We start from the raw sequence: 56862 nt of genomic DNA, 5'->3' as shown, positions 1-56862 counted from the left end.
GTGCACACCGCCTTGGCCCTGTTCTGCGCTGCCCCTTGTACGAACAGTTCATCCGGATCGGTAGTGCGGCAGGCTGCCTGCGCACTCCAGTCGGTTACCCAGCCCATCCCGGCGCCGTCCTCTCCCGAATCGAGGCTCCCCCACGGCGGCAGAGGCATATTCACCGCTGCCAGTTGAGGACGTTACGGAAGGTGGCGACAGCACAACACCCCCTTCGGGCCCAATCTTGAATGGCCCGAACGGACTATGCGTGCGCAGGAGATCACCCAGAGGAGTGACGTAAGGACATGCGCGACTATCCCGAGAGAATCGGGACAGGATACCCAAGTCGTAACGGACATTCAGCGACACGTCAGGCGAATTCGGGAGCGCCTTGATGTCTGGCTGGATTCCGTTCGGACCGCGCAGGGGGCTTGCTACAAAATCGGACTGCTGTGACAGTTGAGAGCAGCTTAGGCCAAGGCCTGTACGCGTGTCCGGCGAATGAGAACGTAGGCTGCCCCCATGCCAAAGAAGCGCTCAGGCGGGGGTCTGACGACGACCCAGCAGGCCGCCAAGTTCCTCGGTGTCGCCGCACTCTCCGGAGCTGTACTGGCAGGCATCGCGCTGCCGGCCGCCGGCGCACTGGGGCTCGCGGCCAAGGGGACGGTCGAGGGATTCGACGAGATCCCTTCCAACCTGAAGACCCCGCCGCTGAGCCAGCGGACCACGATCCTGGACAGCGAGGGCGGCGCGATCGCCACCGTGTACTCGCGTGACCGCACCGTCGTCCCGCTCAAGGACATCTCCCCGTACATGCAGGACGCGATCATCGCGATCGAGGACTCGCGCTTCTACGAGCACGGCGCAGTGGACCTCAAGGGCATCCTGCGCGCGATGAACCGCAACGTGCAGGAGGGCGGCGCCGCTCAGGGTGCCTCCACTCTCACCCAGCAGTACGTGAAGAACGTCTTCGTCGAGGAGGCGGGCGACGACCCCGACAAGGTTGCCGAGGCCACGCAGCAGACCCTGGGCCGCAAGGTCCGGGAGCTGAAGTACGCGATCCAGGTCGAGGAAGAGCTCGGCAAGAAGAAGATCCTGGAGAACTACCTCAACATCACGTTCTTCGGGCAGCAGGCGTACGGCGTCGAAGCCGCGTCGCAGCGCTACTTCTCCAAGCACGCCAAGGACCTGAAGCTGGAGGAGGCGGCCATGCTGGCCGGCCTCGTCCAGTCACCGACCCGCTACGACCCGGTCAACGACGCGGAAGAGGCGACCAAGCGCCGCAACACCGTGCTCCAGCGGATGGCGGCCGTCGGCAGCATCTCGCAGGACGAGGCCGACAAGGCCATCGCCTCCCCCATCGCGCTGAAGGTCCGCAAGCCCAGGAACGGCTGCATCACCGCCGTCAGCGGCGCCGGCTTCTTCTGCGACTACGTCCGCAAGACCATCCTCACGGACCCGGCCTTCGGGAAGACCGAGGAGGAGCGCTCCAAGCTCTGGAACCTCGGCGGTCTCACGATCAGGACCACGCTGTCGCCGCGCGCGCAGCAGGCGGCCGACGAGGCCGCGACGTCGAGGGTCTACAAGGACGACAAGGTCGCCGCCTCGGTCGTCCAGGTCGAGCCCGGCACAGGCAAGATCCTCTCGATGGGACAGTCCCGGCCCTACGGACTGGACCAGAAGAAGCACGAGACGATGATCAACCTCGCCGTCAGCAACAAGATGGGCGGCAGCACCTACGGCTTCCAGGTCGGCTCCACCTTCAAGCCCATCACCGCCGCCGCGGCCCTGGAGAAGGGCATCAGCCCCGCCCAGAGCTACGCCACGGACTGGAAGATCTCGCTTCCGCTGAACTCCTTCCGCACCTGCGCGGGAGCTCCGACCGGCAGCTCCAACTGGGACCTGCAGAACGAGATGGAGTCCGAGAAGGGCAGCTGGGACATGACCAGCGCCCTCGGCAAGTCCATCAACACCTACTTCGCCAAGCTGGAGCAGAAGACGGGTCTCTGCGAGACGGTCGAGATGGCGAAGAAGGTCGGCTACGAGCGGGGCGACGGCAAGGAGATCGAGGAGAACGCCTCGATCACCCTCGGCGGTGAGGTCAGCACCCCGCTCTCGATGGCCTCGGTGTACGCCGCGTTCGCCAACCGGGGGACTTACTGCTCGCCCATCGCCATCGAGTCGATCACCGACGCCGACGACAAGAAGATCGGCGTGCCGAAGACCAAGTGCTCCCGCGCGATGAGCGAGACCACGGCCGACACGCTCAGCCAGATGCTCAAGGGCGTGGTCGAGGACGGTACCGGCACGCTGGCCGGCCTCACCGACCGGGACAACGCGGGCAAGACCGGTACGACGAACGACCGTCTCGACGCCTGGTTCGTCGGCTACACCCCGAACCTCTCCACCGCGGTCTGGGTCGGTGACGACGTCGGCGAGAAGACCACCAAGATGTACGACATCACCATCGGTGGCCAGTACTACGACAAGGTCTGCGGTGGCTGTCTGCCCGGCCCCATCTGGAAGACCGCGATGACCGGGGCGCTGAACGCCTCGGAGACCCCCTCCTTCAACCCGATCGCGGTGCCCCGCGCCAAGGAGAAGGAGAAGGACCCGGGGCGCGGCGAGGGCCGCGGCGGGGACACCGGTGACGACGACGGCGGCAAGCCCGGCGCCGACCCCATCGGCGGCATCACCCTGCCGCCGGGCATCATCGGCGGGAACGACGGCGGCGGGCGCGGTGGCAACGGCCCCTGAGCCCTCGCTCCGCCCGGCGAGGTCATGAAACAGAGCGAGGAGGGGCACCCCCGGGCCGGGGGTGCCCCTCCTCGTCCGTACGCCCGGCCTCTCAGCCCGCGAGCAGCTTCTTCACCGTGGCGGCCACCCGGCCGCCCTCGGCGAGGCCCGCCACCTTCGGGCTGACGATCTTCATGACGGCGCCCATCGCCCGCGGGCCCTCCGCGCCGGAGGCCTTCGCCTCCTCGACGGCCTGAGCCACGATCGCGTTCAGCTCGTCGTCGGTGAGCTGCTTGGGCAGGTAGGCGTCGAGCAGCTCACCCTCCGCCTTCTCCCGCTCGGCCTGCTCGGTCCGGCCGCCCTGCGCGAAGGCCTCGGCCGCCTCGCGGCGCTTCTTCGCCTCCTTGGCGATCACCTTCTGCACCTCGTCGTCGGAGAGCTCGCGCGACGTCTTGCCGCTGACCTCTTCCTTGGTGATCGCGGTGAGGGTGAGCCGGAGGGTGGACGAGGTGAGCTCGTCACGCGCCTTCATGGCCGTGGTGAGGTCTTCCTTGAGCTTGGACTTGAGCGTGGTCATGCGGCGATTGTGTCAGGTACCGGGCACTCGCCGCCCGCCTGTTTTCGTCCCGCGGGACTGTGTCTGCGACGATGGGCGCATGCGCGCACGCTACGGAGTACCCCTGAAAGTCACGGCAGTCGGCGCAGCGGTCGGTGCCGCCGGTCTCGTGTACGCGGCCGGATTCGAGGCACGCTCGTTCCGCCTCCGCCGGATCGCCGTCCCTGTACTCCCGCACGGGGCACGCCCGTTGCGCGTACTCCAGGTCTCCGACATCCACATGGTGAGCGGCCAGCGCAAGAAGCGGGCCTGGCTCCAGTCCCTGGCGGGCCTGCGTCCCGACTTCGTGGTGAACACGGGGGACAACCTCTCCGACCCGGAGGCCGTCCCGGAGCTGCTCGACGCACTCGGCCCGCTGATGGAGTTCCCCGGGGTCTACGTCTTCGGCTCCAACGACTACTACGGTCCGAAGCTCCGCAACCCCGCGCGCTACCTCATGGAGAAGATGCAGGGCAAGCACGGCCTCAACGGGAACGCCCCGGCGGTCGGTGTCGTCCACAACCCGTGGGAGCCGATGCGCGACGCCTTCGACGAGGCGGGCTGGCTGAACCTCAGCAACACCCGGGGCCGCATCAAGGCCGACGGGCTCGAGATCGCCTTCACGGGCCTGGACGACCCGCACATCAAGCGCGACCGTTACGCCGAGGTCGCCGGCGGCCCCGAGACGGGCGCGGACCTCTCGATCGGTGTGGTCCACGCCCCGTACCTGCGCTCCCTGGACGCCTTCACGGCGGACGGCTACCCCCTGATCCTGGCGGGCCACACCCACGGCGGCCAGCTCTGCATCCCCTTCTACGGCGCCCTCGTCACCAACTGCGACCTGGACACGGACCGGGTGAAGGGTCTCTCCGGCCACACGGTCGGCGACCGCCGGTCCTACCTCCACGTCTCCGCGGGCTGCGGCACGAACCGCTACACCCCGGTCCGCTTCGCCTGCCCGCCCGAGGCGACGCTGCTGACGCTGACGCCCCGCGACTGAGGTCCCCGGCGGCGCCCGGAAACCGGATTTCGCCTCCGGGCGCAGGTGGGCTAAAGTAATCGATGTCGCCGGGACAATCGGTGGACATCGGGGTGTAGCGCAGCTTGGCAGCGCGCTTCGTTCGGGACGAAGAGGTCGTGGGTTCAAATCCCGCCACCCCGACAGCTGAAACACAAGGTCAAGGGCCTGATCCGCGAAAGTGGATCAGGCCCTTCCTGTATGTCGAGGGCCGTCCGGAAGCGGTCCGCAGAGGTGTCGTGATCGACTTCCTGCCGGCTCTCCGGCCGCACGGCCAGAGGTCCGGCCTCGATCCTGGCGCGCCGCGCGACGAGGGGGACGGCCGCGCCGCGCAAGGCGGACCGGCACGACATCGGCGGGCGTCGTGCGTTCGCCGGCCCCGGGCGGCCTCGGCCCGCGGCGGAGACCCGGGGCCCGCGTCGTGCCGGTGGAGCGCGACGAGCACGGAACGGCGCGCGGGCCCGGCCCGCCCTCTCCTGGGAGAGAAGCGAACCGGGCCCACACGTACAGGAGGGCGGGACGGCGGGCGCGGCGTCTTCCGCGCGCCGCCCTCCCGGACGCGTCAGGCCGCCGCGGCGCCGACGCCCTCGGTGACCTGGCGCAGGACCTCGGTCAGGGAGGTGACGACCTCGGCGTCGTCGGCCGGGTGGATCTCCGCGAAGCGGGTCACGGAGCCGGGGATCGAGAGCTTGGCGTCCGCCAGGACCGCACCGCCCGCGATACCGGCAGCCTTGCGGGCCTCGTCCTGCGCCCACACGCCACCGAACTGACCGAAGGCGGTGCCGACCACGGCGACCGGCTTGCCGGTCAGGGCGCCGGCGCCGTACGGCCGCGACAGCCAGTCGATGGCGTTCTTCAGGACGGCCGGCATGGTGCCGTTGTACTCCGGCGAGAACAGCAGGAAGGCGTCGGCACGGCCGGCCGCCTCACGCAGCTGGGCGGCGGCGGCCGGAACGCTGCCCTCGGCGTCGACGTCCTCGTTGTAGAAGGGGACCTCGGCCAGGCCTTCGTACAGCTCGACCTCGGTACCCTCCGGCGCGTGCTTGACGGCCGCCTCGGCGAGCTGACGGTTGTGCGAGCCGGCGCGGAGGCTGCCGACGAGGGCGAGGATACGTACAGACATGGAGAAGCTCCCGGGAGACGGAGACAGCGAGAATCAAGCGGACCAGGGTCCGTTTAATGTTGTACCACCTAAACGGACCCTGGTCCACTTCTGCTGTTCCGGGGCTACCCTGAGGCCATGACCGCTTCCCTTCCCCCGCTCCCCGGGCCGCCCGACGTCGGTAAGGTGCGGGCGGACCTCACGCTCGCCCCCGTCGGCGAACCCGAGCAGCTGCGGGCGGACGCGGCACGCAACCGTGCACTGCTGCTGGACGCGGCCTCCCGCCTCCTGGCCCACTGCGGAGCGGCGAACCTCACCATGGAATCGGTGGCCGCCGCCGCCGGGGTGGGCAAGGGCACCGTCTTCAGGCGCTTCAAGGACCGCACAGGCCTGCTCATCGCGCTCCTGGACCACCGGGAGACACTGCTGCAGGCCGCCTTCCTCTCCGGACCGCCGCCCATGGGCCCCGGCGCCGCCGCCGCGGAGCGGCTGCACGCCTTCGGTCCGGCGGTGATGCGCCACGAACTCGATCACCACGAGCTGATCCTGGCCTCCCGCACCGACCCGCTCCGGGGCTACACCGTGCCCGCGTACCGGCTGCGGCTCAGCCATGTCGGCATGCTGCTGCGCGAAGCCCGCGTGGAGGGCGAGCGGGAGCTGATCGCGCACACCCTGCTCGGTTCCATCGACGCCACCCTCGTGCACCATTTGGCCTGCCAACGCGGCGTACCCGTCGAACGGCTGGAGCAGGGCTGGCACGATCTCCTCACCCGGCACGGGGCGGCCCGCTGAGCCCTTGCCCCGCGGGCCGGGCGCAGACCTGGATCAGGGCGTGCGTTCCGCTGGTGCGCCATGCGCGGCCGGACCGCTCCAGGCGCTCCAGGGTCGTTTGTGCCAGTCCGGCGACGACGTCGGACTTCAGCGTGCGCAGGGCGGCGACGGGCCCCGGGAAGTACGCGGTGAGCTCGGCGAACGGTGTCGTCGCGGGCCACAGCCGGTCCCCCACCAGCCGACGGTAGTTGAGGTCGCCCTTCAGGATCGTCAGCGTCGCGGCGGACAGCTCGGCGCGCAGGTCGGCGGGCATGCGCTCGTACGGGAACGGCGCGCAGAAGAACGCGTGGGTGCGCACCGCGAAGCTCCCCGCCCCCATGGCCCCCCAGATCCGCGCACCGATCCTGCCGGCCTCCCCCGGTGCGTCGCGCAGCCGGCGCAGACAGTCGATGACGTCGGCCGTCATCGCGTCGGAGACGTAGTACGGGCCGGGCTTGACGTGGAGCACGACCTGCCGCGCGTGACCGTGCTCCAGCAGATGGTCGGCGAGGACCAGGTCGGGGATCAGCTCGCGTCCCGTGTTGTCGGCGATGAGCGCGACCGTCGCCGGCGCCCCCGGCGGGAGCAGCGACCAGAGCACCGCGCTGTCGTCGGCGACCAGCCGGGGATCGGCCTCGCCGGGAGCGGCTTCCCCCGCCGTGCCTCGGAATCCCAGATCGGCGCGGTTCCCCCAGAGCGAGGCGAGGAGGAGGGCCGTCGCGCGCTCGTGCGCGGGAGCCCCGGCGAGGTCGTCCAGCGAGCGGAGCTCCTCGTCCACCGTGGCGCCCACGAGTTCGGCCCGCTTGAAGGGGCCGAAGGGGTCGACGCCCTGCCAGGCCCCCTCCTCGAAGTACCCGACCGCGCCCAGGAGTCTGCGGTAGAAGTAGCTCTCGGACCAGAGGAACGGCGCATCGAACCACGGACGTCCGAAGTACTCCGGCCCGCGCGCCGACCAGAGCCCGGCGTCCGGGCTCGCGGGGTCGAGCGGCTCCACGACCCCGTGGACGATCTCGTGCAGCAGCGCGTCCAGAGCCCGCTGCTGACGGGGACCGTACGGGAAGGCCTCGCGTACCTGCTCGATCAGTGCGGGGTGGCGCTCGGCCAGCACCCCCCGGGCGAAACTGCCGGGCTCCCGGCCCGTGATCACCGGTGGCCCGGCGTCGCTCGCGGTGTCCGTGGCCCCTCGTGTTTCGCCCATGGGCCCAGTCTGCCCGGCCGCACGACCGCCGCTCTCCACAGGGCACGCGGACGGTGTCCGGCCGGAGACCGGGCGGACGGCCAACGGGCCCGGGCGGAAGGGCACATGGGCGGCGCGGCGCCTGGTTACGATATGTACCGGCTCAGACGACTCAACCCAGGAAAGGGAATCCGCACCTATGCCGGCCGAGACATTCGAGTTCCAGGTAGAAGCGCGTCAGCTCCTGCAGATGATGATCCATTCGATCTACTCGAACAAGGATGTGTTCCTGCGCGAGCTCATTTCCAATTCTTCGGACGCACTGGACAAACTGCGGCTGGAAACGCTCCGTGACGACCAGCTCGACGTGGACGCGTCGGACCTGCACATCGCGATCGACGCAGACCGGGAGACGCGCACCCTGACCGTGCGCGACAACGGCATCGGAATGACGCACGACGAGGTCGTCGAGCTGATCGGCACGATCGCGAATTCCGGTACCGCGAAGTTTGTCCAGGAATTGCGGGAGGCCAAGGACTCGTCCGCGTCGGAAGAGCTCATCGGCCAGTTCGGTGTCGGGTTCTATTCGAGCTTCATGGTCGCCGACGAGGTCACCCTGCTGACGCGGCGCGCGGGCGAGGAGACGGGGACGCGCTGGCAGTCGGACGGCGAGGGGACGTACACCGTCGAGACCGTCGACGACGCCCCGCAGGGCACCTCGGTCACCCTCCGCCTCAAGCCGGAGGACACCGAGGACAAGCTCTTCGACTACACCTCGCCCTGGAAGATCAGGGAGATCGTCAAGCGCTACTCGGACTTCATCACCTGGCCCATCCGGATGGCCGCCGCGACGGGCGAGGAGGGCGCCGAGGACCCCGGGACCGAGACGGTCAACTCGATGAAGGCGCTGTGGGCCCGGTCGAAGGACTCCGTCACCGCCGAGGAGTACAGCGAGCTCTACAAGCACATCAGCCATGACTGGACCGAGCCTCTCGAAACCATCCGCATGCAGGCGGAAGGCACCTTCGAATACCAGGCCCTGCTCTTCCTGCCCTCGCACGCGCCGCAGGACCTGTTCATGCAGGACCACAAGCGCGGCGTCCAGCTCTATGTGAAGCGCGTCTTCATCATGGACGACTGCGAAGCGCTCATGCCGACGTATCTGCGCTTCGTGAAGGGTGTCGTCGACGCCCAGGACCTTTCGCTGAACGTCTCGCGCGAGATTCTCCAGCAGGACCGCCAGATCGAGATGATGAGGCGTCGTTTGGTCAAGAAGGTCCTTTCCACGGTGAAGGACATGAGGTCCTCCGACCCGGAGAAGTACGGGACCTTCTGGAAGGAATTCGGGCGGGTCCTCAAGGAAGGGCTGCTCCAGGACTTCGAGAACCGGGACGCGATCCTGGAGATCTGCTCGTTCGCCTCGACGCAGGACGAGGAGGGGCTGACCACCCTGCGCTCGTACGTGGAGCGGATGAAGGAGGGCCAGGAGCAGATCTTCTACATGACGGGCGAATCGCGTGCCGCCATGGAGAGCTCGCCCCACATGGAGGCCTTCCGGGCCAAGGGCTTCGAGGTCCTGCTGCTGACCGACCCCGTCGACGAGGTCTGGGTCCAGTCCGTGCCGGAGTTCGACGGCAAGCAGCTGCAGTCCATCGCCAAGGGCGAGGTGGACCTGGACACCGACGAGGAGAAGAAGGAGGTCGAGGCCGAGCGTGAGAAGCAGCAGCAGGAGTACGCCGGCCTGCTGACCTGGATGACGGAGCAGCTCGGCGAGCACGTGAAGGAGGTGCGGCTCTCCTCGCGGCTGACCGTCTCCCCCGCCTGCATCGTCTCCGACACGCACGACGTCACGCCCGCCCTGGAGAACATGTACCGCGCGATGGGCCAGGAGGTGCCGCACGTCAAGCGCATCCTCGAGCTCAACCCCTCGCACGCCCTGATCAGCGGCCTGAAGAAGGCACACGCGGCCGGGGCCGGCGAGCAGGGGGCCACCGCCGAGCTGGCCGAGACGGCCGAACTCGTCCACGGTCTGGCCCTCCTCTCCGACGGCGGCGAGCTGAGCGACCCCTCCCGCTTCAGCAGGCTGATGGCCGACCGGCTGGAGCGCACGCTCTGATCTGACCTGACCGACACGCACGCGAACGAGGCCGCCGGGAGATCCCGGCGGCCTCGTTCGCGTGCGGGGGTCACCGGCGGCCCGCGGGCTCGCCGTTCGGGACCGGCGGTCTCGTTCGCGTGGCGGCCGGTAACGGCGGTCTTGTTCGCGTGGCGCTCGGTAACGGGGGCGAGGTCGGGGCCGCGGGCTGCCGTCCGGACGGAGACGTCCGTCCGGACGTGGCTCGCAGACGTCACGCAGGGTGCCGACCGGAGCCGTAACTTCACCATTTCGAGGACCCGTTGCAGGTTTATCTACGCGCGGAGCATGGACTACCGAACGATCCTTCGGGCATATCAGACGACTTTCTCCGGGCCCATTACCGCCGAGTACCTGAAGCTGCTACAAACGTGCTCGCCCCACGAACTCCCCACTCGTCCCCCACATTTCGAAGGGCTGGCAGCCGTGTCAGTACGCACGTTCCGGGCATCCATCTGCACCCTGGCGATCGCCGCCGTGGCCGCACTCGGCCTCGCGCAGCCTGCTTCCGCCGCGGGCGCCAACTACGTCGCTCTCGGTGACTCCTACTCCTCCGGAGTCGGTGCCGGCAGCTACACCTCCGAGAGTGGTGACTGCATGCGCAGCACCAACGCCTACCCCTACCTCTGGCGCAACGCGAACGCCCCCGCCTCGTTCAAGTTCGTCGCCTGCTCCGGGGCCACGACGAGTTCGGTGGCCAGCGGCCAGCTGAGCGCGCTCAGTTCGTCGACCACCCTCGTCAGCGTGACGGCGGGCGGCAACGACGTCGGCTTCGCGGACGTCATGCAGACGTGCGTCCTGCAGAGCGAGGCCACCTGCGTGAGCCGGGTGAACACGGCGGTCTCCCAGATGCAGAGCACGCTGCCGGGCCGGCTCGACTCCCTCTACTCGGGGATCCGTTCGCGCGCCTCGCAGGCCCACGTGGTCGTGCTGGGCTACCCGAAGTTCTACAAGCTGGCGGGCACGTGCATCGCCGGGCTCTCCGAGACCGAGCGCGGCGCGATCAACAACGCCTCGGACGTGCTGAACGGGGTGCTCGCCAAGCGGGCGGCCAATGCGGGGTTCACCTTCTCCAGCGTGGTGGACGAGTTCACGGGGCACGAACTCTGCTCGGGTGACGCGTGGATCCACAGCGTGTCCATCCCGATCACCAACTCCTACCACCCGAAGGCGATCGGACAGTCGAACGGCTATCTGCCCGCCTTCCGCTCTGCGGTGTAACGCGCGTAGAGAAAGCCTCGGCGCATGCGGCGGTACCACCGGGTTCGTCCGGAGGTACCGCCGTCGTCCGTGCCAGGCCGCCCGTGGTCCATGCCGGGGCCGCCCGTCGTCCGTGCCGGGGCCGCCCGGCCGGTGGCCGGCTCACGGCTCACGGCTCACGGCTCACGGCTCACGGCTCAGTACCGCTCGGTCAGATGCGCCCGGTCAGCAGGGGGGTCGTAGGGCTCCGGCCAGAAGTCCGTCACCCCGTCGATCCGCCCGCGCGCGTCGAACGTGAAGAAATGCACCGCGGACAGCTCTCGCGGGCCGACCGTGACCGAGGTCCGCGCGGCGGCTCCCGCGCCCTCGCCGTCCGCCACGATCCGCTCGACCCGGATGTGCCGGTCCCCCGGATACTCGCGGGCGAAGCGGACGTACCTCTCCTTGCCGCGGACACGCTCACGGCTCTGCGGCAGGTCGTAGACCACGTCGTCGGCGAGCGTGGCGCCGAAGGCCTCCCAGTCGTGGGCGGCCGCCGCCGCCCAGTACGCCTCCACCGTCGCCCGTACCGCCCCGGACCCCCACGTCGTACCGCCCTCGCCGCCCGTCTCCGTCATGACCCGAGTGTGAACGGCACCACTGACAATCGTGCGGCGGGCGGCTCCGGTCAGCCGCTGACCGGCCGCGATGCCTTGATCGAGTACATCATCGGGATACGCGGGCGGTCCGCGGGGAAGCGGTAGTAGCCGTCCGGGTGCCGCTCCAGCACCGGGTACCGCGGGAAGAGCGACGCGTCGTGCTCGTGCAGGAACTCGATCCGCAGACCCGCCGCCGCCAGGGCGGAGACCACCTCGCCCACCGGGTGCTGCCATTCCACACTGCCGTTGTGGACGGTGACCGCGTCGAGGTCGGCGTAGGTACCCGGCGACTCGTCCACCCAGGCGTCCCGGCTGAAGTAGTCGTACGTGACCGTCGAGCCGTTCGTGTCGTCCATGCAGTCGGTCAGCGGGTGGAACTCCGCGAGGTAGAGGAACCCTCCGGGTGTGACGAGCGAGGCCGCGATTTCCGCCCAACGGCACACGTCCGGAAGCCAGTTCAGCGCCCCGAGCCCGGTGTAGACGATGTCGTACGAGGAGTCCGGGACGGCCTGGGCGGCGTCGTGGACGTCGGCCGTGACGAAGGCCGCCCGTTCCTGCGGCAGCCCCAGCGACCGGGCCAGGCCCCGCGCGGTCTCGACGGCCGGCTCGGAGAAGTCGAGGCCGACCACCTGCGCCGCACCGTGACGGGCCCACGAGAGGGTGTCGACGCCGATGTGGCACTGCAGATGCAGCAGCGACCGGCCCGTCACGTCACCGACCTCCACGAGCTCGAAGTCGCGCAGGGCGTCCTGGCCCGCCAGGAAGGCGTCCAGGTCGTAGAAGTCCCCGGCCGCGTGGATGGGCACACGCTCGTCCCAGCGTGCGCGGTTGATCTCGTGCCAGTCGTCGGGCGTCGCTGCGTACATGCCGGAAAAGTTACCCACAGGCCGGGGTGGCGTGCGAACAGTTATCCACAGGCCGCCCGGCAGTGTGGTCAATCGGGTTGGATGGGGTCATGAGCGACACACAGAACGACGCGTCCGGGTCCGAGCGGGAGCAGGAGCCTCCGCGGTGGGAGCAGCGCTTCCGCGCCCCGCGGGTGTCCCTGCCCGACTGGGCGGAGGACGCTCCCGATCGCGCGCTCTTCGTCTCCAACGCCACCGGGACGTACGAGTTGTACGCATGGGACCGCGAGACCGGTGAGCAGCGCCAGGTGACGGACCGGCCGAACGGGACGACCGACGGGGTGCTGACGCCGGACGGCAAGGCTGTCTGGTGGTTCTCCGACACCGACGGCGACGAGTTCGGCGTATGGATGCGGCAGCCGTTCGAGGGCGGGGCGGACGAGCAGGCCGCGCCCGGTCTCCAGGCCTCCTACCCGGCGGGGCTCGCCATCGGCCGGGACGGCACGGCGGTGATCGGCCGGTCGACGGACGAGGAGGGCACGACCGTGCATCTGGTCCGGGAGGGTGCGGAGCCCGTCGAGATATACCGGCACAGGGAATCCGCCGGGGTCGGCGACCTCTCGCACGACGGGACCCTGATCGCGCTGGAGCACACCGAGCACGGCGACGCCATGCACTCCGCGCTGCGGGTGGTGCGTCCCGACGGTTCCACGGTGGCGGAGCTGGACGACACGGAGGGCGGGACGAAGGAGCTGGGCCTCTCGGTGCTGGGTTTCGCCCCGGTGGCCGGCGACACCCGGCTGCTCGTCGGGCACCAGCGGCGCGGGCGGTGGGAGCCGATGATCTGGGACCCGGTGGCCGGCACGCAGACGGACCTGCCGATCGACCTGCCGGGTGACACCGGCGCCGAGTGGTATCCGGACGGCTCGGCCCTGCTGATCGAGCACAGCTTCGAGGCCCGCAGCGAGCTGTGGCGGTACGAGCCGGGAGCGGCGGAGCCGGTCCGCGTCGAGACGCCCGCCGGGACGGTTTCGGGCGCCACGGCACGTCCCGACGGCACGGTGGAGTATCTGTGGTCCTCCGCCGCTCAGCCGCCCGTCGTGCGCTCCACGTCCGGCGCGGTCGTCCTCGATCCGCCGGGTGCGAAGGCGCCGGCTTCGGTGCCGGTGCGGGACGCGTGGGTGGAAGGTCCCGGTGGACGGATCCACGCCCTGGTCCAGACGCCGGCCACGGGTGACGGGCCGTTCCCCACGATCTTCGAAATACACGGTGGGCCGACCTGGCACGACAGCGACGCGTTCGCTTCCGGGCCGGCCGCCTGGGTGGATCACGGTTTCGCCGTCGTGCGGGTCAACTACCGCGGCTCCACGGGGTACGGACGCGCCTGGACGGACGCGCTCAAGCACCGGGTCGGCCTGATCGAGCTGGAGGACATCGCGGCCGTCCGGGACTGGGCGGTGAAGTCCGGGCTCGCCGATCCTGAGCGGCTGGTGCTGGCCGGCGGTTCGTGGGGCGGCTATCTGACCCTGCTCGGACTCGGTACGCAGCCGGACGCCTGGGCCCTGGGGCTGGCGGCGGTCCCCGTCGCCGACTACGTCACCGCCTACCACGACGAGATGGAGGCCCTGAAGGCGATGGACCGCACGTTGCTGGGCGGGACACCGGAGGAGGTGCCCGAGCGCTTCGAGGCTTCCTCGCCCCTGACGTACGTGGACGCCGTGCGCGCCCCTGTCTACATCTCGGCCGGCGTCAACGACCCGCGCTGCCCCATCCGTCAGGTGGAGAACTACGTGGACCGCCTCGCGGCCCGTGGCGCCGTCCACGAGGTGTATCGCTACGACGCGGGGCACGGCTCCCTCGTCGTGGAGGAGCGCATCAAACAGGTGCGGCTGGAGCTGGACTTCGCTCTGCGGCACCTGGGGGCCGCGGCGGGCGGAGAGGGTGCGGAGGAAGGGGCGCCGAGGGCATAAGGACCGGATAAATGGTGCACCCCGCTCCACCGGCCCGGAGCGGGGAACCGTACCGTGGAGGGGTGTACCGGTTCCTGCTGACCCCGCGGTGGTGGGGGATCAACCTCTTCGTCGTGCTGGCCATCCCGTTCTGCGTGTTCATGGGCACCTGGCAGCTCGGCCGTTTCGAGGACCGCGTGGAGACGCACGAGCAGGCCGAGAGCCGGCCCGACCCGGGCACGCGCCCCGCGAAGCCGCTCGACGAGCTGCTGCCGGTGAGCACGGAGACCTCAGGCCGCCCCGCGGTGGCGACGGGGACGTACGCCGACCAGTTCCTGGTTCCCGGGCGCACGCTGGACGACCGCACCGGCTTCTACGTGCTGGATCTGCTGCGGACCGACAGCGGCAAGGCACTGCCCGTCGTACGCGGCTGGCTGGCCGGCTCCCCTGACGAGGCCGAGGTTCCCCCGGCGCCGACCGGGAAGGTCACCGTGACGGGCGATCTGCAGGCGTCCGAGAACACCGGCACCAGCGGCGTCGATCTCAGCGGCGGGCTGCCCGAGGGCCAGCTCGGCATGATCAGCGCGGCGTCCCTGGTCAACCTCGTCCCGTACGACGTGTACGACGCCTGGGTGACCCTGCCCGGGACCGGGGCCGCGGACGAGGACGGGATGCTGCCCGTCCCCGCTGCGGCGGCGCAGGGCAGCGGGCTCGACCTGAAGGCGTTCCAGAACCTCGGCTACACCGGCGAGTGGTTCGTCTTCGGTGGCTTCGTGCTCTTCATGTGGTTCCGGCTGATGCGCCGCGAGGCGGAAGCCGCGCGCGACATACAGCTGGGGCTGGCGGCCGACGCCGACTGACGAGCGGCTGGATCGCGGGCCCGCGCACCGGGCCCGGCGCCCGGCCGGACCGTGCAGACCTGACCGCGAAGGCGTGAGCCTCGGGCCGGCCCGAGGTGCGTCCTCGGTGGGTCCGGGGCGCGTCCCCGGTGGGTCCGGGGCGCGTCCCCGGGGCGCGGCTGTTCGTGCCTCGCATCAGCTCCGCAGCGCCCGGAGGGCCTGGTCGCCGGGCTGGGTCCCCGGGTGCGCCCCCGACGCCGCTGGGCGCGGCTGTTCGTAACTCGCATCAGGTTCGCGGCGGCCCAGGACCCTGGTCGCCGGGTTGGGTCCAGGATGCGGCGCGAGCGCCGCTGGGGCACGGCTGTTCGTGCCTCGCATCAGGTCGGCAGCGGCCTCGCAGCGCCCAGGAGCCGGGCGGATCCGCAGCCCTGACGTACCTGGCCTTCGCCCGGCAGGCGGTGCGCGCCCCGTCACCGGCAACTGTCCCCGGTCCCCGGGTCCCCGGTCTCCGGTTTCGGTCTCCGGCCGAACCGCCGCGCCGCCCGTCCCTCGCCGCCCGTCCCTCGCCGTCCGTCCCCGCAGAGGACCCCGTACCCGACGACCGTCCCCGTCCCAGGCCCGACCGTCCCCGTCCCGGGTCGCGGACCGTCCCCGGCCCGGATCCCGGGCCCCGGGATCCGGCTACGTGGCGTTCAGTACGCCGGTGCGGTAGATGGTTCCGGCGCAGGCGTTGGAGATCGTGGCCTCCGCGGTCGGTGCTCCCGACTCCGGGGTGTGCGTCACCGCGACACTGCCGTCCGCCGGTCCCTCGTCCGCGCTGCCGAACTGCGGGGCCGCGTCCGTCGTTCCCGTGCCGGTACCCGTACCGTCACCGCCGCCCCCGACTCCGTCCGTGGGCGTCGGGCTGGGCGAACCGCCGCTGGTGGGGCAGGTGTCCGAGGGGACCCAGGCGAAGCGCACCTCGTAGGCCATCGCCGGCTTCAGCAGAACCGTTCCCGGCTCCAGCGAGGGGTCAGGCAGGGCGCTCGCGGGGTCACCCGCGATGTGCTGCACCACCGTGATCTTGGCAGGATCGGCCGCGCCCGCGGCGCGGAAGCCGACCGAGCCGTTACTCGTGACGGAGCAGTCGTCGCCCGACACGTTGGCGATCCTGAAGGTCCCGTACACCGTGCCGTCCGCGCCCGCAGCACCGGTCTCGGCGGAGGCGACCCCGAGCTGGCCGGGACCGCAGGTCGCGGTGGCCGCAGCGTGGGCGTCCGGGGAGTCGCCGTCGCCGTCGCCCGCGCCCCCCTCGGCGTCCGGGTCGACACCCTGCGACGGAGCGACGGAGTCTCCCGCCGCGCCTTCACCGCCGCCGTTCCGGCTGTCCGCCGGTCCCGCCGTCCTGCCGCCGTCGGACGCGGTGCCCGCGTCCTCGCCGCTGCCCCCATGGGCCTGTTCGCCGTGTCCGGCGATCGCGGGGCTGGCGCTGGTCGAGCCGTCCGAGTTCGCCACGTGGACGAAGGCGGGAACCGCCGTACCGATCAGGAGCGCCGCGGCAGCCGCCCCCACGACGCCCTGACGCCTCCTGGCGCGTCGGGCGGGTACCGCGCGGTGCAGATGGTCCAGGGTGCCGTCCGAGGGCTCCAGCCCCTCGACCGCGCCCTGGAGCATGCGGCGCAGCGCCGCCTCGTCCAGGTCCTCGCCGCCACCGCCGCCGGAGCGACCGCCGGTGCCGCCGCCCCCGAAGCGGCCACCGCCCGCGCCGCCTCCGAAGAGCTCGGTCAGCGTGCCACCGCCTCCGGCGCCGCGCCCCGCGGTGCCGGTCCCTGAGGCCGCTTCCGCACCGTCGGGCGCTTCCTCACCCTGCTTCCGTTCACCGTCCTGCTCGGGATCGGTGTTCGGCATGTCCTCCGGCCCGTGGTTCACAATTCCGTTTCCAGTCCGGTCATCGTCGTGCCTGTGCTCGGGCCTGCTCATGCCTGCGCCTCCATCACGACGCGCAGTGCCGCAATGCCCCGGGAGCCATACGCCTTCACCGAGCCGAGCGATATGCCGAGCGTCTCGGCGACCTGCGCCTCCGTCATGTCCGAGAAGTAACGCAGGACCAGCACCTCGCGCTGTCGGCGCTGCAGCCCTTTCATCGCCTTGATCAGCGCGTCCCGCTCCAGCTGGTCGTACGCCCCCTCCTCCGCGCTCGCCATGTCGGGCATCGGCTTGGAGAGCAGCTTCAGGCCGAGGATGCGCCGACGCAGCGCGGAGCGGGAGAGGTTGACGACGGTCTGGCGGAGATACGCGAGGGTCTTCTCCGGGTCACGCACCCGGTTGCGCGCCGAGTGCACCCGGATGAACGCCTCCTGCACGACGTCCTCGCAGGAGGCCGTGTCGTCCAGCAGGAGGGCCGCCAGGCCCAACAGCGAACGGTAGTGCGCCCGATAGGTCTCGGTGAGATGGTCGACCGTGGTTCCTGCCGCCACGGTCTCTTCAGCGCCCTCGCGCTGCGAAGGCAGCCGCGTGGGACGCGCAGCGGGCATGGGCGCGATCACCGGCATGCCGCCGGGTGCGCGGGGCCTCCGGAGCGGGCGCACGGAAGCGCCTCGCAACGGGCCCACCACTGTGATGTCGAGAACCTCTGCCACGCCAGTTGGACACGCTGCCCCCCGTCAGGGTTGTACGCGTACGGCACCTCGTTCGATGCTGTGCGACACGCCCTCATTCGTACCTGCTCTTCCCCAAATGCCCCGAAAACGTGGCCGGCCACGCAAGAAGTGACGACATAGACGCGCCGCAATCGGCCAGCGGTTGCAGAGGGCCAGGAGATCATCGTCGGATAAGACGACGCCCCAGCTCAAGAGGTTCAGATCATCGAGTTACCCACAGGGCGCACACAGATCCTACAAAAGACTTTCGATCAGATCCGAGTGAATTCCCCGGCTACCGACTCGGCGATCTGGGCCACGTTGAGGGCTGCGCCTTTTCGGAGATTATCTCCGCAGATGAACATCTCGACGGCACGCGGATCGTCCATCGACTGTCTCACCCGCCCCACCCAGGTCGGGTCGGTGCCGACCACGTCGGACGGTGTCGGGAAGTCCCCGGCCGCCGGATTGTCGAAGAGCACCACACCCGGCGCGGTGGCAAGGATCTCGTGCGCGCGCTCCACCGCCACCTCGTTCTCGAAGCGGGCGTGCACGGACATGGAGTGGGTCGCCACGACGGGCACGTACACGCAGGTCGCCGCCACCTTGAGGTCCGGCAGCCCCAGGACCTTGCGGCACTCCGCGCGGATGGCCAGTTCCTCCGACGACCAGCCGTCGCCGGCGTCGGTCCCGGCCCAGGGCACCACGTTCAGCGCCACCGGGGCGGCGAAGGGGCTCCCGTCCCCCTCGCCCAGCGCCCTGCGCACGTCGCCGGGACGAGTGCCCAGCTCGGTGCCCGCGACGAGGGCGAGCTGTTCGCGGAGCACGGCGACGCCGTCCCGGCCCGCGCTGCTCACGGCCTGGTAGGAGGAGACGATCAGTTCCCGCAGGCCGAATTCGGCGTGCAGGGCGCCGACGGCGACGATCAGCGAGAGCGTCGTGCAGTTCGGGGACGCGACGATGCCGCGGGGCCTCAGCCGCGCGGCATGGGAGTTGATCTCGGGGACGACGAGGGGAACGTCGTCGTCCAGTCGGAAAGCCGCGGAGTCGTCCACGACCACGGCTCCACGGGCCACGGCGATCGGCGCCCACCGGGCGGACACCTCGTCCGGCACCAGGAACAGGGCGACGTCCACCCCGTCGAACACGTCCTCGGTGAGAGGGAGGACCTCGGTCTCCTCGCCGCGTACGACCAGCTTGGTGCCGGCCGCACGCGGGGAGGCGATCAGCTTGACCTCGCCCCAGACGTCCTCGTGCTGCGAGAGGATCTGGAGCATGACGCCGCCGATCACCCCGGTCGCGCCGACGACCGCGAGCGAAGGGCGGCGCCCGGTCATCGGCCGGTGCCCCCGTAGACGACGGCCTCGTCGGAGTCGCTGTCGAGGCCGAAGGCGGTGTGCACGGCGCGCACGGCCTCGTTGACGTCGTCGACGCGGGTGACGACGGAGATGCGGATCTCCGAGGTCGAGATGAGCTCGATGTTCACGCCGACGTCGGACAGCGCCTCGAAGAAGCCCGCGGTGACGCCGGGGTTGGTCTTCATGCCCGCGCCGACGAGCGAGATCTTCGCGATCTGGTCGTCGTAGCGCAGCGACTCGAAGCCGATGCCGGCCCGGTTGCGCTCCAGGGCGTCGATGGCCTTGCGGCCCTCCGCCTTGGGCAGGGTGAACGTGATGTCCGTCAGGCCCGTCGAGGCGGCGGAGACGTTCTGGACCACCATGTCCATGTTGATCTCGGCGTCCGCGATGGCGCGGAAGATCGCCGCGGCCTCGCCCGGCTTGTCGGGCACGCCGACGACCGTGACCTTGGCTTCGGAGACGTCATGGGCGACTCCGGAGATGATGGCGTGCTCCACCTGCTGGTCCCCTTGCGGCTCGTTGCTGACCCAGGTGCCGCGCAGTCCGGAGAAGGACGAGCGGACGTGGATCGGGATGTTGTAACGACGTGCGTACTCGACGCAGCGGTGCAGCAGCACCTTGGAGCCGGACGCCGCCAGCTCCAGCATGTCCTCGAAGGAGATCCAGTCGATCTTCCGGGCCTTCGACACGACCCGGGGGTCGGCGGTGAAGACGCCGTCCACATCGGTGTAGATCTCACAGACCTCGGCGTCCAGCGCCGCGGCCAGCGCGACGGCGGTCGTGTCCGACCCGCCGCGGCCGAGGGTCGTGATGTTCTTGCCCTCCTGGCTCACGCCCTGGAACCCGGCGACGATGGCGATGTTGCCCTCGTCGATCGACGTCCGGATGCGCCCCGGCGTGACATCGATGATGCGCGCTTTGTTGTGGACCGAGTCGGTGATGACACCGGCCTGGCTGCCCGTGAACGACTGGGCCTCGTGCCCCAGGTTTTTGATCGCCATCGCCAGCAGGGCCATGGAGATCCGCTCTCCGGCGGTCAGCAGCATGTCGAACTCACGCCCGGCAGGCATCGGGGATACCTGCTCGGCGAGATCGATCAACTCGTCCGTCGTGTCGCCCATCGCGGACACCACGACAACCACCTGGTTGCCGTTCTTCTTGGCGTCGACGACTCGCTTGGCAACACGCTTGATGCCTTCGGCATCGGCTACGGAGGAGCCTCCGTACTTCTGCACGACAAGGCCCACGTGCGCTCCTCGCTCAATAATGGTGCGGTCGGCTCAGTTTAACGAGCAGCCCGGAATCGACCCGTCGATACCATATGGTGAGATGTCCCGCCCACCACCCGGTACGGCGTGTCGCTCCGAACCGCTCGTACGGGGCTGCTGCCCCACTCACTCGCCCCGCACGCCTCTTTGTGTCCCAGGACACAGGGGCCCACAGGGGCCACGGCAGCCACAGCAGGCGTCTCCGGACATGCGGGCGCAGCGGCCACGGCAGCCCCCGCGAGCAGCGCGGGCGCGACAGACACGCGCCTCCGGGCGGCTACAGGACCGGCCGCAGTCCCAGCGGTCCCGCGATCTCCTCCGCCATCACACGGCCTGCCTCCTCGGCCAGGTCCCCGTCTCCCGGGTCCTGGTCCGTGTCCAGGCCGTCGAGCTCCTGGAGCGGCTGGTTGAGCCGGATGTGGGCGATCAGGGACTGGAGGGCGCGGAGCGCCGCCGACGCCGTGGAGCCCCAGTTGGAGAAGTACGAGAACTGCCACCACCACATGGCCTCCGCCGTGCGGTCCGCCTCGTAGTGCGCGAGGCCGTGCCCCAGGTCCGTGACCAGGTCGGCCAGGTCGTCCGAGATGCGGTGCGGCACAGGAGGCTTGCGGGGCTCGTACGGGTCGAAGACCTCGGAGTAGACGTCGATGGGCTCCAGGAGCTCCGCGAAGCGCTCACGCAGCCCGTCGGCGTCCGGCTCGGGGCCCAGGTCCGGCTCGTAGCGCTCGTCCGGGAGGATGTCCTCGTACGCGCCGAGCCTGCCGCCGGCGAGCAGCAGCTGGGAGACCTGGAGGAGCAGGACCGGGACCGCCTCCTCGGGCTCCTCGGCCTTGGACACCTCGGTGACCGCGACGATGAACGTCTTGATCTGGTCCGCGATCTGGACGGCGAAGTCGTCCGGGTCCTGCGTGACGGAGTTCAGCGTGGCGTCAGACATCGAGGAGACCTCCCGTGGGCACGGTCGCGAACGGTGGGTAGAACATAGCGCCGTCGCACATAAAGTCGCAGTCAGACGCCGGGTCACACATCGAGCAGCCGCCTCCCCTCGAAGGCGCGGCCGAGCGTGACCTCGTCCGCGTACTCGAGGTCGCCGCCCACCGGGAGCCCGCTGGCCAGCCGCGTGACCCGCAGGCCCATCGGCTTGACCATCCGGGCGAGATACGTCGCGGTGGCCTCGCCCTCCAGGTTGGGGTCCGTCGCCAGGATCAGCTCCGTGATGGAACCGTCCGCGAGCCGGGCCAGCAGCTCCCTGATGCGCAGGTCGTCGGGGCCGACGCCCTCGATGGGGCTGATCGCTCCGCCGAGCACGTGGTACCGGCCGCGGAACTCACGGGTCCGCTCGATCGCGACGACGTCCTTCGGCTCCTCGACCACGCAGATGACCGTCCGGTCGCGGCGCGCGTCGCGGCAGATGCCGCACTGCTCCTGCTGGGCGACGTTCCCGCAGACCTCGCAGAAGCGGACCTTGTCCTTCACCTCGAGGAGGGCGTGGGCCAGACGGCGTACGTCGGTGGGCTCGGCCTGCAGGACGTGGAAGGCGATCCGCTGCGCGCTCTTGGGACCGACGCCGGGCAGCCTGCCCAGCTCGTCGATGAGCTCCTGAACCACGCCTTCGTACAACGGAACGCCTTTCCTATTTCCTGCTCGTACCGTAGCCGGTACGCCCGGGTAGCCACAGAGGTCAGAACGGGAGGCCCGGCATCCCGCCGCCCAGACCCTGGGCCAGCGGGCCCAGCTTCTGCTGCTGGAGCTGCTGCGCGTTCTCGTTGGCCGCCTGGACGGCGGCGACGACGAGGTCGGCCAGCGTCTCGGTGTCCTCGGGGTCCACGGCCCCCGGGTCGATGACCAGGGCGCGAAGCTCTCCGGACCCGGTCACGGTGGCCTTCACCAGACCACCGCCCGCCTGTCCGTCGACCTCGGTCCTGGCCAGCTCCTCCTGGGCCGCGGCAAGGTCCTGCTGCATCTTCTGGGCCTGCTGGAGCAGCTGCTGCATGTTGGGCTGACCACCACCGGGAATCACGGTCACTCCTGGCATTTCGACAACGGATTGTTTCGGTAAGCCGAGCCTACGTGTTCCCCGGACGCCGTGCCCCACCCGCCGGAGACCAACTCTTTCGGGTGAGATCTGGAAAGCGCCTGGTGTGCTCCTATACCTGACCAGAGGCCGTGCACACCCGGGAATCCAGCGATTTCGACCCCATGGCCCACCATTCGGCGGTAGGAAGAGCATGCGTAGCCGTACCCGTACGCACATCCAAGGTAACGCAGAGTTACACGGGTGGGCCCCGGTCATATGCCGGGGATCCGACCCTCCCGTGACCGAGAACCGTGCCGATCCCGCGTCGATACGCGCCGATACGCGCCGGACCCAGAGTGCAGAGGAGTGCCCCGGTGAGTCAGCCGGAGATGCAGCCCGAAGGGCCGCCCCGCAAGGAGTCCGGCGCGGGATCCGGTACAGGTACCGGAACCGGGCAGTCCGTTTCACGCTACGGTTCGAGCCCCCGGGACCTGACCGGACGCGCCTTCCCCCTCGGCGACTGGGGCGAGCCCGCGGAGCGGCTCGACGAGCTCTACCGCTGGGTCGAGGCGGGCGCCCTGGAGACCGCCGACTGGTATCTGCGGGACCGTATCCGCAAGCGGCGCACGGCCCGGCTGCTCCGCTTCGGCACCGCGGCCGGGGTGGTCGCGGGCGCCGCCCTGCCGCTGCTCGACCTGACCGGAGAACTGCACGGGTCGGCCGGCTGGGGCTACCTGTCGCTGTTGCTGGGCGCCGCGTGCATGGCGTGCGACCGCTACTTCGGCCTGACCTCCGGCTGGATAAGGAATCTCGCGACGGCGCAGGCCGTGCAGCGGCGCCTCCAGGTGCTGCAGTTCGACTGGTCGTCGGAGTGCGTGCGGGAGATGCTCGGGCCGACCGAGGGCACCGCCAGCGAGGCGGCGGAGCGGTGCCTGGGGGTCCTGCGCCGGTTCTCGGAGGACGTCACCGAGCTCGTCCGCATGGAGACGGCGGACTGGATGGTGGAGTTCCGTGCCGGACCCGCGCCCATGGGCATGCAGTCGCTGGTGTCGGGCGGACCGGGCGGTCGCCCGGAGCCGGGCACCGCTCCCGGACGGCTCACCATGCCCTCGGTGACCCGGCCGAACATGCCGCGCCAGCGACCGCCGGAGCCGCCCCGGTGACCGTTCGGCCCGCCGCCCCGGTGATCCCCGGCCCGCCGTCCCGGTGATCGTTCGGCCCGCCGCCCCGGCGATCTCCGCGGGCGGCACCCCGGCGATCGCCGGAGCCGGCACCGGCGAGCGGGCCGCGCTCCACCGGCGCCGGCCTCGTCGGCGGCGGCTCCGTCGGCGGCGGCTCCGTCGCTGTCACGGCCCGCGCAGGCGGTGCCGCGTTCGCCCGGCGGCCGTCAGCTGAAGATGATCATCGAGCCCTGCGCGAGGCTGCGGGTCGCCGCCGCGTGCAGGCCGAGCCAGACGTGACGCTCCCTGGCGAACGGATGGTCGTCGTACGGAGCCGGGGCGGCCGGCTCCTCCAGCGAGGTGGGACCGGCGGGCGGGAGCGGCGCGGCCGGCGGGTTGGCCGGGTCGATCCCGATGGACGGCGCGACGAACTCCAGCTCCCGCAGCAGACCGTGCGCCGAGCCCAGGGGCCCGCCGCCCTCCAGGAGCTGGTCGCCGGAGAGCGGGTGCGGGAAGTCCACCGGGACGTACGCCCCGGCGTGGTCGTAGTGCCAGACCAGGTGCGACTCCTGCGCGCTCTGCTCGAACATCTCCAGCAACTGCTCGTAGTCCCCGCCCAGTTCGCCCACGGGTGTGACGGCGAGTCCGCTCAGGGTGAGCAGGTAGGCGCGGCGCAGGAAGTGCAGCGCGTCGTAGTCGAAGCCCGCGACCGGGGCGACGTCCCCGGTGAGGCCGGGCATGTAGGCATAGACGGGCACGGGCGGGAGCCCGGCCTCGGTCAACGCCTTGTCGTAGACGGCGATCTCTTCGGCGAACGGATTGTCGGGGCTGTGGCACAGCACATCGACGAGGGGGACCAGCCACAGGTCACAGGCCACGAAGTCTCGCTCTCCAACGGGTTCGTGAGGTGGTCGGGACAGCGTAATGCGACCCGGACCCCGCGCACAGGCCGCGGGCAGGACGTACGGTCAGCCGCCGTGGCCCGGGTGCGGGGGATCACCGGCGGCCAGCCGGTCCGCCCAGTTCAGCCCGTGCGTGTAGTAGGCGTCCAGCACGGCGCGCACGGCGGGGCCGTCGGCGGCCTCGATCGCCTCCACGAGCTCCTGGTGGCCGTTCCACAGCCAGTCGCGCACGTCGGCGTCCCCGCGCAGGTAGGGCACGGCGAAGGCCCACGCCTGCATCCGCAGGCGTTGCAGGAAATCGGTGATGTAGACGTTGCCGACGACCGCCCCGAGCTCCCGCCAGAACCGCAGGTCGTACCCGATGAGGATGTCGAGATCGCCGCCGCGCGCCGCGCGCGCCGCCTCCTCCGCCCTGCGCCGTACCGAGACGAGGGCCGTCCGGTGGGCGTCGATCACGGCGGCCGGCGAACCGGTGCCGTCGAAGATCCCCCGGAACACCCCGTCTATGACCAGCGCACGCGCCTCCACCATCGACCGGTAGTCGGCGACGGAGAACGCGCGGACGCGGAAGCCGCGGTGCTGGTCGGATTCGAGCAGACCCTGCGCCGAGAGGTCGAACAGCGCTTCCCGCACGGGCGTCGCGGAGACCCCGTACTGCTCGGCGATCTGCTTGACGGTGAACTCCACGCGTGGCTGCAGTCGGCCTGCCAGCACCTCGTCACGCAGTGCGTCGGCGATCTGCTGCCGCAGCGTGCTGCGGGTCACACCTCCGCTCGCACCCATGACGCCCTCCCCTTCTCGGCTCCGGGTCACCCTAAGCCAGAGCCGTGCCCGCTTCCGGGCACGGGGGAGGGCGTCATGCCCGGTGCCCTCTACACGGTGTGCTCGTCGGCGACGGACAGGGCCGCGTCCAGGGCGGCCAGACCCTCCTTCGCCTCGGCCTCGGTGATGTTGCAGGCGGGGACGACATGGGTCCGGTTCATGTTGATGAAGGGCCAGAGGCCGTTCCGCTTGCAGGCCGCGCCGAACGCCGCCATCGGCGCGTTGGCCTCGCCGGTGGCGTTGTACGGGACCAGCGGCTCGCGGGTCTCCCGGTCACGGACCAGCTCCAGCGCCCAGAAGGCGCCGAGCCCGCGGACCTCGCCGACCGACGGGTGGCGCTCCGCCAGTTCCCTGAGGCCGGGGCCGAGCACGTGCTCACCGAGACGCGCCGCGGCCTCGACGGTCTTCTCCTCCTCCATCACGCCGATCGTCGCGACGGCGGCGGCACAGGCCAGCGGGTGGCCGGAGTAGGTGAGGCCGCCGGGGTAGGGGCGGGTCTCGAAGGTGGCGGCGATCTCGGCGCTGATGGCGACCCCGCCGAGCGGCACGTAGCCGGAGTTGACGCCCTTGGCGAACGTCATCAGGTCCGGTACGACGTCGTAGTGGCCGGCGGCGAACCACGACCCGGTGCGGCCGAACCCGGCCATGACCTCGTCCAGCACGAGGACGATGCCGTACCGGTCGCAGAGCTCGCGGACGCCCGCGAGGTAGCCGGGCGGCGGAGTCATGATGCCCGCCGTGCCGGGGATGGTCTCCAGGACGACGGCGGCGACGGTCGACGGGCCCTCGAAGACGAGCGTGTCCTCCAGGTGCTGGAGTGCGCGGGCGCACTCCTCCGCCTCGGTCTGCGCATGGAACGGGGAGCGGTAGAGGAACGGCGCCCAGAAGCGCACGACCCCGGCCGACCCGCTGTCGGACGCCCAACGGCGCGGGTCGCCCGTGAGGTTGATCGCGGTGGCCGTGGCCCCGTGGTACGAGCGGTAGGCGGACAGCACCTTCGGCCGGGCGGTGTGCAGCCTGGCCATGCGGACGGCGTTCTCAACGGCCTCGGCACCGCCGTTGGTGAAGAAGATCTTGTCCAGGTCACCCGGGGTGCGTTCGGCGATGAGGCGCGCGGCCTCGGACCGGGCCTCGACGGCGAAGGCGGGGGCGAACGTGGCCAGCTTGCCCGCCTGTTCCTGGATCGCCGCGACGACGGTGGGGTGCTGGTAGCCGATGTTGGTGAAGACGAGCCCGCTGGTGAAGTCGAGGTAGCGGTTGCCCTCGTAGTCCCAGAAGTAGGCCCCCTCGGCGCCGGCGACGGCGAGCGGGTCGATGAGTCCCTGGGCGGACCAGGAGTGGAACACGTGAGCGCGGTCGGCGGCTTTCACGGCCGCACCCGCCGCGGGATCGGCGTACGGGGCGCGAGAGGCATCGGGGGTCATGCGGTGAGCGTAGGCGGCGGCGCGGCCCGGCCTCCATGGCCACTGTGTATGGCCTTCGCCGCTCGGCTCGGCAGGGTGTCGGGTCCCGGCCGGCCCTTTTCCCCCGGTTGACAGCATGCTGCCATCATGACAGCCTTCTGTCATAAGGCTCGTTCGGCATCGGGAGGCCCTCATGACCGGCACGACTGTTCACCTGGCCGTCTACGACACCTTCGCCGACTGGGAGCCGGGCTTCGCCACCGCCCATCTCACCCAGCACGGCCACAGCGTGCGCACCGTCGGCCCCACCACCGCGCCCGTCACCTCCATGGGCGGGATGCGCGTCCAGCCCGGCCTGGCGCTCGACTCGCTCGATCCCACGGACAGCGGACTGCTGATCCTCCCCGGCGCCGCCCTCTGGGACACCGGCGACACGCTCGCCCCCTTCGCCCGCGCGGCGCGCTCCTTCCTGGAGGCGGGGGTGCCCGTGGCGGCCATCTGCGGGGCGACCGCGGGGCTGGCCCGCGAAGGTCTGCTCGACGACCGCCCCCACACCAGCGCGGTGTCCTTCTACCTGGCGGCGACCGGTTACGCGGGCGGTGCGCACTACGTGGAGGCCGACGCCGTGACGGACGCCGGCGGGCCCGCACGCGGCGCACTCGTCACGGCGGGGCCCACCGAGCCGGTCGCCTTCGCCCGCGAGATCCTGGGCCTCCTCGGGGTGTACGAGCCGAAGAAGCTGGACGCCTGGTACCGCCTCTTCCACGACTCCGACGCGAGCGCCTACGAGGAACTCCAGGCGTGAGCACCCCCGACCAGGACCGCTTCAGCCGGACGGCCCTCGGGGTCTTCCGGCTCAACGGTCAGTTCCTGTCCCTCGCGGAGGAACTGGCCAAGCCCGCCGGGCTCACGGCGGCGTGGTGGCAGGTGCTCGGTGCCGTCCTCGCCGAGCCGCTCCCGGTGTCGGGGATCGCCCGGGCGATGGGGATCACCCGGCAGAGCGTGCAGCGGATCGCGGACCTGCTGGTGGACAGGGGTCTCGCGGAGTACGTGCCGAACCCGGCGCACCGGCGGGCCAAGCTGCTCCGCCCCACCGAGGTGGGGCGGTCCGCAGTGGCCCGGATCGGCCCGGGCCACGCGGCGTTCGCGGCGCGGCTGGCCGAGGAGCTGGGCGAGGAGGGGTTCACGCAGACCGTGCGGGTGCTGGAGCGGCTGTCCGTGGCGATGGAATCGCTGACGGCGGAGGGCCGGTGAGAGCACCGCGGCCGGCCGGCGGGCAGCCGCGGACGGCGGGCCCGCCGCGTCCGCCGGGCAGCTGACGTCCTGTCCGGCGGTGAACGGGGGACGGTCAGATCAGGCCGACCTGCATGGCACGGGCCCCGGCCTGGAATCGGCTGCGCGCGTCAAGCGCCTCCATGGCGGAGGCCACGTCGTTGCGCACGGTCCGGACGCTGCAGCCCAGCCGGCGGGCGATCGCGTCGTCCGTGAGGCCCTCCGACAGGAGCCGCAGGACGACCTCCGAGCGGGGACGGCGGGTCGGGGCGACGGGCTGGCGCCCCGTCTGGCGGACGGTCGCCCCACGCTCCCAGAACCGCTCGGCGAGGGCGCTCAGGCGTTCCAGCTCCGCGGCGGACCGTACGACCCGGATCCCCTCGGTCTCGTCGACGACGACGGCGACCGCTCCGTCCATGATCATCGCGCGGGGCGGCAGGGTGCTCACCGAGCGCAGCGCGACGCCCTCCTGCGACAGCCACTGGGCGTGGGCCATGGCGCCCGGCGCCTTGATCACCGAAGAGGCCCACACGGCGCGTACCTTCGCGCCGCGCCGCAGGACCATGTCCACGACGGGACGGGAGAACTCGAAGGCGCCTTCCGCGTAGTGCGGGACGAGGAGGACGACCTCGCGCTCGACCTTGGCGACCAGCCGCTCGATGATGACGGACACGTCGTGACGGTTCTCGCCGCCCTCGCCGGAGTCACCGAAACGTTCCGCCTGCTCGTGCAGGGCGATGAACCTGCCGATCCGGACCGGGCAGGGCTGGGGCGAGCGGCCCTCCCGCATGCGCGAGGCGAGCAGCGTCGGCAGGGCTATGCAGGGCTCGACGGCCCGGGAGGCGGATCCGTCCTTCCCGGAGACGGCGGCGAGGCCCTCCGCCCGCAGGGTGTCCAGCACCCGCACCACCTGATCCGCCGGCCATGCGAGAGTCTGAGCCAGTTCCCGAGTCCGCCATGTCGCACGCTGGAGCATCGTGCGGTAGAGCAGTTCCGACCGCACGTCCAAACCGATCCCCGTATCAGCCACGTCAACCTCTCGGCAGTTGCTTCCTCCGGGCAGAAACACGCCCCCTTGACGTGGTCAACTTAGGCCGCGTCCGGCACAGTCGACGTGTCCGAGAACCGATTGCGACAGCTTGGTGCCACGGCCACCCGGGTTTCCCTCACTCATGACCGGGTAGGCGGCACAACCGGCCATCCGCCGCCGTGGGGACCCGCCCGCCCGGCCCTCTCCGCGCCCGGGGGACACGCCCCGCCGACGCACCGCGCCACCACCGGCGACACGCCCGCACCCGGCCGACCGCCACCATCAGGAACATGCCAGGGCCCGGCCCTCCGCCCCCGCCGGTGCCACGCCTCGGCTCCCCCGCCACCATCAGGAACATGCCAGGGCCCGGCTGCCCGTCACCGCCGGTGACACGCCCGGGCCCGGCGAACCGCCGTCGCGGGGCGGCCCGCCCCGGTCCTCCGCCGCCGCACCGCGCCGTCGCGACCGGACCTCACCCACCCGCATCTGCAGTTTCCTGTACCGGGCTTCGGTGGAGGGTTCCGGTGCGGGCACGGAGAATTGGCCGCCGGCGCCGGGCCGGCGGCACGGCGAAAGCGGCCGGCCGACAACGGCGGCCCCGGCGCCGGAGGCGCGATTCCCCGTACCCGCACCGCACATGGACTCCGGTCCGGGAAAGGCTCTGCCATGCAGCACACAGCGTTCCTGATCCTCATACCCGTCCTCTTCATGGGCACCCTGGTCGGGCTCTCCATGGGTGCCCGGCGGCTGCTCGGCATCAGGATCGGCACGATACGGGCCGCGCTCGGCGGCACCGTCGGCGTACTGGCGACGATGCAGATCATCGCGGCCATGGGCCCGAGCAGCCACCGGCCGGCCATGACCTCGGTCCAGGTGGGCTGCGGCATCCTCGTCACGATGCTCTTCCTCGCGGTGTCGGAAGTCGTGCTGCCCAGCGGCCGGTTCACCGAGATCGTGCGGCTGCCCGGCGTGCTGCGCCGCCGGGTGGTGCGCACCCGCCGCTACGCGGAACTCAGCGCCATCGCCGTCCGCAACGGCCTCTCGCCCTCGCTGCGCGGACTGTCCCGGGCCGGCTCGCCGAAGGGGACCTCCGCCGGACGCCGGCACTCCGCGCAGCAGGTGAGGCGGGCGCTGGAGGAGGCGGGCTCGACCTTCGTCAAGCTCGGGCAGATGCTCTCGACGCGCTACGACCTGCTCCCCGCCGAATACGTCGAGGAGTTCTCCGCGCTCCACCACCAGGCGGCGGCCGAGCCCTGGGAGCGGGTACGGGAGCTGCTCGCCGAGGAGCTGGGCTGCGAACCGGAGGCGGTGTTCGCCGAGTTCGACCCGCGCCCGCTGGCGGCCGGGTCGATGGCCCAGGTGCACCTGGCACGGCTGAAGGACGGCCAGGAGGTCGCGGTGAAGATCCAGCGCCCGGGCGCCGCACAGGTGGTGGAGCGCGACCTGGACATCCTGTTCCGGATCAGCCACAAACTGGAGGAGCACTCGAACTGGGCGAGCAGCATGGGCCTCGGCGAGCTGATGAACGGCTTCGCCGTCTCGCTGCACGAGGAGCTGGACTTCCGTACGGAAGCCCGCAACATGGCCGCCATCGTGGCGGGGGCAGCGGAGTCCAAGGCGGTCTGCACCATCCGCACGCCCCGTGTGTACGAGCAGTACAGCAGCAGGCGGGTACTGACGCTGGAGCGCCTGCACGGTGTCCCGCTCAGCTCCGCCAGGGAGACGATCGCCGAACGCGGCCTGGACGGTGCGAAGCTCGCGGGGCAGCTCTTCGACTGCATCCTCGAACAGATCACGCTCGGAGGGGTGTTCCACGCCGACCCGCACCCGGGCAACGTCCTGCTGCTGAGCAGCGGTGAGCTCGGTCTGCTCGACTTCGGCTCGGTCGGCCGGCTCGACCGGCGGATGCGCGCCGCGCTCCAGGAGCTGCTGCTGGCCCTCCACCGCAACGACCCCGCCGCTCTCAGCGACGCGCTGCTGGAGATCGTCGAACGTCCGGAGCAGATCGACGAGAGGCAGCTGGAGCGTTCGCTGGGGCGGTTCATGGCCCGGTACCTGGGCCCCGGGAGCACGCCCCACCGCGACATGTTCTCCGAGCTCTTCGTGCTCGTCGCGCGGCACGGGCTGACCGTCCCGCCCGAGGTGGCGGCGACCTTCCGCGCCCTGGCCACCGTGGAGGGCACGGTGGAACGGCTCGTGGCGGACTTCGACCTCGTCGCCCAGGCCCGCACCTTCGCCGCCGCGCGGGTCCAGGAGCAGCTGAGCTACGAGCGGGTCAAGGACTCGCTGATCGAGGAGGCGATCTCGCTCACCTCGGTCCTGCGCCGGCTGCCGCGGCGGGTGGACCGGGTCAGCAGCGCGCTGGAGGGCGGCCGGCTGGGCATCCGGATCCGGCTGCTGGCGGACGAACGGGACCGGCGCTTCGTGCGCGGACTCGTGCACGACGTGCTGCTGACGTTCCTCGGCGGGGTCATCGCACTGGTCGGCTCCGTGCTGCTGAGCGTCGGGGGCGAGCCGACGATCATCGGGTCCGTCTCGCTGGGCCAGCTGATCGGCTACAACCTGCTGGTGGTCAGCTTCATCCTGGTGCTCCGGGTGGTGTTCTCCATCTCCCGGGGCCGGGGCTGAGCACCCGCCCGGGGCCGGGGCTCCGGGCCCGGGACGCGGGCCGGGCACACACGTCGGCCGGGAGGCGCGGTCTGCGCCTCCCGGCCGACGGGCGGTCCGGTAGCAGTCACGGGGTGCCGTGACGGTGGGTCACAGCACCCGGAAGGACCGGTTCGCGATGGGTGCGCAGACGGCCACCAGCACGCAGGAGACGCCCACCGTGGTGAGGAGCTCCGTGACCGAGGTCTGCCCGGCGACCATGCCGCGCATCGCGTCGTTCGCGTACGAGATGGGGTTCGCCTCGGCGACGACCCGCAGCCAGACCGGCATCGACTCCGGGTCGACGAAGGCGTTGGAGGCGAACAGCAGCGGGAAGGTGCAGAGAGTCGTGATCATGCGCAGCACGTCACCGTTGCGCAGCACCGCCGCCAGGGCGATGAAGATCCAGCTCATCGACCAGCCGACGAACAGGGCCAGCAGGATCGAGCCGACGACGCCGGGTACGCCGCCGGGCGGGGCGAAGCCGAAGATCAGCGCGGCCAGCACGGCCACGGCGATCAGCTGGTAGAGGGACCGCGCGGCGTCCGCGAGGCTCCGGGCGAGCAGCACGCCGAACCGGGAGATCGGCATCGTGTGGAAGCGGGTGATCACGTCGTTGCGCAGGTCGTTGATCAGCCCGTTCCCGGCCTGCGCCCCCGCAGCCACCGACGTGATGATCATGATCGCAGGTGCCAGTCCGGCGATGTACGACAACTCGCTCCCCTGGGGCGCGACGGTGTCGCCGAGCGCGCGCAGCACGCCGCCGAACATCAGCAGCATCACCAGGGGCTCGATGAACGTCACGATGAGCACGCCGGGTTGCAGGTAGGGCCGCACGGACCGGCCCGTGAGCGCGAGGGTCTGGGTCAGCAGGCTGCTGCCGCCCCACTCCTCGGACACGCTCACGCCGGTCCGTGAGGTCGGTCGGGGTGGGGTCTCGGCGTCGATGACCGTCATCGGGAGGCTCCTTCTTCGGTGAGGGTGGTCGGGACGGTCACGCGGACACCGGCTTCGAGGCCGGCTCGTGGGTCAGCGTCAGGTAGACGTCGTCCAGGGTCGGTTCGGAGAAGGCGAGTTCGGCGATCTCGATGTCGGCGTCGCTGAGGACGCGCACGACGACCGCGAGGTCCGAGGCCGCCGCCACCGGGGCGCTGAGCGCCGTCCCCGACTCCTGCGGGGTGGCCCGGATGCCGGCCTTCTCCAGGGCGTGCACCGCGTCCCGCACGCCGTTCTCCGACGCCGGGGTCACCGTCACCAGGCGCTGGCCGACCTCGGCCTTGAGCTCGGCGGGGTTGCCGCCCGCGACCACGCTCCCCGCGGAGAGCACGGTGATCTGCTCGCAGAGGCGGTCGGCCTCCTCCAGGTACTGGGTGGTCAGGAGGACGGCGGTGCCGTCCTTGGCGAGCCGCTCGATGGTCTCCCACACGCCGATCCGGGCGTTCGGGTCGAGGCCGGTGGTCGGTTCGTCGAGGAAGATGACCCGGGGCCCGCCGACGAGGCTGGCGGCGATGTCCAGACGCCTGCGCATGCCGCCGGAGTACTGGAGCACGGGACGGGTCGCCGCGTCGGTCAGCTCGAACAGCTCCAGGAGCTCGTTCGCGCGGGCGACGGCCTGGCGCCTGCTCGCGCCGAGCAGCCGCGCGACGAGGACGAGGTTCTCCCGTCCGTTGAGCTGCTCGTCGACCGAGGCGAACTGCCCGGTCAGGCCGATGCAGCGGCGTACGGCCTCCGCGTCGGCGGTCACGTCGTAGCCGCAGATGCTCGCGGAGCCGCCGCTGGGCGGGAGGAGCGTGGACAGGATGTGCACCAGGGTGGTCTTGCCGGCGCCGTTGTGGCCGAGCAAGCCGTGGATCGAGCCTTCCGGTACGGAGACGCTGACTCCGTCCAGCGCCTTCACGTCACCGAACGACTTCACTACGTCGACTGCCTGAATCATGGGTTTGGCCACGTGCTCGGCCTCCGTTGCTGTGTCCGGTGGCCCGATGGCTGGCCCCGGTTCGGATGTGTGCTCGGAAAAGCCACCGCCGCCGGGTGGCGATCGTAGAACCGGGCAGCGGCCGGAAACCGGGGCGCTGCAGGTTGCGGAAACCCTGGATCGCGAAGGGCGTCCGGGCCTTTCAGCCCGTCGGCGCCTCGCTGATCCGGGCCGTGCGGGGCCGTGCCATGCGCACGTAGTCCTCGGTGGGCAGTGCCATGGACAGGTCGAGCCGGGCGGCGTTGAAGTACAGCACCTCGTTGCGGAGGAGGTCCTCGTCGACGATCAGCTCGAGTTCGGGGTGGAAGGAGAACGGGATGATGGAGCCGCTGACCGAGCCGGCCAGCCGCTCCGCCGTCCCACGCGTCGCGAAGCCCGCCCTGCGTCCGCCGGCCAGCTCCGCGATCCGGCCGAGGTCGACGCGCCGGTCACCGGGCACGACGGCCAGGACGTAACGGCAGGTCCGCTTGGTCGGCCGGGCCTCGACCACCAGCGACTTGGCGCTCTGCGCGAGGGCGTGCCCGCGCAGGGCGCTGGCGGCCTCGGTGCGGCCCTCCGGCGCGTGCGGGATCATCCGGTAGCCGGCCCCGTGCAGGTCCGCCAGCCGGCGCAGGCGCAGGTAGGTGCTCCGGCCGTCCGGTGCGGCGTCCTCCGGGTGACCGGACGCGGCCTCCGCCCGGCCGGGGGACGGTGGCGCGTCCGTGCGCCCCGGAGGGTGTCCGGTCGCGGTCATGTCACCACCCGGGCGGTACTCATACGGTGATGCCGCCGTCGACCTGGAGCACCGAGCCCGTGATGTAGGCGGCGCGGTCGCTCGCGAGGAAGGCGACGAGGTCGGCGACCTCCTCGGCGCGGCCGAAGCGGCGCAGCGGAATCTGCCGGGCGGCGTCCTTCTTGACCTTGTCGGTCAGTTCGGCGGTCATGTCGGTCTCGATGTAGCCGGGCGCCACCGCGTTGGCGCGGATGCCGTACCGGCCGACCTCCTTGGCGAGTGCCTTGGAGAAGCCGATGATGCCCGCCTTGGACGCGGAGTAGTTGGACTGCGTCGCGTGGCCGTAGACGCCGGCGACCGAGGAGATGTTGATGATGGTGCCGGACTTCCGCTTCATCATCTCGAAGATCACCGAGCGGCAGACGTGGTAGACGCCGTCGAGGTTGGTGTCCAGCACGCTGTGCCAGTCCTCGTCCGACATCAGCAGCAGCGGGTTGTCACGGGTGATGCCCGCGGAGCAGACCACCACCTCGACCGGGCCCAGTCCGGACTCCGTCCGCGCCACCCAGTCCTTCACGGAGGCGGCGTCGGTCACGTCGACCCGTACGGCCATGGCGCGTACGCCGAGTTCGCCCGCCTCCTTCTCCAGTGCCAGTGCGGCCGCTTCGTCGGACCGGTAGCAGAAGCTGACGTCGTGCCCCTCGGCGGCGAGCCTCAGCACGACCGCCCGGCCGATGCCGCGCGAGCCCCCGCTGACCAGGGCGACGCGCGCCCCGTTGTCGTCTGTCATGTTCTCTCTCCTCGCGGCAGCCGGTCAGCGGGGCGCTGATCCGGTGTGTTTCGTGTCGAGTCGCTCGCGGGGACGGAAGGCCACGGTGACGGTGCCGACGGTCAGCACCGCCTCGCCGCCCGTCCTGCTGTCGCCCTCGAAGACCAGCGTGTCGTTCACCGCCCGCACCAGCCGGACGTGATGCTCGATCACGTCGCCGGGGAACACCGGCCGGTGGAACTCGACGTCCCTCATGGAGCCGAACAGCATGGTCAGGCCGTCGGCCGCCTCCTCGTCCGGCCGGGTGGCCAGCAGACCCGCGGTCTGGGTCCAGGACTCCAGCACCAGGAAGTCCGGGTAGGCGAAGTCCGCCTCCGAGGGACCGGAACCGAGCCGGGCGTACCAGGGCTCGTTCAGCGTGACGGCCTTGACCGCGCGGATCTCCTCGGCGCCGGTCGTCAGTACCCGGTCGACGAGGAGCATCGGGTAGCGGTGGGGCAGCGCGGCGCGTGTCTCCCCGGGGCCGGTCACCGTGCCACCCCGCCCCGGTAGCGCAGACGGGCCGAGGCGGCCGGCCCCCGGCCGGTCGTCACCTTGGCGGTGCAGCGCCAGTGCGCACCGCGCGGCTCCCAGACCAGCTCGATGTCCAGGACGTCGCCCGGGTGGACCGCGGCGAGGAAGCGGCCGGCCTCCACCGAGGCCAGCCGGACGGGGCCGGCCTCGGGGGGTACGGAGCTCTCCGCGGCGGTGCGCACGCACTCCAGCACGCACACCCCGGGGAAGATCGGGAAGTCCGGGTAGTGCCCGGCGAAGACGGGTTCGTCCGCGCCGACAGGCACCGCGTACCGGGCGGACCACTTCCCCGTGCCCGTGTCGGGTCCCGGTTCCCGCACCGTCCGCGGCCGGGCCCGGACCGCCGTCGTCACGGACTCTCCCCCAGCTTGCGCAGCACCTCGGCGTAGGCGCTGTCCAGCGTCCGCACCGAGCGCATCTCGTGCTCGGCGAACTTGATGCCGTACGTCCGTTCCAGGACGACGACGACCTCCAGGGCCATCAGCGAGTCGACCCCGAGTTCCTCCACGAAGTCCGTGCCGTCCCCGACCTCGGACGCGTCGGCGTCGATGGTCTCGGCCAGCAACGTCCGGAGTTCTTCCCGATCGAGCCGGGCCACCGCGTCGATTGACATGCTCTTCCTTCCGGTTGCGCTCGGACCGGCCGGTCAGCCGGCGAGTGTGCGGATCACGGCGCAGGCCACCAGGCCGTCGTCGTCCACCGAGGAGATGACGGCGATGCCCCCGGCCGGCTCCCCGCGCCCGGCGGCGCCCAGCACGGAGCCGATCTGGAGCGCGGCGGACGCGCCCGAGGTGTCGCCGACGCCGTCCAGGGACGGGGCACGGTCCAGGGCCCGGGCGCCGAAGCGCGCGGTGAGGACCTCACGCTCCTCCTCACCGGCGCGTCCGGCGAGACCGGAGGCCGAGACCGAGACGACCTCGTCGGCCCCGACGCCGGCCCGCGCCAGCACGCCGCCGAGGCAGGCGTCGAGCACGGGGCGCAGCCCCGCCCCCGAGTACACCCGGGACTCCACGGCCAGCACCTCGGCGAGGGCGCGGCCGTCGTGCCCGGCCTCCGCCGCGGATTCCAGCATGAACATGGCGCAGCCCTCACCGAGCAGCGCGCCCGCGGCGTCCTCGCTCCGCCGGTGGTGGTCCAGCCACGCCCGCGCGTCGGAGAACTCCTCGACGGCGCCGCACAGGACGGTCTCGGCGCGGCCCGCGCGCAGCAGGCCCGCCGCGTAGCTCAGCGCGGAGAGTCCGGCGACCCGGCCGCCGGCGATCGTGGTGTTCGGCCCCTTCAGCCTGTGCCAGATGGCGCACTGCCCGGCGGCGCAGTTCATCACCGCGTTGGGCATCAGTGAGGGGTCGACGTAGAAGGGGCGTTCGCCGACCAGCGAGGCGCGGGTGAAGTCCATCATGCTCTGCGCGCTTCCGGTGGTCGTGCCCAGCACCAGGGCGGTCTGCTCGTCGCCGCCCGTGCGCCTGTCCCCGCTGTCCCGCAGCAGGTCCCGGACCGCGGTGACGGCCAGTCCGGTCACCCGGTCCATCGACCGGGTGCCCTTCCTGCCGAGGACCTCGCGGAGGTCGAAGCCGGGGACCAGGCACGCCCGGTCGTCCGGCGCCGCCCACTCGCCGGAGTCCAGTACGGACGTGGCGTCCTTGCCGGCCATCACACCGGCCACAAACTCGTCCTTGCCGATGCCGTACGGCGACACCGCGGACCACGCGGTGATCACCGGCCGGTTGAGGGTCGCGGACGCGCTCGCCGAAAAGGTCATGGTCATTCCGTCCTGCTCAGAGTCCTTGGGGCCGACATCTCGTTCAGACCGCGCCCGGCCCGGAGGCCGGCGGGGAGGGCGGCCGGAGCACCAGCGCCGCACTGCCGTCGTCCTCGTCGCTGCCCGCGACCAGGCACACCGGGCCGGCCGTGCCGGCTCCGAAGCCACCGATCGCCGCTGCGGCCTGCACGACACCCAGCGCCCCGGACAACTCCCCCCAGGTCGCGGCGAGGTCGTGGCCCGGGAGATCGGCGGGCAGCGCCTTGGCCGCGGCGCCGGAGGCGTACCAGCCGGCGATGCCCGCGCTCTCTCCTGCGGCGACCTCCCGGAAGCCGGCGGCCACGTCCGCTCCCCGGGTGTGGCCGCCGATCACCGCGTGGACCGTGGCCCCGCGGGACCTGGCCGCTCCGGCGTGCTCCAGCACGAGCGCCGCGCCGCCGTCGGCCACGGGGCCGCCGACGAGTGCGCGCACGATCTCGTTGTCCGGCTCCACACCGACCACGACCGCCTGGTCGGCACGGCCGGAGCGCAGCAGGGCGGTGGCCCAGCGCATCGCGTCGATGCCGGAGGCCGGTCCGTTGCAGACCATCAGGTTGGGGCCGTGCAGCCCGAACCTGATCGCGATCTCGGAGGCGATGATGTTGCTGGAGGCGTTCGGGGTGTCCATCGGGCTGAGCCCGCGGGTGCCCTCCTCCGCGATGGTCCTGGCCACCCGGCAGGCCGTGTCGACGTTGCCCAGGTTGGAGCTCACGAGCACGGCCACCCGGGTGCCGTCGGCGGTGAGCGTGCCGTCGCGCAGCAGCCCCGCGTCGGTGAGCACCCGCCGCGCGGCGACCAGGCCGAGCTGGGTGGCACGGTCCTTGTAGCGCAGACCCTTCTTCCCCAGGTCCGCCGCGGGGTCCACCGTGCCCACGGGGTGGAGGGCCGCGGCCAGTTCGGCCGCGGAGTCCGCGCCCGGCAGGGCGACCCCGACTCCTGTCACGAAGATGCTCATGGCGCCTCGACAATCGCGACGGCGTTGATCCCGCCGAATCCGAATCCGTGTACCTGTGCGAGCGAGACCTCGTGCGCGGCCTCCTGGTCGCGGACCAGCCGGAAGCCGGCGGCCTCCTCGATGGGCTGCTCCAGCCCGACCAGCGGCGGAACCGTGCCCGTCGCCATCACCTGCAGGGCGGTGACCAGGCTGAGGACGCCCGCCGAACCGCTGGTGTGCCCGGTCATCGGCTTGATGCCGGTGACGACCGGGCCGCCCGCGTCCTCACCGAAGACCTCGGCGTACGCGGAGGCCTCGACCAGGTCGTTGAGCGGGGTCCCGGTGCCGTGCAGCATCAGCAGGTCGATGTCGGCGGGGCGCGTGCCCGCGTGGCGGTGCGCCTGCCGGATCGCCTCGGCGACGTACTTCTGGTCGGGGGCGGTGGGGTGCTTGGCGTCGCAGGTCATCCCGACCCCGCGGAGCCAGCCCCACAGCGTCTCCCCCGCCTCCGCGAGGTCCTCGCGACGCAGCACGACGGCGGCGGCTCCGTCACCGAGGATCGTGCCCTTCCGGTTCACGTCCAGGGTCCGCAGCGCGCCGGGCGGCTCGGGCTGGACCCGGTCGGCGAGGCCGAACATGCTCTCGGTGATCGAGTCGACCCCCGCGACGATCACGGTCTCGGCCTCGTCGAGTTCGAGCAGGTCGGCGCCGAGCGCCAGGCTGTACAGCGAGGCGGAACAGGCGTTGGAGAAGGTGTGCGTGTCGGCGGCGCCGAACCGTTCCCGCAGGGCGGTGCCGAAGTGCAGCCGCTCGGGGCCGAAGGGCGCCCCGTCGCGCCACCACAGTTCGGCGGAGCGCAGCTCGCGCAGGCCGGTGCCCACGAGCACCGGGCAGTCCGACAGGTCGTCGCCGAGCCCCGCCGACGCGGCGGCCTGGCCGACCGCGTCCAGCAGGAATCCGGTGGCCCGCAGCGTACGGTCCACCCCCGGTTCGGGCCGGTCGTCGATCTCGAAGAGCTGGGTGCCGGTGTACAGGTCGTGGTCGAAGCCGCGCATCGGGCCGAGACCGCCGCGCCCCGCGCGGAGGTTCGTGAAGATCTCGCCCGCGTTGCGGCCGATACTCGCGACCGCGCCGATTCCGGTGATGGGAAGCCTCACCGTTCACCCTCCTGGTATCTGCCGAGGATGACGATCGCGTTGTTGCCGCCGAAGGCGAGCCCGTTGTTCTGCACGATGCGCAGGTCCGCCTCGACGGACTCGTTGGGCACGCAGTCGATCTCGCACTCGGGATCGGTCTCGCGATGGTTGATGGTCGGCGGGATGAAGCCGTGGTACGCGGAGAGCGCGCAGGCGATCGCCGCGAGCGCGCTGGCGGCGCCCATGGTGTGGCCGAGCATCGACTTCAGCGACACGGTGCGCGGCGGGGTGTCACCGAACACGTCGTGGATCGCGCGCGACTCGGTCACGTCGTTGGCCTTGGTCCCGGTGCCGTGGGCGGAGATCAGGTCGACCTCCTCCTCCTTCACCCCGGCGTTCTCCAGCGCGATCTGCATGGCCCGGGCGACGCTCGCCTGGTTCGGGGCGACCTGGTGGTAGGCGTCGCAGTTCATCCCGTAGCCGAGCACCTCGGCGTAGATGCGGGCGCCGCGCGCCTGGGCGGAGGCGAGGCTCTCCAGCATCAGCACCCCCGCGCCCTCGCCGGTCAGGATGCCCTTGCGCTCGGAGTCGAAGGGACGGCAGACGTCGGGGGCGATCGTGCCGAGGCGGTAGAAACCGGTGAAGGTCTTGCGGCACATGGCATCCGCGCCGCCGCAGAGCGCGTAGTCGGCCGCGCCGGAGCGGATGGCGTCGAAGCCCTGGCCGATCGCGTAGTTGCCGGCCGAGCAGGCGGTGGCGATGGTCACCGCGTCGACGTTGGACAGGCCCAGTTCCTGGGCGGCGGCGATGGACAGCCGGTTGGGGGAGATACGGCGGGCGACGGTCGGGTCCATGGCGGCGGGCCCGGACCGGACCTCGGTCTCCACCAGCTGGTCGAGGTCGTAGGACTCCCCGTCGGTGGTACCGATCGAGATCATCCCGCGCATGGCGCGCAGTGCGTCGAGGTCGACTCCGGAGGCCTCGACGGCCATACGGGCCGCGGCCACCGAGAAGGTGGTCGCCCGGCCCAGGGTCTCGGCCGGCAGGTTGTGGATCCAGCGCTCCGGCTCGGCACCCGTGATCTCGCACCCGTTGGCGTGGGCGAAACCCTCGGTGTCGAACAGGGTGATCGGCTTGGCGCCGCTGCGGCCCGCGCGCAGGCCCTCGGCGAACTCGTCGGCTCCGACACCGATGCTGGAGAACACGCCGAACCCGGTCAGCACGACCCGGGACGCCGCATCGTCGCGCATCGCGTCAGAAAGGCTGTCAGACATCAAACTCCCTCGGTACGGCCTGGTCACCACTGGTTCGCCACGTGCTCACCACGGGCACCACGGTCACCACGGAAAGGGGGGCGGATCACCCGTCGGTCAGGTCCGGGTGATCCGCCGGGGCCGGGGAGCCGGCGGTGTGCCGGGCTCCCCGCGCCTGCTTCCGGGCGGTGGTCCGCCCCGGCGGGGCCCGTAGGTTCCCCGCGGGTGCTCGACGACGGTCCCGGCACGGCGCGCCGGGGTCGCCGGCCCGCCCGGACACCGGAGCGCGAGCGTTCGCCCGCCGTGCGGTGCACGGCGTCCGGCGCGGTGCGCCGATCCACCAGGGACTGCCGGAACGCGCCTACTTGGCGTCGATCGACTCCTGGACGACGGCGTAGACCCCGTCCAGGTTGACCATCCGCTCCAGCTCGGACTGGTCGATCGTGATCTTGAACTCCTTCTCGAGGCCCGCGAGGATCTCGATGGCGCGCAGCGAGTCCGCGCCGTACTCCTCCTTGAAGAGACCCTCGTCCGTCACCTCGTCCTCCTCGAGCTCGAGGATGTCGCAGACGATCTCCTTGATGCCGGCACGCTGTTCGACGGTGGAAGCGCTCATGTGAATCACTCTCAGTTCTTCGGAAGGTGTGCTTGGCTCGACTGGACGAGGCGTCCATCGGTTACTTGCTCGGCGGCAGGCGGGCGGTGACCCGCCTGCCGCCCGATCTCAGCCGGTTGTGCCGGCCAGATCCCGGGCCGCTGTCGCGGCGCCCGACCGGGCCCGCCGGGAAGCACCCCGGCAGACCTCCCTCGGGTCCCAGCCGTCCGGCCGGTCGGGGAGGAGGTCCGGGTCCCCGGACACCACTCCCTGCCGGCCCTGCGCGAGCAGCGGCTGGCCGAGAATGTGGGAGGCGCACGAGATGCCGCCGAGCATGACGCCCGCGACACCGTTGCCCGCCTGGGTGCTGGCCCCGACCACGTGCAGTCCGGCGATGTGGGTCGCCGTGCCGGGCCGGGCCGTGCCGCCCCATTCGGCCATGCCGAACGGGGTGCCTCCGGAAGACAGGGTGTACCGCTCATGGGTCAGCGGGGTCGCCGCCTCCATGTGCGTGATGTGCCCCCGCAGCGGGCCGATGGCCTTCTCCGCCGCGCGCAGGGTGGCCTCGGTGAGCTCCTGCTTGCGGCGCAGGTACTGCGCGTCGCGCCGGTAGGAGGCATCGCCGCCCTCGGCCCCGCCGGTGACGCCCCACCACTCGTAGTCGGGCGGGCAGAGCGTCATGACCTGCAGGTTGGCGTGGCCCGGCGGGCACAGCGCACGGTTCGCGGGGTCCTTGAGCGAGGCGAACGAGCAGAACAGGAAGGGGACTTCACCGACGTCGCCGGCGCGGGCCCGCTCGAAGTAGCCGTCGATGTCGTCGGTGTCGTACCACCACAGGTTGGCGTTCGGCCGGTCGCGCAGGTCGATGTCGAGGCCGAGGTAGAGCACCAGCCACGGCATGCCCATGCGCGCGTTCCGGGTGCGCTCGGCGAGGGACTTCGGGAAGTGCTCCGCACCGATCAGGTCGAGCACCGTGCGGCGGTAGTCCGCGTTGGACACCACCAGGCCCGTGCGCACCGTCTCGCCGCCGTCCAGGCCGACGCCCGTGACCTTGCGGTCCTCCACCAGGATGCGCCGCACCCTCTTGCGGGTCCTGACCTCGCCGCCGTGCGCCTCGATGACCTCCACCAGGCCCGCGGCGAGCGTCTGCCCGCCTCCGGCCGGGAAGTAGGCGCCGCGGAGGTAGTGGTCGGTGACGCTGGTGTGCCGGGCCACCGTGGCCTGCCGCGGCGTCAGCCCGTAGTTGGGCGCCTGGGCCGCGAGAACCGTACGGGCCCGTGACGACAGACCGCAGTGGGTGAACAGCTCGTCCAGCGTCCGCCTGCCCCACTCCCGGACGGCGACGGTGCCCTTCGCGATGTCGGCGGGCGACCAGGTGTGCGACTCGAAGAGCGCCGAGCGCTGCTCCTCACCGACGGCCGCACAGATGTCGGTGAACGTGCGCAGGCCCTCCGCCTCGTCCGGCATCGCGGCGACGAGGCGGTCGCGGTACTGCGGCCAGCCGGCCGGCATGTCCACACAGGCGCCGGGCACCCTGATCAGGTCGAAGCCGTTCCGGTCCATCTCCAGGAACTCGATCCGGTCGCGGAGTCCGAGCCCGCCCAGGATGGACGGGATGACTCCGCCGGGCTCGCAGTCACCGAGGTAGTGGACGCCGACGTCGAACTCGTAGCTCCGCCGCCTGCGGAAGACGTGGCTGTTCCCGCCCACCACCGAGAACTGCTCCAGCACCAGGACGCGCCGGCCGGCAGCCGCCAGGTAGGCGGCCGTCGTCAGGCCGCCCAGGCCGGCACCGACCACGACGGCGTCCCACTCCGTGCCGCCGCCCGGGTTGGTGTTGCCCACAGTGCTCTCCCTTGTCGCTTGCCGCTGATGCTCTGTCGTCGCCCCGCGGGGACCGGTGGCCGCGTTCCGTGCCGCGGCCACCGGCCGTCTCAGCCGCAGCCGCCGGCGTGCCCCGCGTCGCCGCCGGCCGGCAGCAGATCGGCGTGGGTGGCCGGGTCGGGCGCGGTGGCCTTCGCCGCGGCCGTGCCCGCGGTGCCCTGGAGGGCGCGGACGAAGGGCGCGACCCGGTCGAGGCCCCAGTACTTGTCCCTGCCGGTGATGAAGAACGGCACGCCGAACAGACCGTCGTGGGCCGACTCGGCGAGCAGGGCGGCGCCCCGCTTGCGCAGTTCCGCGTCCTGGGAGGCGGTGGACAGCCGCTGCGCGTCCAGGCCCAAGTCGCCGGCGATCTCGGCGATCACGGCGGGATCGGAGATGTTCCTGCCCTCCTGCCAGCGGGCGCGGTACGCCGCCGCCACGAACTCCTTGCCCCGGCCCTCGTCGCCGGCCGCGATCCAGGCGAGGTGGGCGACCTCCCAGCACGGTTCACGGTCGACGGGCCAGGTGATCTCCGTCAGCCCGCGCTCGGTGGCGAGCCGGCGGGTGTCCTGAAGGATGTAGAAGTTCTTCGCCCGGCTCATGGCGACGATCGGAAGGGTGACCCCCTCCTGCGCCAGCAGCCTCGCGGTCTCCTGGTCGGGCTCCCAGAACGGCAGCCAGTCGATGGTGTCGAGGACCTCGGGGTGCTCGGCCATGAGATCGCGGTAGGCGAACCAGGAGTACGGGCTGCGCAGGGAGAAGTACCAGCGCGGTGGGCGTTTGGAAGCCATCGGTTCCTCCGGGGGCTCGGTCGTCCGGGGCTGCGTACGGGGCAGGTCACTCGCCGCGCAGGGCGCGCAGGACCTCGTCGTCGAAGACGGTCATCTGCCACTCGGCCTCCGGCGACTCCTTGTGGCAGTAGCCATGGGTGATCGAGCCGGTGGCGGTCCGGACGAGCGCGCCGTCCCGCACGACGTAGAAGTCCACGCGGGAGGTGTAGAGCATGTCCTTGAAGACGGACTCCACGGTGTAGACGGTGTAGAGGTCCTCCTCCATGATCGTCTCGTCCGTGAAGTGGATCTTGCACTGCGTCACCACGGGGATCCAGCCGCGCTCGTTCAGCATCCGCTTGATGCTGATGCCGCGGGAGGCGACGAAGACGTGCTTGGCCTCCTCCATCTGGCGCAGGTAGCCCGACATCTGCATGCGCTCGGTGAAGTGGCAGTAGTAGTACGGAACCCGCCACTTCCAGCCGACCGCGTTGGTGTCACCGATGATCTCGGCGAGCACCGGGTCGGTGTCGCTGTTCTCGCCGCGGTGGAGGGCTCCGGCGAAGTCGTCGGACGGGGTCGCGGTCAGCGCGGTGGGCTCCGCGGTGGCGAGGCGGTCCACGAGGAAGCGCCGGAGCTCCGCGGGAAGCTCCTGCGTGGCCTCGACGTTGCCGTCACGGCGCAGCAGGACACGCAGCTTGGAGGTGACGGCCTTCTTCGGCGCGCCGTCGCGCTCGACGGTGGCGGTGACCGCGAAGACCATCGCGGTGTCGGTGTCCTTCGTCTTCGGCGTCACCTCCAGCAGGACGTCGTCGTCGAGGGTGAGCACCGTGTGCAGACGGGTCTCGAGTCCGGCCACGTCGAAGTTGACGCCGTGGACGAGGTACAGCTCGCTCGCGCCCAGGCCGACGGCCCGGAAGTGGTCGAGGACCGCGGCCTCGAGCAGGTAGTTGACGCACTTGAAGCCGATCGCGGTGTTGATGTTCCCGCCCTCGTAAGGGGGCCGGAGGGTGACCGAACTCGGTTCGTTCAGGAGCTGCTTGAGCGCGACGTCGGACAGGGTGGTCATCGTGGGCTCCCGTACTCAGTTGACCGCCGCCGGGGTGCGCCCGGCCGGCGGAGTGGTGAGGAATTGCTGGACAGCGAGCGCGAACCGCTCGGGCTGCTCGGTCATCGGTGAGTGCCCGCAGTCCTCGATGCGTGTGAGCGAGGCGTGGCGCAGCTCGCGGGCGAGTGCCTCGGCCTGGGCCGGGGGCGCGATCGTGTCGCCCGTGCCGATGACGATGTGGACGGGCAGCTCGATCCGGTCGGCGTGCAGGAACGGTGTGCGCAGGTAGGCGTCGAGATAGCGGACCGCCCAGTAGGGACCGAGCCGCGCACAGGCGAGTTCGGCCATGTCCGCGCGCACGGCGGGGTCCAGGCGGTCGCGGGCCGTCAGGCCGATGTACTCGTCCGCGCTGCGGCGCATGGCGCCGAGGATCGTCGGCAGCTCGCCCCAGGTGAACTCGGACGGGTCCTGCCGGTGGAAGGGCGAGACCAGCACCACGCCACGGATACCGAACCGCTCGCGCGGGTCCTCCCCGGCGGCGATCGTGTCGGACAGCAGGGCGAGCAGGAGAATCGTGGCGTAGGAGTGCGCGACCACCACGTCGGCGCCTCCCGGGACCGCGTCGATCGCCTCACCGATCCACGCCTTCTCGTCCCGCTCGGTCACCGCGTACGGGCCGCCGGCCCGCCAGGGCAGACCGGCGGTCCACAGGTCGAGCCCGGAGGGCCGGTGCGCGAGGAAGGGTTCCCAGCAGCTCTCACCGCTGCCGAGGCCGTGCAACAGCAGAGCCCGGTGGTCCGGCCGCGGGCCGGGCACACCTCGCCGCCGGAGCACGAGCGGCTCGACATCGCTGTTTCGGAGCACCGGAGAGCCCTTTCGAAGGCATGGGAGAGGAACGGGGCGACGACGGGGAGGGACGGCCGGAGCGGGAGCGCCGGCGGCAGGAGGCGGACGCGCCGTCCTCGTGCGTGGACGGTCCCGGCCCGCCCGCACGTCCCGAGGGATGTGGAGCGGGCCGGGGGTGGCAGACGCGTTCCCCTGCAGAGGCCGTCCAGCGGTGTCGTCCCGGCATCGGTTCGACGTGGTCCGATCGTGCCGGAGGGTCCCTGAACGGCGACAGGGCCTTTACAGCAAGCTGCGACTACAAAGACTTCCAAGCGGCGACGGCGGTCTCGGCACCGTCCGGTGTGCCCAGCGAACGGCGCGCCGCGAGCAGGGCCTTGGGCCAGTTCACCGTCAGCGCGGCGCACAGCAGGGGGCCGCGGTGGTAGGCCACGGCGAACCGCCGGCGGGGCCCGCCGGCCCGTACGACCGTCACCTCCGTGCCGGGCTCCGGGCGGCCGAGCAGGGCGATCTTGCCGCCGTACTGGTCGGACCAGACGAAGAACTCGTGCCGGTGGGACACCGGCAGCGGTTCGAGGATGTTGTGGACGGCGACGGCCGCCTGCTCCACCGCGTTCGTCCAGTGCTCGACCCGCACGGGCCGGCCGAGCCGGGGGTCGTGGCACCGGGCCACGTCCCCGACCGCGTACACCGTCCGCGCGGCGTCGACCGCGCAGAACTCGTCGCACAGCACTCCGCCGTCGCCGTCCAGCGGCAGGCCGGACCCCTCCAGCCAGCCGGTGGCGGGCCGTACGCCGATCCCCGCGACGACGGCGTCGGCGCGCAGCGCGGTCCCGTCGGAGAGCTCCACCCCGGTGACGCCCGGGCTGCCGGTCACCGCGACGACCGAGGTGCCGCACAGCAGCCGTACCCCGTTGTCGGTGTGCAGCTGCGCGAGTTCGGCGGCGACCTCCTCGCCGAGCAGGCCGGACAGCGGGGCGGGCAGCGCCTCCACGATCGTCACGTCGATCCCCCGCGAACGGGCGGCGGAGGCCACCTCGGCGCCCACGAAGCCGCCGCCGGCCACCACCAGGTGCCCTGCGGGTGCCAAGGAGTCGAGGCATGCCTTCAGAGCCAGCGAGTCGGCCAGGGTCCGCAGCGGGTGGACACCCCGGCGCGGGGTGCCGGGAAGCGCTCTGGGCACCGCTCCGCACGCCAGGACCAGCTTGTCGTAGGGGAGTTCCAGGCCGGAGTCCAGGCGCAGCGTGCGGTGCACCGGGTCCAGCCCGGCGGCGGCGGCCACATGACGCTCCGCCCGCCACTGCGCCGGGTCCCCGAGCGAGGCCCGGTCGGGCGTCCACTCCCCGGTGAGGATCTGCTTCGACAGCGGGGGCCGGTCGTAGGGCGCGTCCGGATCGGGGTCGACGAGCGCGATCGGGCCGGTGTGGCCCGCCTGGCGCAGCCCGCTCGCGACGCGGCTGCCGCCGACGGAGGCGCCGACGATCACCACGCGGCCGGCGTTCACAGCGCCGCCCCGCCCCGGACGGGCCCCGCGCCCCGGCCCGCCTCCGTACCGTCCGCGCACCCGACGAGGCCGCGAGGGGTACGCAGTTCCAGCACGTCACGGAGGCCGAAGGTCCAGCCCTCCTTGCGGGCCCGCCCGGCGAGGCGTACGGCCCGCAGGCTGTCTCCGCCACGGGCGAAGAAGTCGTCGTCGAGGCGGACCGACGGCACGCCGAGCACCTCGGCGAAGAGAGCGCACAGCCGTGCCTCGGCGCGGCTCTCCGGCTCCGCGCCGGGCGCCGCGCCGAGCACCGGGGGCTCGGGAAGTGCGGCCTGGTCGAGCTTGCCGTTCGCGGTCAGCGGGAGGGCGTCGACCACCATGATCCGCGCGGGCACCATCCAGGCGGGGAGCACCTGGGCGACGGCGGCGCGCAGCGCGGCGGGGTCCAGCTGCGCCCCGTCCTCCGGCACGGCGTACCCGGCGAGGTACCGCTCCCCGGGGGTGTCCTCGCGCGCCGTCGCGGCGGCGAGCCGCACGCCCGGCCGGGAGGCGAGCACCGAGCTGACCTCCCCCAGCTCGATCCGGTAGCCGCTGATCTTCACCTGGTCGTCGGTGCGGCCCAGGTACTCCAGCACCCCGCCGGGGCCCGTCCTGGCGATGTCCCCGGTGCGGTACATCCGGCCGCCGCCGAAGGGGTTCGCCACGAACCGCCCGGCGGTGAGGCCGGGCCGGCCGAGATAGCCGCGAGTGACCTGCCCGCCCGCGATGTACAGCTCCCCGGCCGTGCCGGGGGCGACCGGCGCGAGCCGCTCGTCCAGCACGTACAGCTCGGTGGCCGGGGTCGCCACGCCGATGGGGACCGCGCCCGGGGCCGTCGCGTCCCCCGGTTCGAGGCGGAACACACAGCATCCGACGGTGGCCTCGGTGGGGCCGTACTCGTTGATCACCGCGGCGCCGGGGTGCGCGGCGCGCCACCGGTCCACGACGTCCCCGCGCAGCATCTCGCCGCCGACCACCAGGTCACGGGTGGGGGCCAGCGAGCGGGGCAGCACGGCCAGCAGCGGCAGGTGCGACGGGGTCGCCTTGACGAAGCCGGGCCGGGGGCCGTCGGCGGGCTCGTGGTCCAGCTCCGCCACCCGTACGCAGCCGCCCAGGAGCAGCGGCCCGTACAGCGCGGTGACGGTGAGGTCGAAGGTCACCGGGGAGTGCAGCAGCGCCCCCTCGGCGAGGCCCGGGTACGCCGCGCAGGCGAAGTCCAGGTAGCGCGTCAGGGTGTCGTGCTGCACCGCGACGCCCTTCGGGCGGCCGGTCGAGCCGGAGGTGTGGATGACGTAGGCGAGGTTGCCGGGGCGCAGGGGCGCGGTGCGGTCGGCGCCCGTCGGGTCGTGGGCCGGGAGGCCGGCCGCCTCCGAGGCGGCGACGGCGGCGGCGACCGTCACGGTCTCCGGGCCGTCGTCGCCGGGCGGTGCCGTGTGCTCCCCCAGGACCAGGCCGAGCCCGGTGTCCTCGACGATGAAGGCGATCCGCTCCGCCGGGGCCCCGCTGTCCAGCGGGACGTAGGCCGCACCGGACTTGAGCACGCCGAGCAGCGCCACCACCAGGTCGGCCGACCGGGGCAGCCGCACCCCGACGAGGTGTTCGGGCCCGATCCCGCGGGCGATCAGGTGGTGCGCCAGCCGGTTGGCCCGGGTGTTGAGCTCCCCGTAACTCAGCACCCGTCCGCCGGAGCGGACGGCGGGGGCGTGCGGGGTGCGCGCAGCCCGCAGCTGAAAGAGGTCGGGCAGGAGCTGTTCAGCCATCGTGTCTTCCATCCTTGGGAACGGGACGCTCGGTGACCGCGGGTCCCCGGCTCACCCGGCGCGCCCGGCGGCCAGCTGCCGGATCGTCGGCGAGAGGTACAGGTCACGCATCGCGACCGTGGTGCCGCCGCGCCGGCGCAGCGCCGCTCCGACGCGCATGGCGAGCAGCGAATTGCCGCCGAGGTCGAAGAAGTTGTCGTCGGGGCCGACGGGCACGCCGAGCACCTCCTGCCACACCTCCAGGAGGTCCGAGGTGAAGGCGTCACTTGACGCGGCGGGATCCGTGGTGCCCGCACCCGCACCCGTGACCGGCCTCGCGGGTGCCGGGCTCGGCAGGCCGCGCGCGTCGAGCTTGCCGTTCGGGGTGAGCGGCATCCGGTCGAGCGCGGTGACGGTCGACGGAACCATGTACTCGGGGAGGTACCGCGCCGCCCGCTGCCGCACTCCGGCGGTGTCGTCACCCTCCAGCACCACGTACGCGTCCAGCTGGGCGGTCGCGGGGTCCTGCGGGTCGGTCCGGTTGAGGACGACCGCGGCGGCGGTGACCTGCGGGTCGTCCAGCAGGACGGCCCGGATCTCGTCGAGCTCGATGCGGAAGCCACGCAGCTTGACCTGGTTGTCCAGCCTGCCGAGGTGCTCCAGGCGGCCGTCGGGCAGCAGTCTGCCCTTGTCACCGCTGCGGTAGGTCCGCTCCCCGGTGCGCGGATCGGTGAGGAAGCGCTGGGCGTCGAGGTCCGGTCTGTTGAGGTAGTGCGCCGCGACCCCGGTCCCGCCGACGTGGATCTCACCGGCGACCCCGACGGGCAGCGGTCTGCCCTCGGGGTCGGCGACCGTGACCCACCAGCCGGGCAGGGCGTGTCCCACGGACCTCGACCCGGTGAGCGCCTCGGCCCTGGTGACGGTCTGCGCGGTCACGTGCACGGTCGTCTCGGTGATGCCGTACATGTTGACCACACGGCAGCGGGACTCCGGATGCCGGTCGAACCAGGGCAGCAGCATGCGGGGTTCGAGCCCCTCGCCGCCGAAGACGACCAGCCGTACGGGCGCCGGCCCGGCGCCGTCCCGCTCGACGTCCATCAGGTGGGCGAAGGCCGACGGGGTCTGGCTGAGCACGGAGACCCGCTCCTGCACCAGCAGCCGGTGGAAGTCCTCCGGCGAGCGCGTCACCCAGTAGGGCACCACGACGAGGAGGCCACCGGTGAGCAGACAGCCCCAGATCTCCCAGACCGAGAAGTCGAAGGCGCTGGAGTGGAACAGCGTCCAGACGTCGTCCGCGCCGAGGCCGAAGTCGTCGCGGGTGGCGGCCATCAGGCCGATCACGTTCACGTGGGGGATGACGACGCCCTTGGGGCGGCCGGTCGACCCGGAGGTGTAGATGACGTACGCCGGGTCGTGCGGGCCGGCCACCGAGGCCGGCGGGCCGTCGCACGTGCGGGGGGCCAGCCGTTCGAGCTCCGCCGTGCCGACGGCGCGGACGGTGCCGCCGGGGAAGTCCTGACGGTCGGTGACGACGACGGCGAGCTCCGCGTCCTGCGTCGTGTACGCCAGCCGCTCCTTCGGATAGGCCGGGTCCATGGGCACGTAGGTGGCGCCCGCCTTGAGCACGGCGAGCAGCGTCACGACGAGTTCGGCGGACCGGTCCAGGCAGACCCCGACCCGGTCGCCGTCGGCGACTCCGAGCCCGCGCAGGGCGTGGGCGAGCCGGTCGGCGCGGCTGTCGAGCTCGCGGTAGGTGAGCCGGGTGGACTCGTAGGACACGGCGACGGCGTCCGGGCGGGCCGCCGCGACGGCGGCGACGGCGGCGTCGATCCGCTCGGGGCGGGTGAGCGGCGGGGCGGCGGGCCGGCCGAGCGCCGCCGTGGCGGCCAGCTCCGCCTCGTCCAGCAGAGCGACGTCCGCAACGGTGGTGCCGGACGAGCCGGCCAGTGCCCCGTGCACCCGCGCCACGTGCCCGAGCAGCCGGTCCGCGATGCCGGGGTGCAGCAGCCGCGCCGAGTGGTCGCAGCGCAGCAGCCGGGCGCCCGCGGAGTCACGGACCACGGACAGGGTGACCGGGAACGGGGGCTTCTGGAACGGCAGGTAGGTGAACCCCTCCGTGCCGGGGAGGTCCGGCTCGTGGCCGACGGCCACCACTCCCACCGCGGGGACCGCGCCGGACTCCCCTCCGGTGCGGCCGAGTGCCCGGCCGAGCTCCTCGGTGTGCCAGAAGGGGCCGTCGGCGAGAGCCGCGCGGACGGCCTTGTCCACGGTGGAGAGCGCGTGCGCCGGGTCGGCCTCGACGGGTATCAGCGCGACGCCTTCCACGGCCCGTGGGTCCGTGGTGTCGGTGACCAGGGCCGGGACGAGGGGCCTGGCGATCCCCTCGTAGCGCGCGAGGACGATGCCGAGGGCGGCCGTCCAGCTCGCGGTGTCGCCGGCGGGGTGACCGGGGGGCAGGGGCAGCACCCGGGTCGAAGGAGTGGCGGGCCCGTCCTCCCGGCCCAGTCCCCAGTCCGGCCGCTCGTCGACGACGCATCCGGCCAGGCCGGAGGGCTCGGGCGCGCCGGACGCCCCGGTCGCCCCGGGTGCCCCGGCGGGCACCGCCTCCTCGGGTGCCACGGGTGCGCGGCCGGTCACCTCGGCGGCGAACCGGCGCAGGGCCCGGGCGCCGAGCGCGGCGCGGTGGGCGACGACCACCAGCTCGGCCACGCCGTCGGTGTAGGTCAGCAGCACGCCGCGCACCGCCGGGTCCCGGTGCGCGACCAGGGGCCGGGTGAGCTCCCGGGTACGCCAACGATCCGCCTCCGGCGCGTCGGAGCGGCACGGCGCGGCCTGCGGCCACAGCGTCGCGGCTCCCCGGAAGACGGCCGCCTCCTGGCCGGCGGGCACCCACTCGGCGGCCCGCGTGACGAACCGGGCCGTAAGCGCGTCCCGGGCGTCCCCGCGCACGGGTCCGGCGAGCGGCGCGATCAGCGCGTGGCACACCGCGCCGGGTGCCGCCCGGCCGGTCACCCGGACCCGGTCCCCGGAGGGGAGGACGGTGCTCCGGGCGGGGGTGAGGCCTGCGACGGCGTCCTGTTCAGAGATCGACACGACTGGTTCCCTCGATGTGGTTGCGGCGCTTCACCGGGCGGTGAAGCCACCGTCGACGGTGAGCACGGAGCCGGTCACCTGGGCGGACTCGTCGGAGGCCAGCCAGAGGGCTGCCCCGGCCACGTCCTCCGGCTCGATCAGCGCGTTCATCGGCTGTGCCTGGAGGAAGGTCTCCTCGCTCTCGGCGACCGGGAGATCGAGGGCCCTGGCTATCTGGCCGAGCATCCGCCCCTCCGCGCGGCTGTCGTCCCGGATCGACCCGGGGCACAGGGCGTTGACGCGTACCTTCAGCGGCGCGTAGTCGAGCGCGGTCGCCTTGGTGAGGCCGATCAGGCCGTGTTTGGACGCGGTGTAACCGGCGAAGTTGCGGTAGCCGACCAGGCCGGCGGTGGAGGCGACGTTGATGATGCTGCCCGAGCGCTGGGCGAGCAGCAGGGGGCCGACGACCGAGGTCATCCGCCAGGCGCCGGACAGGTTGACGTCGAGCATCACCTGCCACTCGTCCTCGTCGATCTCGTGGGCCGGCTTCCCCGAAGGCCCCACGATGCCCGCGTTGTTGACCAGGACGTCCACCCGGCCGAACCGTTCGCGGATCCGGTCGACAGCGGCCCGCAGGGTGCTCACGTCACGGATGTCGGCCTCGGCCGTGAGGACGGCCGCTCCTTCCTCGCGGCACTGCTCGGCCGTGTGCGCGAGCTGGCTGGCGGTGCCGAGGGCGTACGGGACGGCGTCGATGTCGTCGCACACGTCGAGCAGCGCCAAGTCGGCGCCCTCCCTGGCGAACGCCAGCGCACAGGCCCGGCCGACACCCCGGGCGGCTCCCGTCACGATGACCGTCTTTCCTTGCAGGCGCACGAGATCTCCTTGGCTCAGGGGGTGATCGGTGGTTCGGGCCGCCGCACTCATCCAGGGATGACGTCGGCGAGTACGCGGATCAGGGCCTCGGTGTTGTCGACGAGGTACATGTGACCGCCCTCGACCTCCACGAGGTCGAACCCCTTGCCGGTGGCCTTGCTCCACTCCATGGCCTGCTCGGGGCTGACGAGGGTGTCGGAGCTGCCGCGCACCGACGTGATCGGCACGGGAAGCGGGGTGTCCGACAGGGCGAGGTAGCTCTCGTGCATCTCGACGTCGGCCCGCAGCGAGGGCAGCAGCAGCTCCCGCATCTCCGGGTCCTCCAGCGCCTCGTGCCGGTAGCCGGCGAACTCCCGCACGCGCTCAAGGAACTGGTCGTCGTCCAGACCGCTCGCGCCGTTCTCCCGGCGGGTCCACGGGCCGGGAGAGCCGCTGACCACGAGTGCGGCCAGGTCGACCCCCTCGGTCACGGCCAGCCGGTGCGCGATCTCGTAGGAGAGGACCGCGCCCAGGCTGTGGCCGAAGAGCACCACCGGGCCAGCGCCGGACACCTGCTCCAGCACCTCGGGCATCAGCCCCTCGACGGCCACCGCCACGTCCTGGTACGGCTCCTCCGCGAAGCGCTGCTCGCGGCCGGGCAGCTGGACGGCCGCCAAGTCGAAACGGTCCCCGCAGAGCGGGACCCACGGGCGGAAGACCGAGGCCCCCGCACCGGCGAAGGGCACACAGAGAACCATCGCTTTTGCCATCTCACATCTCTTTCTGCTGTCGGGGGAGGCCGTCCGGCCTCACGCGCGGTCCACGGGGGCGGTGCGGGCCAGCTTCTTGGCCAGTACCGCCCCGATGCCGGCGAGCGGCGCGGGCCGCATCAGGTCGTTGTGCGCGGCGGCGACGGAGTGGATCTCCAGGTCGCCCTCGATGTGCTGCAGCCAATCCCCGGGCTCGCCCGCCGGATCGACGGTCGCGGCGAACATCACCGCGCCCGCCCGACACCGGCCGGTGACGGAACCCGCCTCCACCCGGAAGCTGTTGGCCATCACCCGCTGCAGGCGCCGCAGCTGCTCCTCGGTGAGTCCGGCGAGCTCCTTGCCGGAGGCGCGCATCGCGGCCATCACCCGGCCGAACTCCACCGGACCGCCGAGCTCGTCGGCGTCCATGCCGATCGCGGCCAGGATGCCCCGCAGGAAGTCCTCCTCGGAGAAGGACGCGGCGGGCTCCGGCTCGGTGCGCGGATAGGCGTCCAGCAGGGCGAGCAGCTCGACCTCCTGGCCGGCCGCCTCCAGGAGCCCGGCCATGGCGTGCGCGACCCTGCCGCCGAGCGACCAGCCGAGCAGCCGGTAGGGGCCCCGCGCCTGCACCGTGCGGATGCGGGCCACGTAGTCGGCGGCCATCTCCTCGACGGTCGCGGGCAGCGGCTCGTCGTCGCCGATACCGGCCGACTGGAGCCCGTAGAGCCCGACGTCCGCCGGGAGGTGCTCGGCGAGCCCCGCGTAGGGCCAGCTGAGCCCGCCGAGCGGGTGTACGCAGAAGACGGGTGCGCCGGTACCGCCGGAGCGCAGCGGCAGGAGCCGGCTCAGGGGGCCCGCCGCGTCCGCGTCGGCGAGGCGGAGGGCCAGGGCCGCGACCGTCGGGGCCTCGAAGATCGACACCACCGACATCCCGGCGCCCAGCCGGTCGCGGACCATGCTGATGAGCCGGGTGGCCAGCAGCGAGTGACCGCCGAGCTCGAAGAAGTTGTCGTCGATGCTCACGGTGGGGTGACCGAGCAGCTCGGCGAAGATCTCGCAGAGCGCCGTCTCGGTCCCGTCGCGCGGGGCGCGGCCCGGCGCCCGCTCCAGCAGCTCCGGCTCGGGCAGCGCCTTCCTGTCGACCTTGCCGTTGGGCGTGACCGGCACGGCGTCGATGAGCGTGTAGTGCACGGGCACCATGTGGTCGGGCAGCACACCGGTGAGGTGGTCGCGCAGTGCGGCCGGGTCCGGGGCCCGCCCCGGCCCGGCGGAGGTGACGTACGCGGCGAGCGTGACGCCCGAGGGCGTGGTGCGGGCGGTGACGACCGCGCTGCCCACCAGGGGGTGCCGGGTGAGGGCGTGCTCGATCTCGCCCAGCTCGACACGCCGGCCGCGGATCTTCACCTGGTCGTCGGTACGGCCGAGGTACTCCAGGACCCCGGCGGCCGTGATCCTCGCCAGGTCGCCGGTGCGGTACAGCCGGGAGCCGGGCGGGCCGTAGGGGTCGGCGACGAACCGCTCGGCGGTCAGTCCGGCACGCCCGAGGTAGCCGTGCGCCAGCTGGACCCCGCCCAGGTACAGCTCGCCGCCGCTGCCCACCGGGGCCGGGGCCAGCGCGGCGTCCAGGACGTAGGTCCTGGTGTTCCAGACGGGCCTGCCGATCGGCACCACCGCGGCGGCGGACTCCTCGGCGCAGTCCCACGCGGTGACGTCCACCGACGCCTCGGTCGGACCGTAGAGGTTGTGCAGACCGGCCGGCAGCAGCGCGCGGAACCGCTCGCGCAGCCCGGTGGGCAGCGCCTCACCGCTGCACAGCACCCGGCGCAGGCCGGTGCAGCGCGCGGCCTGCGGTTCGGCGAGGAAGACCTCCAGCATGGACGGCACGAAGTGCGTGGTCGTCACGCCGGCGTCCTGGATCAGGCGCGCCAGGTAGGCCGGGTCGCGGTGCCCGCCGGGCTCCGCGACGACCTGGACCGCGCCGGTCACCAGCGGCCAGAAGAACTCCCAGACCGACACGTCGAACCCGGAGGGCGTCTTCTGGAGGACCCTGTCGTCCGGGCCGATCCGGTAGGCGTCCTGCATCCACAGGAGGCGGTTGACGATGCCCCGGTGCGGGACGACGACGCCCTTGGGCAGGCCCGTCGAGCCGGAGGTGTAGATGACGTAGGCCGGGGAGTCCGGCAGCGGTCCCGGCAGCACGGCGGTGCCGAGGGCGGCCTCCGCCTCCTCCCGCGTACCGGGCCCGTCGAGGACGACGAGGTTCGCGGCGGCGCCCACGGGAAGCGCGCCCAGCGCCCCGCTCGTGGTGACCACCACGGCCGGGGCCGCGTCGGCCAGCATGTGGGCGACCCGCTCGGCCGGATAGTCCAGCTCGATCGGCAGGTAGGCCGCTCCCGCCCTGATCGCCGCCAGGAGGGCCACGGTGAGGTCGGCGGAGCGGGGGACGGCCACGGCGACGACGTCGCCCCGGCCCACGCCGCGCGCGGCGAGGAGCCCGGCCAGTGCGGCGGAGCGCGCCTCCAGCTCCGCGTAGGTGAGCCGGGTGTCACCGGCCACCAGTGCGAGCGCGTCCGGGGTCCGGGCCACCTGCGCCGCGAACAGGCCCGCGATCGTCTCCGACTCGGGCCCCTCTTCCACGGCCGCCGGCAGCTCCAGGGTCCGGCCGGTGTCGTTCCACCCGGTCAGCAGCTGCTCGCGCTCGCCGTCGCCGAGGATGTCGAGGCGGCCGAGCGGCATCGCGGGGTCGGCGGTGCCGGCCGTGAGCAGGCGGACGAGCCGCTCCCCGATGCGGCGGACCGTGCTCTCGTCGAAGAGGTCCGCACTGTACTCGACGGTGAGTTCGATGCCGACGGGGCCGCCGTCGGGTCCCGTGCGCTCGACGAAGTTGAACCCCAGATCGAACTTCGCCGCGCCCCCCTCACCATCCACCGGACGCGCCACCACACCCGGCAGATCCAGCGACGCCACCGCATTGTTCTGCAACACGATCATCACCTGGAACAACGGATGCCGCGCCAACGACCGCGCCGGCTGCAACGCATGCACCAACTGCTCGAACGGCACATCCTGATGCGCGAAAGCCGCCAGATCCGTCACCCGGACCCGCTCGACCAACTCACCGAACCCCGGATCCCC

General features: G+C 72.0%; 50 protein-coding genes and 1 tRNA gene (1 of these 51 only partly in view). 12 read left to right on the top strand and 39 right to left on the bottom strand.

Annotated elements, in window-relative coordinates; genetic code table 11:
- On the bottom strand, window positions 1-107 hold the start of the coding sequence (locus ACFY8O_RS30920) for a WhiB family transcriptional regulator (protein WP_387908233.1). Its footprint begins 271 nt before the window's first position; only the first 107 of its 378 coding nucleotides appear in the window; the start codon lies at window positions 105-107; the stop codon falls past the left edge of the window.
- 397 nt (window positions 108-504) lie between these two features.
- On the opposite strand from ACFY8O_RS30920, the gene ACFY8O_RS30915 reads away from it, so the two are divergent.
- Window positions 505-2739, top strand: coding sequence for a transglycosylase domain-containing protein (locus ACFY8O_RS30915; protein ID WP_145809471.1), 2235 nt, complete (start codon window positions 505-507; stop codon window positions 2737-2739).
- A gap of 91 nt (window positions 2740-2830) precedes the next feature.
- On the opposite strand, the gene ACFY8O_RS30910 is transcribed toward ACFY8O_RS30915, so the two are convergent.
- Window positions 2831-3295 (bottom strand): GatB/YqeY domain-containing protein, encoded by a 465-nt coding sequence (locus ACFY8O_RS30910; RefSeq protein WP_145809470.1) that lies wholly within the window; start codon window positions 3293-3295, stop codon window positions 2831-2833.
- 79 nt (window positions 3296-3374) lie between these two features.
- Here ACFY8O_RS30910 and ACFY8O_RS30905 point away from each other — a divergent pair, with 79 nt between their 5' ends.
- Both ACFY8O_RS30905 and ACFY8O_RS30900 read left to right on the top strand, forming a co-directional pair.
- The gene (locus tag ACFY8O_RS30905) at window positions 3375-4313 is read left to right on the top strand and encodes a metallophosphoesterase (protein ID WP_145809469.1); all 939 of its coding nucleotides are present in this window, start codon (window positions 3375-3377) and stop codon (window positions 4311-4313) included.
- A gap of 88 nt (window positions 4314-4401) precedes the next feature.
- A tRNA-Pro gene (locus ACFY8O_RS30900) sits at window positions 4402-4475 on the top strand.
- A gap of 418 nt (window positions 4476-4893) precedes the next feature.
- On the opposite strand, the gene ACFY8O_RS30895 is transcribed toward ACFY8O_RS30900, so the two are convergent.
- A complete protein-coding gene (locus tag ACFY8O_RS30895) occupies window positions 4894-5454 on the bottom strand; it encodes an NAD(P)H-dependent oxidoreductase (protein ID WP_145809435.1) in 561 nt (186 codons plus the stop codon).
- Window positions 5455-5571: 117 nt separating this feature from the next.
- Between ACFY8O_RS30895 and ACFY8O_RS30890 the strand changes: the two genes are divergently transcribed.
- Window positions 5572-6225: a TetR/AcrR family transcriptional regulator gene (locus ACFY8O_RS30890; protein WP_387908228.1), complete on the top strand. Its 654-nt coding sequence runs from the start codon at window positions 5572-5574 to the stop codon at window positions 6223-6225.
- Here ACFY8O_RS30890 and ACFY8O_RS30885 read toward each other — a convergent pair.
- Entirely contained in the window at window positions 6200-7441 is a 1242-nt protein-coding gene (locus ACFY8O_RS30885) for a damage-control phosphatase ARMT1 family protein (RefSeq protein ID WP_387908226.1), read from the bottom strand. The genes ACFY8O_RS30890 and ACFY8O_RS30885 overlap by 26 nt on opposite strands.
- Before the next feature lie 178 nt (window positions 7442-7619).
- Between ACFY8O_RS30885 and htpG the strand changes: the two genes are divergently transcribed.
- Both htpG and ACFY8O_RS30875 read left to right on the top strand, forming a co-directional pair.
- Window positions 7620-9536 carry a molecular chaperone HtpG gene (htpG, locus tag ACFY8O_RS30880; RefSeq protein ID WP_387908224.1) on the top strand — a complete coding sequence of 639 codons (1917 nt, stop codon included), beginning with the start codon at window positions 7620-7622 and terminating at the stop codon, window positions 9534-9536.
- A gap of 444 nt (window positions 9537-9980) precedes the next feature.
- Window positions 9981-10775, top strand: coding sequence for an SGNH/GDSL hydrolase family protein (locus tag ACFY8O_RS30875; RefSeq protein WP_145809431.1), 795 nt, complete (start codon window positions 9981-9983; stop codon window positions 10773-10775).
- Window positions 10776-10951: 176 nt separating this feature from the next.
- Here the strand turns inward: ACFY8O_RS30875 and ACFY8O_RS30870 are convergent, their stop codons facing one another.
- Window positions 10952-11371, bottom strand: a complete 420-nt coding sequence (locus ACFY8O_RS30870; RefSeq protein WP_387908221.1) for a nuclear transport factor 2 family protein — start codon at window positions 11369-11371, stop codon at window positions 10952-10954.
- A 50-nt stretch (window positions 11372-11421) separates the two neighbouring features.
- Window positions 11422-12258, bottom strand: coding sequence for a class I SAM-dependent methyltransferase (locus tag ACFY8O_RS30865; RefSeq protein ID WP_387908218.1), 837 nt, complete (start codon window positions 12256-12258; stop codon window positions 11422-11424).
- Window positions 12259-12347: 89 nt separating this feature from the next.
- Here ACFY8O_RS30865 and ACFY8O_RS30860 point away from each other — a divergent pair, with 89 nt between their 5' ends.
- Both ACFY8O_RS30860 and ACFY8O_RS30855 read left to right on the top strand, forming a co-directional pair.
- Window positions 12348-14207: a S9 family peptidase gene (locus ACFY8O_RS30860; RefSeq protein ID WP_387908215.1), complete on the top strand. Its 1860-nt coding sequence runs from the start codon at window positions 12348-12350 to the stop codon at window positions 14205-14207.
- A gap of 62 nt (window positions 14208-14269) precedes the next feature.
- On the top strand, window positions 14270-15046 hold the full coding sequence (locus ACFY8O_RS30855; protein ID WP_387908212.1) for an SURF1 family protein: 777 nt from the start codon (window positions 14270-14272) through the stop codon (window positions 15044-15046).
- A 660-nt stretch (window positions 15047-15706) separates the two neighbouring features.
- On the opposite strand, the gene ACFY8O_RS30850 is transcribed toward ACFY8O_RS30855, so the two are convergent.
- From ACFY8O_RS30850 to ACFY8O_RS30820, 7 genes are all read right to left on the bottom strand, one after another.
- On the bottom strand, window positions 15707-16984 hold the full coding sequence (locus tag ACFY8O_RS30850; protein ID WP_387908210.1) for a hypothetical protein: 1278 nt from the start codon (window positions 16982-16984) through the stop codon (window positions 15707-15709).
- Entirely contained in the window at window positions 16981-17556 is a 576-nt protein-coding gene (locus tag ACFY8O_RS30845) for a SigE family RNA polymerase sigma factor (protein ID WP_031090798.1), read from the bottom strand. The genes ACFY8O_RS30850 and ACFY8O_RS30845 overlap by 4 nt, the downstream gene beginning before the upstream one ends.
- Before the next feature lie 359 nt (window positions 17557-17915).
- Window positions 17916-18980 (bottom strand): aspartate-semialdehyde dehydrogenase, encoded by a 1065-nt coding sequence (locus ACFY8O_RS30840; RefSeq protein WP_387908207.1) that lies wholly within the window; start codon window positions 18978-18980, stop codon window positions 17916-17918.
- On the bottom strand, window positions 18977-20248 hold the full coding sequence (locus tag ACFY8O_RS30835) for an aspartate kinase (RefSeq protein ID WP_145809425.1): 1272 nt from the start codon (window positions 20246-20248) through the stop codon (window positions 18977-18979). The genes ACFY8O_RS30840 and ACFY8O_RS30835 overlap by 4 nt, the downstream gene beginning before the upstream one ends.
- A gap of 298 nt (window positions 20249-20546) precedes the next feature.
- Window positions 20547-21206, bottom strand: coding sequence for a DUF5063 domain-containing protein (locus ACFY8O_RS30830; protein ID WP_145809424.1), 660 nt, complete (start codon window positions 21204-21206; stop codon window positions 20547-20549).
- An 83-nt stretch (window positions 21207-21289) separates the two neighbouring features.
- Entirely contained in the window at window positions 21290-21889 is a 600-nt protein-coding gene (gene recR / locus ACFY8O_RS30825; RefSeq protein WP_073750344.1) for a recombination mediator RecR, read from the bottom strand.
- Between the two features lie 61 nt (window positions 21890-21950).
- Window positions 21951-22289, bottom strand: coding sequence for a YbaB/EbfC family nucleoid-associated protein (locus ACFY8O_RS30820; protein WP_145809663.1), 339 nt, complete (start codon window positions 22287-22289; stop codon window positions 21951-21953).
- A 371-nt stretch (window positions 22290-22660) separates the two neighbouring features.
- On the opposite strand from ACFY8O_RS30820, the gene ACFY8O_RS30815 reads away from it, so the two are divergent.
- The gene (locus tag ACFY8O_RS30815) at window positions 22661-23449 is read left to right on the top strand and encodes an SLATT domain-containing protein (RefSeq protein WP_145809423.1); all 789 of its coding nucleotides are present in this window, start codon (window positions 22661-22663) and stop codon (window positions 23447-23449) included.
- A gap of 224 nt (window positions 23450-23673) precedes the next feature.
- On the opposite strand, the gene ACFY8O_RS30810 is transcribed toward ACFY8O_RS30815, so the two are convergent.
- The 3 genes from ACFY8O_RS30810 to ACFY8O_RS30800 all read right to left on the bottom strand — a co-directional run bounded on the left by ACFY8O_RS30810 (window position 23674) and on the right by ACFY8O_RS30800 (window position 26594).
- Window positions 23674-24324 (bottom strand): hypothetical protein, encoded by a 651-nt coding sequence (locus ACFY8O_RS30810; RefSeq protein ID WP_145809422.1) that lies wholly within the window; start codon window positions 24322-24324, stop codon window positions 23674-23676.
- A gap of 90 nt (window positions 24325-24414) precedes the next feature.
- Window positions 24415-25131 (bottom strand): GntR family transcriptional regulator, encoded by a 717-nt coding sequence (locus ACFY8O_RS30805; RefSeq protein WP_145809421.1) that lies wholly within the window; start codon window positions 25129-25131, stop codon window positions 24415-24417.
- Between the two features lie 89 nt (window positions 25132-25220).
- Entirely contained in the window at window positions 25221-26594 is a 1374-nt protein-coding gene (locus tag ACFY8O_RS30800; protein ID WP_145809420.1) for an aspartate aminotransferase family protein, read from the bottom strand.
- Window positions 26595-26766: 172 nt separating this feature from the next.
- Here ACFY8O_RS30800 and ACFY8O_RS30795 point away from each other — a divergent pair, with 172 nt between their 5' ends.
- A complete protein-coding gene (locus tag ACFY8O_RS30795; RefSeq protein ID WP_145809419.1) occupies window positions 26767-27378 on the top strand; it encodes a DJ-1/PfpI family protein in 612 nt (203 codons plus the stop codon).
- On the top strand, window positions 27375-27827 hold the full coding sequence (locus ACFY8O_RS30790) for a MarR family winged helix-turn-helix transcriptional regulator (RefSeq protein ID WP_145809418.1): 453 nt from the start codon (window positions 27375-27377) through the stop codon (window positions 27825-27827). Before ACFY8O_RS30795 ends, ACFY8O_RS30790 begins: the two co-directional genes overlap by 4 nt.
- Window positions 27828-27921: 94 nt before the next feature.
- Here ACFY8O_RS30790 and ACFY8O_RS30785 read toward each other — a convergent pair whose 3' ends face one another.
- A complete protein-coding gene (locus ACFY8O_RS30785; RefSeq protein ID WP_387908200.1) occupies window positions 27922-28875 on the bottom strand; it encodes a helix-turn-helix transcriptional regulator in 954 nt (317 codons plus the stop codon).
- Window positions 28876-29541: 666 nt separating this feature from the next.
- Between ACFY8O_RS30785 and ACFY8O_RS30780 the strand changes: the two genes are divergently transcribed.
- Window positions 29542-31503: an ABC1 kinase family protein gene (locus ACFY8O_RS30780; RefSeq protein WP_387908197.1), complete on the top strand. Its 1962-nt coding sequence runs from the start codon at window positions 29542-29544 to the stop codon at window positions 31501-31503.
- 129 nt (window positions 31504-31632) lie between these two features.
- Here the strand turns inward: ACFY8O_RS30780 and ACFY8O_RS30775 are convergent, their stop codons facing one another.
- From ACFY8O_RS30775 to ACFY8O_RS30670, 22 genes are all read right to left on the bottom strand, one after another.
- Window positions 31633-32478 carry an ABC transporter permease gene (locus tag ACFY8O_RS30775; protein ID WP_145809416.1) on the bottom strand — a complete coding sequence of 282 codons (846 nt, stop codon included), beginning with the start codon at window positions 32476-32478 and terminating at the stop codon, window positions 31633-31635.
- A 37-nt stretch (window positions 32479-32515) separates the two neighbouring features.
- Window positions 32516-33457 carry an ATP-binding cassette domain-containing protein gene (locus ACFY8O_RS30770; protein WP_387908194.1) on the bottom strand — a complete coding sequence of 314 codons (942 nt, stop codon included), beginning with the start codon at window positions 33455-33457 and terminating at the stop codon, window positions 32516-32518.
- Window positions 33458-33638: 181 nt separating this feature from the next.
- Window positions 33639-34070, bottom strand: a complete 432-nt coding sequence (locus ACFY8O_RS30765; protein WP_387908480.1) for a YbaK/EbsC family protein — start codon at window positions 34068-34070, stop codon at window positions 33639-33641.
- A gap of 178 nt (window positions 34071-34248) precedes the next feature.
- The gene (fabG, locus tag ACFY8O_RS30760; protein WP_145809413.1) at window positions 34249-34998 is read right to left on the bottom strand and encodes a 3-oxoacyl-[acyl-carrier-protein] reductase; all 750 of its coding nucleotides are present in this window, start codon (window positions 34996-34998) and stop codon (window positions 34249-34251) included.
- Between the two features lie 24 nt (window positions 34999-35022).
- Window positions 35023-35508, bottom strand: coding sequence for a 3-hydroxyacyl-ACP dehydratase FabZ family protein (locus tag ACFY8O_RS30755; RefSeq protein WP_387908190.1), 486 nt, complete (start codon window positions 35506-35508; stop codon window positions 35023-35025).
- On the bottom strand, window positions 35505-35903 hold the full coding sequence (locus ACFY8O_RS30750) for a 3-hydroxyacyl-ACP dehydratase FabZ family protein (RefSeq protein ID WP_387908187.1): 399 nt from the start codon (window positions 35901-35903) through the stop codon (window positions 35505-35507). Before ACFY8O_RS30750 ends, ACFY8O_RS30755 begins: the two co-directional genes overlap by 4 nt.
- Window positions 35900-36163: an acyl carrier protein gene (locus tag ACFY8O_RS30745; RefSeq protein ID WP_145809410.1), complete on the bottom strand. Its 264-nt coding sequence runs from the start codon at window positions 36161-36163 to the stop codon at window positions 35900-35902. Before ACFY8O_RS30745 ends, ACFY8O_RS30750 begins: the two co-directional genes overlap by 4 nt.
- Window positions 36164-36196: 33 nt before the next feature.
- Window positions 36197-37315, bottom strand: a complete 1119-nt coding sequence (locus ACFY8O_RS30740) for a beta-ketoacyl synthase N-terminal-like domain-containing protein (RefSeq protein WP_387908184.1) — start codon at window positions 37313-37315, stop codon at window positions 36197-36199.
- Between the two features lie 37 nt (window positions 37316-37352).
- A complete protein-coding gene (locus ACFY8O_RS30735) occupies window positions 37353-38303 on the bottom strand; it encodes a beta-ketoacyl synthase N-terminal-like domain-containing protein (protein ID WP_387908182.1) in 951 nt (316 codons plus the stop codon).
- The gene (locus ACFY8O_RS30730; RefSeq protein ID WP_145809408.1) at window positions 38300-39439 is read right to left on the bottom strand and encodes a beta-ketoacyl-[acyl-carrier-protein] synthase family protein; all 1140 of its coding nucleotides are present in this window, start codon (window positions 39437-39439) and stop codon (window positions 38300-38302) included. Before ACFY8O_RS30730 ends, ACFY8O_RS30735 begins: the two co-directional genes overlap by 4 nt.
- Window positions 39436-40692: a beta-ketoacyl-[acyl-carrier-protein] synthase family protein gene (locus ACFY8O_RS30725; RefSeq protein ID WP_145809407.1), complete on the bottom strand. Its 1257-nt coding sequence runs from the start codon at window positions 40690-40692 to the stop codon at window positions 39436-39438. The genes ACFY8O_RS30730 and ACFY8O_RS30725 overlap by 4 nt, the downstream gene beginning before the upstream one ends.
- A 340-nt stretch (window positions 40693-41032) precedes the next feature.
- The gene (locus ACFY8O_RS30720) at window positions 41033-41287 is read right to left on the bottom strand and encodes an acyl carrier protein (RefSeq protein WP_145809406.1); all 255 of its coding nucleotides are present in this window, start codon (window positions 41285-41287) and stop codon (window positions 41033-41035) included.
- Between the two features lie 108 nt (window positions 41288-41395).
- Window positions 41396-43111 carry a phytoene desaturase family protein gene (locus ACFY8O_RS30715; protein ID WP_387908178.1) on the bottom strand — a complete coding sequence of 572 codons (1716 nt, stop codon included), beginning with the start codon at window positions 43109-43111 and terminating at the stop codon, window positions 41396-41398.
- Window positions 43112-43200: 89 nt separating this feature from the next.
- Complete coding sequence (locus tag ACFY8O_RS30710) at window positions 43201-43920, bottom strand: 2-hydroxychromene-2-carboxylate isomerase (RefSeq protein ID WP_387908176.1); 720 nt, start codon at window positions 43918-43920, stop codon at window positions 43201-43203.
- A 46-nt stretch (window positions 43921-43966) separates the two neighbouring features.
- On the bottom strand, window positions 43967-44968 hold the full coding sequence (locus tag ACFY8O_RS30705; RefSeq protein WP_145809403.1) for a hypothetical protein: 1002 nt from the start codon (window positions 44966-44968) through the stop codon (window positions 43967-43969).
- Window positions 44969-44983: 15 nt separating this feature from the next.
- A complete protein-coding gene (locus ACFY8O_RS30700) occupies window positions 44984-45811 on the bottom strand; it encodes an alpha/beta fold hydrolase (protein ID WP_167526232.1) in 828 nt (275 codons plus the stop codon).
- 277 nt (window positions 45812-46088) lie between these two features.
- Entirely contained in the window at window positions 46089-47294 is a 1206-nt protein-coding gene (locus tag ACFY8O_RS30695; protein WP_387908172.1) for an NAD(P)/FAD-dependent oxidoreductase, read from the bottom strand.
- A complete protein-coding gene (locus ACFY8O_RS30690; protein WP_387908169.1) occupies window positions 47291-49072 on the bottom strand; it encodes a non-ribosomal peptide synthetase in 1782 nt (593 codons plus the stop codon). Before ACFY8O_RS30690 ends, ACFY8O_RS30695 begins: the two co-directional genes overlap by 4 nt.
- 51 nt (window positions 49073-49123) lie before the next feature.
- A complete protein-coding gene (locus ACFY8O_RS30685) occupies window positions 49124-52144 on the bottom strand; it encodes an amino acid adenylation domain-containing protein (RefSeq protein WP_387908167.1) in 3021 nt (1006 codons plus the stop codon).
- Window positions 52145-52174: 30 nt separating this feature from the next.
- Window positions 52175-52999 carry an SDR family oxidoreductase gene (locus tag ACFY8O_RS30680; RefSeq protein ID WP_387908164.1) on the bottom strand — a complete coding sequence of 275 codons (825 nt, stop codon included), beginning with the start codon at window positions 52997-52999 and terminating at the stop codon, window positions 52175-52177.
- 47 nt (window positions 53000-53046) lie between these two features.
- A complete protein-coding gene (locus ACFY8O_RS30675) occupies window positions 53047-53748 on the bottom strand; it encodes a thioesterase II family protein (protein WP_387908161.1) in 702 nt (233 codons plus the stop codon).
- Between the two features lie 39 nt (window positions 53749-53787).
- Window positions 53788-56841, bottom strand: coding sequence for an amino acid adenylation domain-containing protein (locus ACFY8O_RS30670; protein ID WP_387908478.1), 3054 nt, complete (start codon window positions 56839-56841; stop codon window positions 53788-53790).
- Between the last annotated feature and the right edge of the window lie 21 nt (window positions 56842-56862).

The sequence above is a fragment of the Streptomyces argenteolus genome, assembly GCF_042902585.1.
Classification (GTDB): domain Bacteria; phylum Actinomycetota; class Actinomycetes; order Streptomycetales; family Streptomycetaceae; genus Streptomyces; species Streptomyces argenteolus.
This window is presented reverse-complemented; position numbering and strand designations above follow the sequence as displayed.

What these genes read in the sequence shown, in the direction of transcription:
- ACFY8O_RS30915 (WP_145809471.1), top strand. Translation starts at nt 505, where the DNA reads ATGCCAAAGAAGCGCTCAGGCGGGGGTCTGACGACGACCCAGCAGGCC.
- ACFY8O_RS30910 (WP_145809470.1), bottom strand. Translation starts at nt 3,295, where the DNA reads ATGACCACGCTCAAGTCCAAGCTCAAGGAAGACCTCACCACGGCCATG.
- ACFY8O_RS30905 (WP_145809469.1), top strand. Translation starts at nt 3,375, where the DNA reads ATGCGCGCACGCTACGGAGTACCCCTGAAAGTCACGGCAGTCGGCGCA.
- ACFY8O_RS30895 (WP_145809435.1), bottom strand. Translation starts at nt 5,454, where the DNA reads ATGTCTGTACGTATCCTCGCCCTCGTCGGCAGCCTCCGCGCCGGCTCG.
- ACFY8O_RS30890 (WP_387908228.1), top strand. Translation starts at nt 5,572, where the DNA reads ATGACCGCTTCCCTTCCCCCGCTCCCCGGGCCGCCCGACGTCGGTAAG.
- ACFY8O_RS30885 (WP_387908226.1), bottom strand. Translation starts at nt 7,441, where the DNA reads ATGGGCGAAACACGAGGGGCCACGGACACCGCGAGCGACGCCGGGCCA.
- htpG (WP_387908224.1), top strand. Translation starts at nt 7,620, where the DNA reads ATGCCGGCCGAGACATTCGAGTTCCAGGTAGAAGCGCGTCAGCTCCTG.
- ACFY8O_RS30870 (WP_387908221.1), bottom strand. Translation starts at nt 11,371, where the DNA reads ATGACGGAGACGGGCGGCGAGGGCGGTACGACGTGGGGGTCCGGGGCG.
- ACFY8O_RS30865 (WP_387908218.1), bottom strand. Translation starts at nt 12,258, where the DNA reads ATGTACGCAGCGACGCCCGACGACTGGCACGAGATCAACCGCGCACGC.
- ACFY8O_RS30860 (WP_387908215.1), top strand. Translation starts at nt 12,348, where the DNA reads ATGAGCGACACACAGAACGACGCGTCCGGGTCCGAGCGGGAGCAGGAG.
- ACFY8O_RS30850 (WP_387908210.1), bottom strand. Translation starts at nt 16,984, where the DNA reads ATGAGCAGGCCCGAGCACAGGCACGACGATGACCGGACTGGAAACGGA.
- ACFY8O_RS30845 (WP_031090798.1), bottom strand. Translation starts at nt 17,556, where the DNA reads ATGCCGGTGATCGCGCCCATGCCCGCTGCGCGTCCCACGCGGCTGCCT.
- ACFY8O_RS30840 (WP_387908207.1), bottom strand. Translation starts at nt 18,980, where the DNA reads ATGACCGGGCGCCGCCCTTCGCTCGCGGTCGTCGGCGCGACCGGGGTG.
- ACFY8O_RS30830 (WP_145809424.1), bottom strand. Translation starts at nt 21,206, where the DNA reads ATGTCTGACGCCACGCTGAACTCCGTCACGCAGGACCCGGACGACTTC.
- ACFY8O_RS30805 (WP_145809421.1), bottom strand. Translation starts at nt 25,131, where the DNA reads ATGGGTGCGAGCGGAGGTGTGACCCGCAGCACGCTGCGGCAGCAGATC.
- ACFY8O_RS30800 (WP_145809420.1), bottom strand. Translation starts at nt 26,594, where the DNA reads ATGACCCCCGATGCCTCTCGCGCCCCGTACGCCGATCCCGCGGCGGGT.
- ACFY8O_RS30795 (WP_145809419.1), top strand. Translation starts at nt 26,767, where the DNA reads ATGACCGGCACGACTGTTCACCTGGCCGTCTACGACACCTTCGCCGAC.
- ACFY8O_RS30780 (WP_387908197.1), top strand. Translation starts at nt 29,542, where the DNA reads ATGCAGCACACAGCGTTCCTGATCCTCATACCCGTCCTCTTCATGGGC.
- ACFY8O_RS30775 (WP_145809416.1), bottom strand. Translation starts at nt 32,478, where the DNA reads ATGACGGTCATCGACGCCGAGACCCCACCCCGACCGACCTCACGGACC.
- ACFY8O_RS30770 (WP_387908194.1), bottom strand. Translation starts at nt 33,457, where the DNA reads ATGATTCAGGCAGTCGACGTAGTGAAGTCGTTCGGTGACGTGAAGGCG.
- ACFY8O_RS30765 (WP_387908480.1), bottom strand. Translation starts at nt 34,070, where the DNA reads ATGATCCCGCACGCGCCGGAGGGCCGCACCGAGGCCGCCAGCGCCCTG.
- fabG (WP_145809413.1), bottom strand. Translation starts at nt 34,998, where the DNA reads ATGACAGACGACAACGGGGCGCGCGTCGCCCTGGTCAGCGGGGGCTCG.
- ACFY8O_RS30745 (WP_145809410.1), bottom strand. Translation starts at nt 36,163, where the DNA reads ATGTCAATCGACGCGGTGGCCCGGCTCGATCGGGAAGAACTCCGGACG.
- ACFY8O_RS30740 (WP_387908184.1), bottom strand. Translation starts at nt 37,315, where the DNA reads ATGACCATGACCTTTTCGGCGAGCGCGTCCGCGACCCTCAACCGGCCG.
- ACFY8O_RS30735 (WP_387908182.1), bottom strand. Translation starts at nt 38,303, where the DNA reads ATGAGCATCTTCGTGACAGGAGTCGGGGTCGCCCTGCCGGGCGCGGAC.
- ACFY8O_RS30725 (WP_145809407.1), bottom strand. Translation starts at nt 40,692, where the DNA reads ATGTCTGACAGCCTTTCTGACGCGATGCGCGACGATGCGGCGTCCCGG.
- ACFY8O_RS30720 (WP_145809406.1), bottom strand. Translation starts at nt 41,287, where the DNA reads ATGAGCGCTTCCACCGTCGAACAGCGTGCCGGCATCAAGGAGATCGTC.
- ACFY8O_RS30710 (WP_387908176.1), bottom strand. Translation starts at nt 43,920, where the DNA reads ATGGCTTCCAAACGCCCACCGCGCTGGTACTTCTCCCTGCGCAGCCCG.
- ACFY8O_RS30705 (WP_145809403.1), bottom strand. Translation starts at nt 44,968, where the DNA reads ATGACCACCCTGTCCGACGTCGCGCTCAAGCAGCTCCTGAACGAACCG.
- ACFY8O_RS30690 (WP_387908169.1), bottom strand. Translation starts at nt 49,072, where the DNA reads ATGGCTGAACAGCTCCTGCCCGACCTCTTTCAGCTGCGGGCTGCGCGC.
- ACFY8O_RS30675 (WP_387908161.1), bottom strand. Translation starts at nt 53,748, where the DNA reads ATGGCAAAAGCGATGGTTCTCTGTGTGCCCTTCGCCGGTGCGGGGGCC.